Genomic DNA, 52864 nt, shown 5'->3' on the forward strand with positions numbered 1-52864 from the left:
ATTCCGACGCCTGCTTGATGGTGTTGGTGGTGTCGCCGCCGGCATTGGCCATGCCGACGATCTTGGCCTTGGAAGCCTGCGCCTGCAGCAGGAACGAGGAGAAGTCCGACGAGTTCAGGGGATGCCTGACGTTGCCGATAACCTTGCCTCCCGATTTGACCACGACCGCGGCGGTATCGCGCTCCAGCGCGTGGCCGAACGCGTAGTCCGCGGTCAGGAAGTACCAGGTGTCGCCCCCCGATTTCACCAGGGCCTGGCCCGTGCTGTTCGCCAGCATGTAAGTGTCGTAAACCCAGTGGATAGTGTTCGGCGAGCACTGGGCATTGGTGAGGTCCGACGTCGCCGCGCCGGTATTGATCATGATGGCGTTCTTTTCCTTCACCAGGTTGTTGACCGCCAGCGCAACGCCGGAGTTCAGCACGTCCATGAAGATGTCGACCTTCTCGACGTCGATCCATTGGCGCGCGATAGTCGTGGCGATGTCGGGCTTGTTCTGGTGGTCGGCCGAAATCACATCGATCTTCCAGCCCTTGGCGGCAAGTCCGGAATCCTCGATCGCCATCTGCGCGGCGAGCGTGGAGCCGGCGCCGCCGAGGTCGGAATAAAGACCGGAATTATCGGTGAGGACGCCGATCTTGATGTTCTTGTCCTGAGCCAGCGCGCCGCTTGCGGCGAGGGTCAGCGCGGTGCCGAAAAGAAGTGCCGAAATTTTCTGTTTCATATTTTCTCCCTGAATTTTGCTTGCCGAACTAAACCGATCAGACGCCAAGATAAGTGTGGAGCTTGTCCATATTGGCCTGCAATTCCGAATTCGCGAACCCGTCGATGACCTTGCCGTGCTCGACGATGTAGTAGCGATCCGCCACCGTCGCGGCGAAGCGGAAATTCTGCTCGACCAGCAGAATGGTGAAACCTTCCGACTTCAGCCGCGCGATGGTGTGACCGATCTGCTGGATGATAACGGGTGCCAGGCCCTCGGTCGGCTCGTCCAGCATCAGGAACCGCGCACCGGTACGCAGGATCCGGGCGATCGCGAGCATCTGCTGCTCGCCGCCCGAAAGCTTGGTGCCCTGGCTGTTGAGGCGCTCCTTCAGGTTGGGAAACAGCTCGAAGATCTGATCGAGCGACAGGCCGCCGGGGCGCACGATCGGCGGCAGCAACAGGTTTTCCCGCACGTCGAGGCTTGCGAAAATGCCGCGCTCCTCCGGGCAAAAGGCAACGCCCATCCGTGCGATCTTGTCGGATGCGGCGCGGGTAATGTCCTGGTCGTTGAAGCGGATCGAACCGGTGCGCTTGCCGATGATTCCCATCACCGATTTCAGCGTGGTGGTTTTGCCGGCACCGTTGCGTCCGAGCAGCGTCACCACCTCCCCGGCATTCACGTTGAAATTGATGCCGTGAAGGATGTGGGACTCGCCGTACCAGGCCTCCAGGTTCTGAACCGAGAGAACCGGCGTGCCGGTCGTCTTTGTAGGGGCTTCCGCCATCTTTACTTCAGCCATGACCGGCCCCCAGATAGGCTTCCTTGACGCGCTCGTCCTTGGACAGATCGGCATAATTGCCTTCCGCCAGCACCTGACCGCGCGTCAGTACCGTGATGATATCGGAAAGGTTCGCCACCACGGAGAGATTATGTTCGACCATCAGGATCGTATGTTTCGCCGAGATGCTCTTGATCAACGCCGCGATCTTGTCGATGTCCTCGTGGCCCATGCCGGCCATCGGTTCGTCGAGCAACATCATCTCCGGATCGAGCGCCAGCGTAGTTGCGATTTCGAGCGCGCGCTTGCGCCCATAGGGCATCTCGACCGCCGGCGTGTTGGCGAACTCGCTCAAGCCCACATCATTCAACAGTTCATGGGCGCGGCCGTTGAAGCGATCGAGCACGCTCTTGGAGCGCCAGAAATCGAATGAACTGCCGTGCTGGCGCTGCAGCGCGACCCGAACGTTCTCCAGCGCCGTGAGGTGCGGAAACACCGCCGAAATCTGGAACGAACGCACCAGCCCGAGGCGGGCCACGTCGGCCGGCGCCATCGCAGTGATGTCCTGCCCCTTGTACAGAATCTGGCCCGCCGAGGGCTTCAGAAACTTGGTCAGGAGGTTGAAGCATGTCGTCTTGCCGGCGCCGTTCGGCCCGATCAACGCATGAATACTGCCGCGACGCACCTTGAGAGCAACGTCGCGAACAGCGAAGAAACCCGCGAATTCCTTGGTCAATCCGTGGGTTTCGAGAATGATCTCATCGGCCAAACAAACTTCCCCCATCAGCCCGCTGCGAAGTCCCCTCGCGCGCGGCCAATTTTTCCCTTGTCGGGCAGGTTCTCCCGGACGCCTTGGAAACCGTCCCGGACCTGCCGCCTCCGGGCGGAATATGCCGTCAACGGCACGGATTAGGCAAGGCGGAAAGCTTGGCCAGACCAAAGCATTAGTGCCGGTTCCAAATTCGCCCTTAGTCGAATTGCACGGCTCGCGCGAATGGCAGGGTGCCAGAGCGTTTTTCCGCCGTACCCGCGCACCGGAAAGCCAGCGTTAACGGTGTTTTGCTGCAATCGGGCCGTTTCATAGAATATTACCGCCCGGGGCAGATCATCTCGCGATTTAGTCAGGCAGGGATCGCGGCCGTGGATTTTGCAAGCGCCGACCCATCAATCGTCAAATCGATCAAGCAGCGCGATTTGCTGAATACCTGGCTGCGGCTTTTTGCCCGCGATCAGGCCTTGCCGCGCATGGACGAATTTCAACCGGCGCGGATGGAGGATGAACTCCCCGACCTTGTTTTCTTGGATGTCGATAGCGGCGCTCAGCCGCCGCGCCTGATAATCCAGAGCGATGGCACGCGGATGTCGAGCGCCTATGGCCACACCGGCAAGGGCCGCTATCTGGACGAGTATCTTGGCGCAAGGCTCGCACCGATCGTGATCCCGGTCTATTACGAAAGCATCGCCCGCCGCCTCCCCGCCTACACCATCGCCAATATCGACGACATCTACGGGCGAATCGTTGCCTATGAGCGGCTGCTGCTGCCGTTCTCCGACGACGGCAACGTCACCCACATCATCGCATCGCTAAAGACCATCAGCGAGGATGGCGGTTTCGAGATCAGGAATCTGATGCGCGGAAGCGACAAGCTGCCGGTGCCCAAGCTTCGCACCATCATCGACCGCGATCTTTTCCATCGCGCGCCCGGCCGCATTCCGTCTGGCGACGTGCTCGAATTCGGCTAGGGCAATGGAATTCGAAAGTGCCGATCCTTCGGTTGTGAGGTCGATCAAGCAGCGCGAGCTCCTGAATGCGTGGCTGCGTGCCGCAAGCAAACAGCAGCCTCTTCCCCTTATCGATGATTTTTGTCCGGACCGCGTCGGCGACGAACAGTCCGACATGATGGGATATGACGTCGAAGGCGACGGCGACGGCGCGCGCTTCCTGATTACCCAGGCAGGCGCCAGATTAAGCGCCACTTATGGCAGCGACCATCTCAGCCCGGCTGAGCGCATCAATCGCTACCTCGACGACGCCCTCGGGCCTGAACGGTATGCCCGCGTAATTGCCCTGTATCGCGCTTGCCTGAAGCACAGGCGGCCGGCCTATTCGATTTCAACCGTGCAGGATGCCGACGACAAGGACGTGTCCTATGAGCGGCTCCTGATGCCGTTCGGTCGTGGCGATGCCGTCGAACAGATCGTCGGCTCCTACAAGAGCATCAGCATTGAGGGCGGCTTCAAGATCAACAATCTGATGGGACTGAGGCCAAAAGCCGTTCCTGTCATCCTGGTCCGGGCAATCATCGATCGCGACTTTGTGCCTCATCAGCCGAGCCGACAACTGTCCGACGCAGTGGTCGAGCTCGACTAACGCCTTTTCGAACGAAGCATCCCGTCGGACTTGATCTGGGGTGAGCACCGGTTCGCGTAATGAAAACGCGTCAAACCAGGAATCTAGGCCTTGCGCTTGCCCTTCGACGCCACTTCCTTGGCGTAAATATCCGGCTTGAACCCGACCAGCAATTTGCCGCCGAGATCCAGCACGGGCCGCTTGATCATCGAGGGCTGCGCCAGCATCAGCGCCAGCGCCTTGCGCTCGTTCAGCCCTTCTTTGTCGCTATCCGGCAACTTGCGGAAGGTCGTGCCGGCGCGGTTGAGCAGGGTTTCCCAACCGAGTTCATCGGACCATTGCATGAGCTTGTCCTTGGCGATGCCCGCAGTCTTGTAGTCGTGAAAATCGTACCCGACGCCGTGGCTGTCGAGCCAAGTGCGGGCCTTCTTCATCGTGTCGCAATTCTTGATGCCGTAGATGGTGATGGGCATTTCAATACATTCCGGATTGGCGCCATTCGCTCCTGGCGGAGCGTCCGCAGGTTTTTATACAATGCAGATCAGCGAATCCATCATAGACTGACGTGTCACCCACAGGTGAGGCCCCGCATGGAATTCACCCTTTTGTTTCTGGCAGCAAGCGTCGCAATGCTGGTTGCCTGGCGCGGTTCACGCGCGCTTGCGCTCGGCCTGTACGCCGCGACGATGATCGCCTGCGTCGCGACCTATCTGCACCATGCGACCGATACGCTGAAACTGTCGTTCTGAACCGCGCATGACCCAGACCCGCGCCATCACCCTGAATGCGCTCAGCCTCTACGCCGTCGCGCTGGTACTGGCGGCGGCGTTCGCGGCGCAACTGCTGCTGCACGAACTGCCCTGCCCGCTGTGCTTGCTGCAACGCATCCTGTTCGCGATGCTGGCGATCGGCCCGATCCTGAACATCCGCTTCGGGCCGCGCCCCAGCCACTACGCGTTGTCGCTATTGGCAGCGGTTGCCGGCGCTGTGGCCTCGACGCGGCAGGTGCTGCTGCACATCATGCCGGGAGACGCGGGCTACGGTTCGGCCTTGCTCGGCTATCATTATTACACTTGGGCCCTGATCGGCTTCATCGCCGCCATCGTGCTGCTCGCGGCGGTGCTGCTGTTCGACCGGCAGTTCAAAGATGATGGCGGGGTATTGCCGCCGACCGGCGGCCTGTTCGCGCAGGCCGCCGTATGGCTCGTGATCGCCCTGACGGCGGCGAACGTGGTGACGACGCTTTTGGAATGCGGCTTTGGGGCATGCGCCGACAACCCGGTTGTATATGAATTGCTCAAACGGGGAGTGTAGCGGTTTGCCGAACCAGAATCGCCGCCATCAGGATCAGTTCTTGGCGTAAGACTCCAGGTACTCGGCTGATGGTGGAATCGGCGTGATCACATCGATCAATACGCCGTTGGGATCTTCAGTGATGAAGTGCCGCTGACCAAAGGGCTCATCGCGGAGCGGAAGCAGGATAGGCAGCCCGGCTGCACGAAGCCTGCCATAGACCTCATCGACGTCTTGAACTTCAAAATTGATCAGAACACCGCGCGCAGAGCCGCGCGCTTTTGCGGGGATCGTGTCGTGATCGCCTGCCAGGATCGCCAGGGCAACGTTCTCTTGCACTTTCGATTGCAGATGGACGTACCAGTCCGCCTCGAACGCCGGCTCGAAACCAAAGTGGCTTCGATAAAATGCCGAGGTCGCGGCGACATTGTCGACCATCAGTACCGGATAATAGCTCGTGATCTGCATCCTTGTTCTCCGCGGCTAAAAAACATACAGTCTGTATGCAAACATAAACATACAGGCTGCATGCATGCAAATGACAAAAGGACGCAGGAGCAACATCGACCGCAGCGCGACCACTCGTGGGAGAGTGCTTGAAGCGGCCAAAACACTTTTTATCGCAAGGGGATATGCGGCAACCGGAACGCCCGAGATTGCCAAGCAAGCGGGAGTGACCCGGGGTGCGCTCTACCATCACTTCGAGGACAAAAGGGCACTCTATCTCGCCCTGGTCGAGGCTGAGTCCGCCGCTGTTGCCGCCGAGATCGAGGACGCTGCTTCGCCTGCAGACGCTCCGATGCACATGCTCCATACAGGAGCTTCAGCGTACTTGCGCGCGATGCAGAAGGAGGGACGAACACGTCTGATCCTAATCGAGGCGCCCGCCGTTCTGGGTTTCGAAACCGTGGACGCCATCGATGCCAAACATGGCCGCCGAACTTTGTTGAATGGTCTGGAAGCGGCGATGCGCCCCTCGCCTGAAATCTCGCTCATCGCGGTGGCCGATATCCTCTCTGCGGCTTTCGACCGGGCGGCTATCGCCATCGCTGCAGGCGGCAACTTTTCCGACTACGACATGGCGCTGAAGCAACTGATGGATGGCCTTGTCGCCGAGAGATTGACTTCGACCGGCCATCGGCCCGCGTGAAAGGCATTTCACTCGAAGGCTGTCGAGCGGTGTTAACCGCCCGCTTTTGGCAAGCGCGTTGCGAAACATCCAGTTGCTTACGGCCGCTTTGGAATGTTCAGGCCGCGCTCCACGGCAGGCCGCGCGAGACCACGCTCCAGCCATGCCGGCACGTGTTTAAAACTATCGAACGCGACGAGTTCGCGCGCACCATAGAAACCGATCAGGTTGCGCACCCAGCCGAGCATCGAAATATCGGCGATGGTATATTCATCGTCCATCACCCACTGCCGGCCGCCCAGATGGGTCTCAAGCACGTCGAGCAGGCGCTTGGACTCCGCGACATAACGCTCGAGCGGCCGCTTGTCGGGAAACTCCTTGCCGGCGAATTTATGGAAGAAGCCGACCTGGCCGAACATCGGCCCGATCCCGCCCATCTGGAAGTGCACCCACTGAATGGTCTGCCAACGGCGCGCGGCGTCCGCCGGCAGCAGCTTGCCGGTCTTCTCCGCGAGGTATTGCAGGATCGCGCCTGACTCGAACAGGCCGAGCGGCTTGCCGCCGGGGCCGTCGGGATCGAGGATTGCCGGGATTTTTCCGTTCGGATTCAGAGAGAGGAATTCCGGCGTTTTCTGGTCGTCCTTGCCAAAGTCGACGAGATGCACTTCGTAAGGCAGCCCGATCTCTTCGAGCATGATCGAGATCTTGACGCCGTTCGGTGTCGGGAGCGAATAAAGCTGAAGGCGGTCCGGATGTTTGGCGGGCCAGCGTTTTGTAATTGGGAAGGCGGAAAGATCGGACATTGAAACTCGTTCTTTTCGTGGTTGTTGTTGCGCCGGTAATGTACGAACGTTGCCGCGCATAACAAGGGTCGGCATCGCCAATGACGGATCGTGCAACAGCTGAGAAACTCGGCATGACCGACGCGGAGCTCGCGGTTCACCCGACCGTGTTCGCGGCCGATGCGCTGAAAAACCAGGTCGTGCTTGTGTCCGGCGGCGCCGGCGGCATCGGGCGGGCGATCGTCTGGCTGTTTGCGCGGCTCGGCGCGCATGTCGCAGTGGCCGGGCGCGATCAAGGCAAGCTCGATGCGCTTGTCGCCGAAATGGACGGTCGCGGCCTGAGAGCCTCGGCGCATCTCGCCGACATCAGGGAGCCCGATGCGGTCAACGCCCTGTTCGACGCCGTCTGGTCCGCCCACGGCCGCCTCGATATTCTCGTCAACAGCGCCGGCGGGCAGTTCCCGCAAGCCGCGATCGACTTTTCCGTGAAGGGCTGGAACACGGTCATCAACACCAACCTCAACGGCACCTGGTACATGATGCAGGCCGCCGCCCAGCGCTGGCGCGACCGCAAGCATCCGGGCAGCATCGTCAACATCGTGGTCGTCACCACACATGGCCTCTACGGCATCGCGCATTCAATCGCGGCGCGAGCCGGCGTGATCGGGCTTTCTCGCGCCGTTGCGGTCGAATGGGCGCCGCTGAACATCCGCGTCAATTGCGTGGCGCCCGGCGCGATCGAGACCGAGGGCTGGAACGTCTACACGCCGGAAGCCCGCGCCGCCTATCCTCGCTCGAACCCGATGATGCGCGCGGGCTCGCCGTGGGACATCGCGGAAGCCAGCGTCTACCTCGCCGCCCCATCCGGCAAATTCGTCACCGGCGAAACACTGACGGTCGACGGCGGCGGTCAGCTCTGGGGTGAGACCTGGACCACGGGCAAGCCGGATTATTTCGGCGGCGCGAAGTAAAGGCGGGATCGCGAAGCCGACATGCCCCGCTATCGCCTTGCCATTTTCGATTTCGACGGCACGCTCGCCGACTCGCTTCCCTGGTTTCGAACCGTTTTTCAGGACCTGATCGAGAAGTTTGATCTCGCGCCCGTCAGCGCCGAGGAACTGGAGGGATTGCGCGGACGGTCGGCCCGCGAAATCATCGCCCGCCTCAACATGCCGATGTGGAAGCTGCCGGCCATCTCGCGCGACATGCGGCGGCGCAAGTTTGCGGCCGCAAACCAGATATCGCTGTTCGACGGCGTCCCGCAATTGCTGGCCGACCTGCGGAGCATCAGCATCCACACCGCAATCGTCAGCTCCGACAGCGAAGCATCGGTACGCCAGGTCCTGGGTCCTTCCGCGGCGCTGATCTCGCGCTTCGACTGCGGCGCCTCGCTCTTCGGCAAGCATCACAAATTCAAGCGCGTTGCGCGGCAGCTCGGAACGAGTCCTTCCGAAGTCCTCTGCATTGGCGACGAACTCCGCGATATCGAAGCCGCCAGGGCCGCCGGGATGGATGCAGGCGCGGTCGCCTGGGGCTACGCCCTGCCCGTCGCGCTGCAGGCATCCGGGCCGACGCATTTCTTCCATACGTTCGACGAGCTCAAACAAAAGCTCACGATCGCCTGATTGAACGGTCACGCCTTTTTCTGCAACACCGTCACATGCAGGCGACGACGGATCTCCATGCCCTGCCTTTGATAGAGCGCGATCGCTGAGGTGTTGCTGGTAAACACATGCAGGAACGGAATCTCGCCTCGATCAACGATTCCGCGAGCGACGGCGCCGAGCAGCGCTTGCGCATAGCCACGGCCGCGGTGATCCGGGTGCACGCAGACCGCCGTCATCTCGGTGTAATTGCCGGGCTTCATGCGCTCGCCGGTCATCGCGACGAGCTGGCCATCGACCCTGATGCCGAGGAACGTTCCAAGTTCATGCGTTCGCGTGCTGAAGGGGCCGGGTTTTGTCAACTCGACCAGCGCGATCATCTCGGGCACGTCGGCTACGCCGAGCGTGACGATCTCGACGCCCGGAAGTGAGCTTTCCCTGGGAGTGCCGATCATCTGCTCACCAGTATCGGCGAGCAGCGTCTTGAATTGATCCGGCGCGGTCACCGCGTCTGACGTAAACAGCACGGCGATTTCCGATCCGGACATCAGCGCGCCAAGGGCGGCAAAACTTCCGGGCGACATGTCGACCATGTCCGCGAACGGCGCGATCGTCAGCGGGAAGCGGCGCGCCACGGCGCCACCTTCCGCCAGCGCCTGCTGCCGGGTCATCAATGCGTTCCAGATCGGGCGGTCGAGCGGATGGGTCATGGTTCTGCCGACACAAGTCCGCTCAAAGCACGCAGCCATAATGCGCCGACGACACCAGCCGGATGTATTTGTCGTGCACCGAGCCGCGCCGCACCCGCCCCGCGTCAGGCGCTTTCCAGTCGGCCATCCGCCGGGCGATCTCCTCGGGCGGCACGTCGAGGGTGACGGTGCGCGCGCCGGGATCGATCACGATGATATCGCCGTCGCGGACCGCCGCGATCGGCCCGCCACGCGCCGCTTCCGGCGAGACATGGCCGATCAGGATGCCATGCGAGACGCCGGAGAAGCGCCCGTCGGTAATGAGCGCGACATCCTCACCGAGGCCTTGCCCCTGCAACTGGATGGTCAGCATCACCATTTCGGGCATGCCCGGTCCGCCGACCGGACCGACATTGCGCACCACGATCACATTGCCGGCCACGATCTCGCCGGCGCGGATCGCAGCCATCGTGGCGGCCTCGGATTCGAACACCCGCGCCGTGCCGCGAAATTGTCCGTTGTCGAGCGCCTTGCCCGACAGCTTGAGCAGGCAGCTTTCCGGCGCGAGATTGCCCTTCAGCACGCTGATGTGGTTGTTCGGCGGCGCGACGGGACTAGCCACCGGCGAAACGATCTTCTGCGGACCGATCTGCTCCAGCGTCGGCACATCAGCGAGATTTTCCGCCAGCGTCTTGCCGGTCACCGTCATGACGTCGCCATGCAGCAGGCCGTTACGCAGCAACTCCTTCATCACGATGGGCACGCCGCCGATCGCATGCAGGCTTCCCATTGCAAAGGGTCCATGCGGCTGCAGGTCGGCCAGCAGCGGCACCCGCTCGCCGACCGCCTGGATGCGCTCGATGCCGACCGGAACCTGGGCCTCGCGCGCGACCGCGAGCAAGTGCAGATACATGTTGGTCGAACCGCCCATCGCGTAGACGGTGGTGATCGCATTCTCGAACGCGCGCTCAGTCATGATGTCGCGCGGCCGGATGCCGGCCTCGATCAGCCGGTACAGCGCGTCGACCGAGGCACGGGCCTGCGCGCGGACGTCGGCATGGATATCGCTGCCGGCGTGGTAGTCGGCCGGATGCGAGGCGCCGCGCGGCAGCATCATGCCGATCGCTTCCGCAATCGTGCTCATCGTATTGGCGGTGAACATCGCGCCGCAGGTGCCGCTGCCGGGCATCACGTTGCGCTCGATCTCGATCAGCTCTTCCGACGAGATGCGGCCGGAATCGTTGGCCGCGCGCGCCTCCGCGTAATCCATGATGGTCAGATTGTTGCCCTTGGCGGCCCACGCCCCGAACGACACCCGCCCCGGCGAGCTGGTGCCGGGATAGAGCACGAGCCCGAACGCGTTGGTCCGCGCCAGCGGCATCAGCGCAGCAGCCCCGGTCTTGTCGCAGCCGGAGATCACGATCATGGCGTCGCCATGGTGCGCGTAGTGGCCGATCTCGAAGCAATCGGCGACGACGTCACGCGACGCCAGGCTGTAGCCTGCCGTCGGCGTGCCCTGCGTCAGCGCGTCCGACACCGCAGGCGCCCCCACGATCAGCCCCTGCCCGCCTCGTTCAGCGAGAAGTTCGACGAGCAAATCCGTGATCGTACGTACGCGGTTGTTGCAGCGATGCGCATTCGTATAGGCGCTCGCAATCGTCACAACCGCGCTGGTCTTCGCGGCGCGATCCGGTTCGAAGCCGGCGGCACGCAGTTCGACGCGGGCTTTCTTCCAGTAGGTGCTGCTGTCTTCAACCATTATTGTTTATTTGCCCCTTGCATGCTGATCAAACGCGCCGAGCACGGCGAGCGTCAACGCCGTGACACCGGTTTGAATGGTCGGTTTCGGCACCGGTGCGAACAGCGGTGAATGATTGCCAGGCAGCGGCGTCCCGGCCTTGTTTGCCGCCATCCACCGCTCCGGCTCGTAGACGCCGATATTGAACATCATCGACGGCACACCGGCTCCGGCGAATTCGGAAAAATCCTCGCTGGTCGTGTTCGCGGGCGTCAGCCTCAGCTTTTCGCCGAACGCCGCCTTCAGCACCTTCTCGGCGGTCGCGACCACGGCAGGATCGTTGATCACGGCCTTGGTACCCTCCGCGATCCTGACCTCCGGTGGCGGCGCGTCCGACATCTCCGCGGCGGCCTTCGCCACCCGTTCGATACCCGCCACTAATTTGTTGCGCACCGCAGGCTTGAAGGTGCGGATCGTCCCCAGCAGCGTCGCCTCGTCCGGGATGATATTCCCGACCGTGCCGCTATGAATCGACCCAATGGTGACGACTGCGAATTCGGTCGGATCCTTTTCGCGGCTGATCACGCTCTGCACATCGACGATGAAGCGCGCGGCCATCATCACGGGATCGATGGTCAGCTGCGGCATCGCACCGTGACCTCCGCGGCCACGGAACTTGACATAGAGGCCGTCGACAGTGGATGAGCCGACGCCGACGCGATAGTTGACATTGCCGTAGGGAACGCCGCCGGCATGCAGCGCAAAGGCGAAATCGGGCTTCGGAAATCGCGTGAACAGGCCGTCGTCCAGCATGGCCTTCGCGCCCTGCACGATTTCCTCGGCGGGCTGCGCAATGAACATCAAGGTGCCCTTCCACTGATCCTTCATACCTACCAGTGTCTTGGCCGTGCCGACCCAGTTCGCCATGTGGATGTCATGGCCGCAGCTATGCGCGATGAACGTCTCGCGGCCGTTCCAGGTGGTCTTTTCACGGCTCGCATAGTCGAGGCCGGTCTTCTCCTCCATCGGCAGCGCATCGAGCTCGGTGCGCACAAGAATGGTGGGGCCGTCACCATTCTTGTACATCGCGACCAGCCCGGTCCTGCCGACCTTCTCGGTGACCTCAAAACCAAGTGCGCGCATCTCGGCGGCGAGTTTTGCCGCGGTCTTTACCTCCTGAAAGGCGAGTTCAGGATGGGCATGCAGGTCCTTGTAGAGCGCATCGAGCTTTGGATAGTCGGCTTCGAACGATTTTTCGATCGCGGCCTTGAGCGCGGGAACGTCCAACTCGGCATGCGCGGGCCAGAGCGTAAATGCGCAGAGCGCCGATGACACGAGCAATGACCTGGCAAAGTGCTTCATGACGGTGACGCTCCCTTGTTTCCCCGGTGTTGCTCTTATCGGCAGCTTGGACGACGGCCGCTTGGGAGTCTACCCGGTTTTCCCGTCGTCAAAGCTCACGATCACGGCAGCGTTGGCGATCAGGATAGGATCGTTGCCCAGATCGGACGGGATCTCGAGCCCGCCCGCGATCGCCTTCACGGTCTTGGTGCCATAGGGCAATTCCTTGGCGACCGCCGCGGTATCCACTGCCTCGGGGTTCGGCACGGCGATGGTGACATCGACGTACATATCGTTGGCGGTCTTGCCCAGCATCCGGAAGAAGCCGAGGCTGGAGTGGCGGATCGCGTCCGAGACCGCGCGCTTCGCGGCCTTGGTGGCGTCGCGGCCATGAACATCAACGCCCATACCCATTTCGGTAATACAGCGCACGCGTGCCATCAGGTTCTTGCTTTCGTTGGAGTGCGGGGGGATCAGTCTCGGCGCAGAGTTTCGCGCCGTGGCGGTCCGAAGGCAAGTGGCCGACTGAAAGCGACGAAGCAACCCGCTCTTTCTTGAAGCGGCGAGACGCGCAAACCGATCACCGGCGATCCCTGAGCTTCCGAACAGCCGTCGTCAGTCGATCGATTTCGTCCTCGGTATTGTAATAATGCGGCGAGGCGCGCACGATCGAAGGCAATGCACGCCGCTTCGCGTCGAGCAGCGTGCTCGCTGGGTCCGACGTGCTGACATTGATTCCCGCGCCGGCCAGATGCCTCTTCACGGCATCGGCCTCAAAACCAGGGACGGAGAATGTCACGATCGCCGCCGGATGCGGTCCGAGGTCATGGATCGTCACGCCGGGAATCTGGCCAAGCCCGGTGCGCAGCCGGCCGGCCAGGGTGCGGCAACGCGCGGCGATCGGCTCGATTCCGATCGCTTGCGCGTAGTCCACCGCGACACCCAGCCCTAATCTTGCGGCGTAGTTGTTCTCCCAGGTCTCGAAGCGACGGGCGTCGGCCCGCAGCTGGTAGCGATCGGGCGCCACCCACGGCGCGCCGAAATGGTCGATCATCGGTGGCTCGAGCTTGCCGAGCAGTTCGCGGCGCACGTACAGGAATCCGGTCCCGCGCGGACCGCGCAAGAACTTGCGTCCCGTCGCCGAAAGCATGTCGCAGCCAAGCGCCGCTACGTCGACCGGCATCTGTCCAACGGCCTGACACGCGTCGAGCAGATAGGGAATCCCGTGCGCCCGTGCGATACGGCCGACGTCAGCCGCGGGATTCACCAGGCCCCCATTGGTGGGCACCCAGGTGATCGCGATCAGACGCACGCGATCGTCGAGCATCCGCTCCAGCGCTTGCGCATCCAGCACGCCGCTTGCGTCATCAGGGATGATCTCGATCACCGCTCCCGTGCGCTTGGCGACCTGCAGAAACGCAACGTAGTTCGCCGCGTATTCGGCCCGCGCGGTCAGGATGCGATCGCCGGCGCGCAGCAGCAGGGCGTAAAAGGCCATTTGCCACGCCACGGTGGCATTTTCGGTCAGCGCAATCTCATCCCTGGCGGCGCCGATCAGACCGGCAACGCTGTCGTAAACGCCGTCAAGGCGTGCTGCAGCCTCTGCGGCCGCCTCGTAGCCCCCGATCTCGGCCTCTCGCCTGAGGTAGTCTGTCATCGCCTGCAGCACCGGCAAGGGCATCAGGCCGGCGCCGGCATTGTTGAGGTGGACACGGTTCACAACACCGGGCGTCTCAGCGCGAAGACGTTCAAGATCAATGGACATGAGCAATCCGGTTTCAGACGAACTGAGGAAGCCTATCAGACCAGCTGCCCCCGGAGGGGTGGATTGGGCATTGTGAAAAAAAGAAACAGACCGTGTCGGAATCCCGTCCCCTCGTTCGTCCACCCGATGAGCCCACGCCGACGACGGCCCAATAATCCTCGCAAATCTGCCTGTCGACCCCGCGCGGACCACCGTTTCCCTCCAAATCACCGAGCCTGCCGATTCACCCCAACCGACAAGGACATTTGTCATGACTTCCATTACGCCGTTCCTCTGGTTCGACAACAACGTCCCCGCGGCCGTCGCCTTCTACAAATCGGTGTTTCCCAACGCCAAGGTCGAGGTCGTCAATGATTTCATGGCGAGTTTCGAACTCGAGGGGCAGAAGTTCAACGCCCTCAATGGCGGTCCCAAATACAAATTCAACGAGGCGATCTCCTTCTTCATCAGCGTCGAGACCCAGCAAGAGGTGGACTATTTCTGGAGCAGACTGACCGCCGACGGCGGCGAGGAATCGCAATGCGGATGGCTCAAGGACAAATTCGGCCTGTCCTGGCAGGTGATCCCTACGGCTCTCGGTCGTTACCTCGGCGATCCCGATCGAACGAAGGCCGATCGCGCCATGCAGGCCATGATGAAGATGCGAAAGATCGTCATTGCCGACCTCGACAAGGCGTTTGCCGGCTAAACCCTGACACAGCAAGGCGATCAAGCTAACAATGAACCCCGGGCGCGCCAACACGCGCCCGGGCCGGTTTATCTGACTATGCCGAAGCGGGCATCGGCGCCGCTTGCGCCTTGTCCACGTTCGGATTCGCCTTGGGGAACGGCTTGAAGGTCATCGCAATCAGGAATGCGCCAAGTCCCATGGCCCAGGAGCCGACATACAGCCACGTGTAGCTGGCAAAGGTGTCGTAGATCAGACCGCCGGCCACCGGCCCCGTGGCCATGCCGAGGCTGCCCGCCATCGAGGTGCCGCCGATCACGGTGCCCATCATCTTCAACGGGAAATTCTCGCGCACGATCGCGGCATATAACGGCATGGTACCGGCATAGATGAAGCCGAACACCGCCGCCACCGCATAGAACGCGGCGAGATCGCGCACGAACACATAGGCCAGCGCACCGAAGGCCTGCACCAGTAATCCGGCCACCAGAACACGCTTGGCGCCAAATTTGTCGCCGAGCAGGCCGAAGCCGATACGGCCGCCGAGGCCTGCGAAGCCTTCGAGGCTGTAGATCGAAACCGCCGCGATCAGCGGAATGCCGCAGCTAACGGCATAGCTCACCGTATGGATGATCGGTCCCGAATGGGTGGCGCAGCAGAAGAAATTGGTCAGCAGCAGGATGATGAACTGCGGCGATCGCACCGCCTCGCCCACCGACATCTCCGCCTGCGGCCCGCCATTCGCGGGCGCCGTGGCGCTGGCGGCGGCAAGCGCCGGCGGACGCCGCACCAGCAGCGATACCGGAATCATGATGACGGCAACGATAAGGGCTACGATTTGCAGCGTCGTTCGCCAGTCATGGCCCGAGACCAGCCAGGCCACCAGCGGCGCCATGGTCATCGGCGCGATCCCCATGCCGGCCGACACCAACGAGACCGCAAGGCTCACGCGGGTGTCGAACCAGCCGGTGACGCAGGCCATCATCGGCGCCAGGATCGCCGCGATCGAGCCGCCGACCAGCACGCCGAAGATGAACTGGAACGCCAGCAGCGAAGTCGCCTGGCTGGCGAGCAAAAAGCTTGCCGCGAGTACGGTCGATCCCGTCAGCACCACCGGCAACGGCCCGAACCGGTCGGACAGATTGCCCCACAGCATGCTGCAGCACGCCATCGCCAGGAAGCCGATCGTCATCGCGCTCGATACGCCTGCGACCGACCAGCCGGTATCGCGCGTGATCGATTGCAGCAGCACCGGCAGGGAAAACATCGCCCCGACCGCGACGCAGCCCAGCGTGCCGCCGGCCGCGACGATCACCCAACGATAGCGAGAATGGTCCATTACAAATCTCCGTTTTGGCGCTTCTTTGTTCAAGACGTACGAGAAGCGCCAAAGGCGACATGCCGCCGGATAATTTTTTAATGACCGTGGCCAGTTCAGGAACTGGCAGCAGGTGGCATCTTGTCGAATTTCGGCAACGCTGGATCGAGATCATCCCAGGCGTGGCCGCGCATCGCGTAGGTAACGACTTGCGGCTTGAACCGGCTGGGATCGTCGAGGCTCGCCGCATGCACGGTGAAGAGATCCGGCATCGCCGCAAATGTCAGATAGACCGGCGCCCCGCAGGCCGGGCAGAAACTGTGCGTCTTCACATTGCCGCTGTCGCCGACGACGTCGCAATGTGCCGCCCGGCCGTCCAGCTTCACGTCCTTCCTGCCCATGAAGGTCAGATAGGAGCCGTGCCCGGTACCGCTCCTGCGCTGACAGTCCTGGCATTGGCAGTGGTTCATGAAGACGGGCTCGGCGGAAATTTCATAGCGGATCGCGGCGCAGGCGCAGCCGCCGGTAAAAGCTTTGCTCATGTTGTTCCTTTTCGTTGGGGTGATGCGAGGTAATCTGGATTTCGAGAGCAGGATCAGCACTGGGCGACACCGTTTCGCCGGCGAGAGATCAGCTTGAGCCATGGCGCCAAATGGAATGCGCTCATCAACAAGTACATCGGGACCATTCCGCTCAGCGGCGCTGCACCCGAACACAACGCATCGAGCGATCCTCTGCCGTAGACGGAAGTCAGCAGCGCCATGATCGCAAACGTCGGCGCGGCGGTGAGGTATAGAAAATCGGCGGCGCCGATCGCGGCCGCGCGGGAGCCGCGTGTGACGACATGCGTCTCACTCATGGTTATTCTCCTGCAGCAAAGCGCTGTTGCGCCCCTACCTGTCCGGGCACCGCTCGCGCAGCACGGTGCGCGAGCGGGTGATGCTTCACGTCTCAGGCTAGCCGGCTTGTTTCCGCATCGCGGCTTCGCCGGCGTCCGACACCTCGACCCATTTCTTGTCGGGCGCGGCGTCGGGGACATAGCTGTCGTGCCAGTTCCACCATTTGTAGGTCGGCGTCTGCGGAGTGCCTTTCGGAGAATCCTCCCAGACTTCCTGGCGGCCGAGCGGCGTGATGTCGAGGTAGTTCCAGGTGCCGCCCATCTGCTCGTCGCCGCGGTTGTTGATGAAGTAGGTCCGGAAAATCTTGTTGCCGTCGCGGACGAACACGTTGGTGCCGTGCCATTCGTCGACGCCGAAGTCTTTGTCGAAGCTGTCGGTGATGGTGTACCAGGGCATCTTCCATTCCATCCGCTTCTTCAGCCGCGCGATGTCCGCCTGCGGCGCGCGCGAAACGAAGGCGAGCGTGGTGTCGCGGGCGTTCAAATGAGCGACGTGGGCGACCTGGTCAGCCACCATGGAGCAGCCGCGGCAGGCCTGTTCGGGCCAACCGTGGACGCCGGGCTCGAAGAAGGCACGGTAGACGATCAACTGGCGGCGGCCATCGAACACATCGGCCAGGCTCGCTTTGCCGCCGGGTCCTTCGAACGCGTAACTCTTATCCACCGCCATCCACGGCATCCGCCGGCGCTCGGCGGCCAGCGCATCACGGGCGCGGGTATTTGCCTTCTCCTTCACCAGCATCTGCTGACGTGCGGCTTCCCACTCCTGTGCCGAAACGACATGAGTCTTCATTGCTAGAGTCATAGCTAGCCTCCTGTTGGTTGCGGTGCTTGCGTTACGCGTCGTGCTGCGGCGTCAGGCCGGAAGCCGCCGGTCGTATTCGTCTCGCAGACGACTCCAGCCTTGCCAGAACGGCGCTGGCTCCTTGCCCGATGCGCGGGCGACCAGGACATCGAGGTGCATATGCCAGCCGGCGCCGACCTTGAGCAGGGTCGAGCGATCGGGCAGGCGGCGATGGATCACCGTCAGCAGCACGCCCTGCCCCTTTGGCTCCAATTCAAACGTCACGTCGCCGCTGTTGTTCCAGGCGATGGAAAGCTTGCGCATCGGATCGAGTTCGGTGATCCGGCTTTGCATGCGGTGCTCAACGGGGAAATCGGCCGGCCGCGGGCTTGGCGGATCGTTGAGCTCGCCGTTGCGCCAGACGAATTCGAAGGGTGCACCGACCTTCATCTCCATCGCGCCTGCCGCCAGCCATTTGCGGCGCAGCTCGCTGTCGGTGAGATAGGCCCAGATGCGCTCGATCGGACCGGGCAACAGCCGCTGGATCTTCAGCGTGGTGGGTTCGATCAGCGTGCCGTAAGCATCGGGTGTCTTCGCATCCATCGTTCCACTCCTTCACGTCTTGCTTTTGTTTGCCGCCGCTTCGTCTTCGGCGCGCAACAGGGATTCCAGCGTGTCGAGTTTTTCATTCCAGAAGCGTTCGTAACGCCGCAGCCACTCATTGGCTTCGGCGAGCCGCGCCGCTTGCAGGCGGCACAGATGAGTTCGGCCCTGGATCGTGCGCGTCACAAGGCCGGCACTCTCGAGCACCCGCACATGTTTGGAAGCGCCCGCGAAACTCATGCTGAACGGGGTCGCCAGTTCCCCGATCGTGAGTTCGCGTTCCGCGAGCTGGCCGAGCATCGCCCGTCGGGTCGGGTCGGCCAGCGCATGAAAGACGGCATCAAGATGGGCTTGTTGTTCAACCATGTGGTTTAACATAGTCGCCCGAAGTGAATTGTCAACCGATCGGTTTAACTTCTTTGTGATCGAGTTCTGGGGTTCCGAGGCTAGCCGTCCGGCACAGTGTAGACGTCGCAGGGAGCGGCGATGCCGCGCAGCGGATGCGTTCCGAGCGGGATCAACTTTGCGGTGGTCTCGGCGGCGACCGCACCGGAAATCAAAACCGTCCGGCCGAGCGGCCGGCAAAGCCCTTCGAGCCGACTGACCAGATTGACGGCGGGACCGATCGCGGTGAAATCCAGCCGGTCCGCCGCGCCGACATTGCCCCAAAGGATTTCGCCGAGATGCAGCGCCGCGCCAAACGCCAGCGATGGCAACCCCTGCTCTCGCCTGATCCCATCAAGATGCGCCATGCCGGCTTGCGCCGATGTAACTGCACGAAGCGCCGCGTTGCAGGCATCGCCGAGTTTTTCCCCAGTGACTGGAAAGATCGCCAGCATGCCGTCACCGATGAATTTCAGCACCTCGCCGCCAAAGGCGTGAACGGCGCCGGCCATGCAATCGAACCAGGCATCGAGCGCGGTGATGACCGCCGAGGGAGGATTGCTTTCGGACAGAGCAGTGAAGCCGCGCAAATCGGCGTACAGCAACGCGGCACGGATGGTTTCGCCGACATCGCGCCGCAGCGGTCCCGCCAAAACGCGCGCCGCACTACGCCGGCCGAGATAGGCCTCGAGCGTTGCGGTCAGCGTCGCGCGCGCTGAAAGGGCTGCGAGTGGTGCTGCGGCAAAACGGGCGACCTCGCGCAGCCGACCGATCTCGGATTCCGCGAACGGGTGCGGAGCGATCCAGCCAAGCACAGGTCCATCTGGTCCCGCGCCCACGACGTCTTCATGCACCATTCCGCCCGTGAGCCCGGCCAGCCAACGTCGACCTGCATCGCCAGCGGAATCCTTCTGTCCTGCACCTGCCGGCGCAAAACCCACCGCCTCGATCACCACGCCGTTCTCGGCCCGCCACAACCACGTGCGGCGCGCAATGATCGGATGCGGAACCGCGAGCGTCAGGGCACCGCCGGCGAGCGGCAGATTATCAGCGATCAAATGCGCACCGAGTTCGGCAAGGAACCGGTCCGCACCCGGTGAAGCGCCCGCCGCATCCACCAGCCATGTCAGCGTCGAATTGAGTTGCATGGGCCGATCATGTGGCAGCGGCGCATCATTGTCATCAACCGCCCTTGGTAAATCCGCCCGCGGGCATATGTTCGCATCGGTTGCACCTTCTTCATGCCAACGATCAACGAGGTTTTCGATGACTGAAGCGTTCGTCGTCCAGCGCGAGACCCACATTGCGGCGCCCCGCGCCAGCGTGTTCGCCTTCCTCACCGATCCCGACAAGATCGTGCAGTGGATGGGCACCGAGGCGACGACGCAGATGCATCCGGGCGGACTCTATCTCCTGAAAGGCGTCGGCAGCGCCACGGCGCGCGGCGCGTTTCGTGAAGTCGTGCCGGTGCACCGCCTCGCCTACAGTTTTGGTTGGGAAACCAACGACGAGGTGCCGCCGGGATCAAGCCTGATCGAAATCGATCTGATCGAGAAGGATGGCGGCACGCTGCTGCGCATGACCCATAGCGGCCTTCCCAACGAGGCGACCCGCGCCAGCCATGACAAGGGTTGGGCGCATTATCTCGGCCGGCTGACATCAGCCGCCGCCGGCCGCGATCCTGGTCCCGATCGGGGCCCGAACGGCACGCGCGGCGCGGCGTGATCCATCCTGCACGTCAATCCATTCTTCACCGCCATTCGGAATGGCGTTCCTGCGCCAGCATGCCGGTGATCCAGTCAACAAAGGCGATGATTTCCGGATTGGCGCGATCCTCGCGGCGATAGAGCAATCGGTGAGCGACGGCAGGAATGCCGAGCGGCCCGAAAGGCATGATCAACGCGCCTCGGCGCAGATGGTCACCCGCCTGCAAGGTCGATTCGAGAGCGAGGCCCAGCCCGTCCGCGGCGACCGCAAGTGCAAGATGGGCCCGGTCGAACTGCAGGCCGCGCGGATTGAGCGGCACCAGCCGCGCATGCCTGGCCGACCACTGGTCCCACGGCACCACGCAACGCAGCGAGTGGATCAGCGGCACGCGGGCGATATCGGCAGGGCTCGTCAATCGGTGCTCGTCGACGAAGCTCGCGCTCGCCAGCGGCACGATCAACTCCTCGACGAGCGGCACCGCCTCGCAGGATTCCGGCACCGGACGCGCATACTGGATATCGACCAGAATGCCGTCCTGGCCGAGCCGCGCCGGCTCGTGACTGGCGTAGAGCGCAATGTCGATCGCCGGGTGCTCGCGCAGGAACTGGCCGAGCCGTGGCACCAGCCAAAGCGTCGCGAAGCTTGGCGAGGCGTGGATCGGGAGCCGGCGCACGCCGGCGCCGGAGGCGACACGGCTGGTTGCGGTCACGAGCCGGGCGAAGCTCTCGCCTATCGATGCGCTGTAGGTCAGCGCCTCCTCGGTCGGAATGACAGTGCGCTTGACGCGCAGGAACAGCGGGCGCCCCAGCGTGCCTTCCAGCGCGCGCATCTGATGGCTGATCGCCGAAGGCGTCAGGTTCAACAGCCTGGCTGCACCGACAAAGCTGCCGGTTTCCATCACGGCGCGGAAGGTCAGCAGCCACTGCAGGGGCGGCAACTCGCCAATCATTGACGAATACGGCTCATCGATTCAGGCATCCTTATTCGCTTTTATTGCTCCATTTGCTCATGCTAGCACGCAGAAATGAGGAATGCAGCTCATCAAATGAAGCTGCTGACGATCGGGAAGAGACGTCACCCGCCATAGTGGGGGCTGACATCGGCAGGCGGCGCAAGCCCCTGGTGATCGCTGTACGCCGCCAAGTAGGCGGAACGGCATGGCTGTTTCCGTCGATTCCTCACTGGATGAGGCTGGCCCGATCATCGATCGGCCGAAGGCGGAAGGCGCACCAACATGAACCTGCATCGCATGCTCCTGGAACGGAAGGCGGCCGGACGGCCGGTCACGGTCGCCATCATCGGCGCCGGAAAATTCGGAACGATGTTCCTCTCGCAGGCCCGCAACACCGACGGCATGCACATCGTCGGCGTCGCCGACCTCAACACCGCGCGCGCCCGCTCGCAGTTGCAGCTCGCCTGCTGGCCGCAGGAGCAATATGCGGCCGCCTCGATCGAGGACGCGCTCAAGAATGGCGCGACGCATATCACCGACGATGGTGACAAGCTGGTCACCCATCCCGGAGTCGAGGTCGTCATCGAAGCGACGGGCGATCCCGGTGCCGGCATCCGCTTCGCGCTGAAAGCGATCGAGCACGGCAAACACATCATCATGGTCAATGTCGAAGCCGACGCCGTCGCCGGCCCGATCCTGGCCCGCAAGGCGAGCGCGGCCGGCGTGGTCTATTCGCTCGCGTGGGGGGACCAGCCGGCGCTGATCGCCGACCATGTCGACTGGGCGCGCGCCGCGGGCTTCAAGGTGGTGTCGGCCGGCAAAGGCACGCGCTACCACCCGACCTACCACCAGTCGACCCCCGACACGGTCTGGGACATCCTCGACAAGTACATGAAGATCAAGGATCGCAACTCGATCAATCCGAAGATGTTCAACAGCTTCGTCGACGGCACCAAATCGGGCATCGAGATGACCGCCGTCTGCAATGCGACCGGCCTTCATGCGCAGGCAAACGGCCTCTCCTTCCCGCCGGCGACACGTTTCGAGCACGCCGAGATATGCAAGCCGAAATCGGACGGCGGCGTCCTGGAGCGCAGCGGCGTTACCGAGGTCACCTCCTCCGTCTACCGCGACGGCACCGATGTCCCCAACAGCCTCGTCATGGGGACCTATGTCGTGTTCGAGAGCGATAGCGCCTATAGCGAGGAGTGCTTCCGCGAGTACAGCATGCTGCCGGACAAGACCGGCAAGTATTCCTGCCTGTACCGGCCGATCCACATGATCGGGCTTGAACTCGGCATCTCGGTCGCCTCCGCCGCCCTGCGCAAGGAGCCGACGGGCGCGCCGATCATGTTCAACTCGGATGTCGTCGCCACCGCCAAGCGCGCGCTCAAAGCCGGCGAGATGCTGGACGGCGAAGGCGGCTTCTGCGTCTGGGGCAAGCAGACACCCGCCTCGGCCTCGCTCGATGAAGGTTACCTGCCGCTCGGGCTCGCCCACAACGTCAAGCTCAAGACCGACATCGCCGAAGGCCAGCGCCTGAAATGGAGCGATGTCGCGTACGACCCCGCCAATCTCGCCGTAAAAGTCCGGCGCGAGATGGAGGCCGCCTTCGCGCGCCCCAACACCCGCGTCGCCTGACCGACTTCATGACGGGGTGCGCCGTGGCGCCCCGTCATCGCCGCAGAGCCCGAACAACGGGCCGAACCACAACCGAGGAGGACTAACCATGACGACCAAGGGACGAAGCTGTCTTTCCCGGCGCGGCGCTGATCAGCATGCCGGGCGTGCTCAGGGCCCAGAAGCTCAGCTGGATCGGCGCCAGCGCAGCCTCGCAGCAGGATTTCATAGGCATCAGCCTCGATTTCTTCAGCAAGCGCGTTGCCGAACTGAGCAAGGGCCAGATCGAAATCACCGGCCACCATGGCGGCGCGCTCGGCGGCGAACGCGAGCATGTCGAGGCCGTCCTCCAGGGCGCGATCCAGATCGCAACGCCGGGCCAGGGCGTGGTCGCCGGCTGGTACCGCCCGGCAGAGGTCTGGACCCATCCCTATTTGTTCAAGGACGTCGCCCACAAGGATCGCGTCTGGGACACGATGCGCGCTGAATACCAGGATGATATCGCCAAGACATCCAAGCTGCGGCCGCTCGGCGCCATCCCGCGCATGCCGCGCATGCTCTCCTGCAACCGGGTGGTGAAAGTGCCCGCCGACATGAAGGGGCTCAAAATCCGCGTGCCGGAAACCGCGCTCTGGCGCCGCACCTTCGAACTGTTCGGCGCCTCGCCTACCCCGCTTCCCTTCCCCGAGGTCTTCCAGGCCCTGAAGTCGAGCGTGATCGACGGCCAGGAAAACCCGATGGGCCTGACCTACAATTCCGGCATCTTCGACGCCAACACCCATCTGTCGTTGACCGAGCACATGATGCAGGACAACTGCGTCCTCATGAGCGAACAGGCCTACCAGAAACTGAGCCCGGAGCTGCGCCAGGCCGTCGATCAGGCCGCGCGCGACATGGAAGCCGAGATGCGGCCGAAGGTGATCGCCGACGACGTCCGCGTCCTGGAACTGATCAAGGCCAAGAAGATCGTGATCTCCGAGGTCGACAAGGCGGCCTTCACCGCGACGGTGAAGAGCCTGACGACCGAGTTTCCGGCCGGCAAGAAATGGGCCGACCGCATCGGCCAGATCGCCTGACGCGCTCAGACTTGCTGCGGATGCGCGTCGCTTCGGTCCACGGCCGAAGCGGCGCTTAACGGCGTACCAGAAGGCAATTCTTGTTTGACAGCAGAGCATCCCGCATGAAGGCGCTCATCGGCAGGCTATCGGACGTCATCACCGAGATCGCCAAGTTCGCGCTCGGGCTCTGCGTCGCGGCGATCGTGCTGATCACACTCGCCGCCGTGTGGTGGCGCTATGTCATCAACGCACCGATTGCCTGGATCGAGCAGGTCTCCAACATCCTGTTCATCTGGATCACTTTCATAGGCGCGGCGGTGCTCTACCGGCAAAAGCTGCATATCGGCGTCGACATGTTCATCGGCATGCTCAAGGGACGCGCCCAGCAGGTGATGTTCTGGGTGATCGAACTCGCCAACCTGACCTTCATCATTGTGCTGTTCATCTACAGCCTGAAGCTCTCGATCGACGTCCTGCCCAACACCTATGGCGCGCTCGATATCACCCCGGCCTTCTTCTATTTCTCGGCGCCGGTCTCCTGCGCGATGATGATGCTCTACTTCATCGAGAAGATCGTCGATCCCTCCAAGCGTCAGCCTGACGGCTTCGCGGGGGATTTCTGAGATGAGCACCGTTCTGATCGGCGGCTTCTTCCTGCTGCTCGCATTGTCGGTGCCGATTGCCTTCGCGATGGGGCTCGCCACCATCGGCGCGATCCTGGCCCATGGCTCGCTGCCGATGTCGATCCTGGCGCAGCGCACGCTGGTCGGCGCCGATTCCTACGCGCTGCTCGCGATCCCCTTCTTCATCCTGGCCGGAAACCTGATGAATGGCGGCGGCATCACCCACCAGATCATCAACCTCGCCGACGCCATGGTCGGCCGGTTCCGCGGCGGTCTGGCGCTGACCTCGGTGACGGCGGCGATGATCTTCTCCGGCCTGTCGGGGTCGGCGGCTGCCGATGCCTCGGCGCTCGGCAAGGTGCTGATCCCGGCGATGAAGAAGCAGGGCTATGGCGGCGGCTTCGCTGCGGCGCTGATGGCGGCAGCCTGCGTCAACGGGCCGATCATCCCGCCCTCGATTCCGTTGGTCATCTACGGACTGTCCGCAGGAAAAGGCGTCTCGATCATCGCGCTGTTTCTCGGCGGCATCGTGCCGGGCATCCTGCTTGCGCTGTCGCTGATGGTCGCGGCCTACTGGATTTCGGTGAAGCGCAACTACCCCGTCTCGGAAGCCGTACCGATCCGGCAGATTCCGCGGCTGTTCCTGCCGGCAAGCTGGGCGCTGATGATGCCGGTGATCATCCTGATCGGCGTCACCGGCGGCATCGTCACGGTCACCGAGAGCGCCACCATCGCCGTGGTCTACGCCGCCTTCATCGGCTTCTTCGTCTACCGGGAGCTCAGCCTCAGGACGATCTGGCCGATTCTGATCCAGACCGCCCTCGACACCGCGCTGGTAATGTTCATCATCGCGCTGTCATCGGGTTTCGGCTGGCTGCTCGCGGTTTCCGGCACGCCGCGCGCACTCGCGGTCTGGATCGGCTCCCTCTCCTCGGACCCGACGATCATCCTGATGATGATCAACGTCTTCCTGCTCATCATCGGCATCTTCATGGAGCCGCTGCCGGCGATGTTCATCCTGATCCCGGTGCTGGTGCCGGTGGTCCAGGCCGTCGGCATCGACCTCGTCCATTTCGGGCTGGTGATGGTGTTCAACCTCTGCCTCGGGCTGATCACGCCACCGGTCGGCATCCTGCTCTACATCTGCGCCAACTTCGCCGGCGTGAAGCTGGAGGAAGAGAGCCGTGAACTCGGCCCCTTCCTGGGCGCCGGGCTCGCGGTACTGATCATCATCTCGCTGTTTCCCGCGACGGTATTGTGGCTGCCGAAACTGCTTGTGGGCTACGGCCAGTAGACGCAGCGAATCGCTCGCGTTTTCGATGCTGCGCCTCCGCACTCACCGATCCGCCAGTTTGCATCCCGGCTGCGGCGCAATCTGGCCCAGCGCGCGAACCGTGACGAGTTCGCTCCCTTGTGTCCTGGCGATGAACATGTTCATCGTCACGTAATGGTTCTGGTCGATCGTCACCGTCCCGGTCGGCGATGGAAAGACGAGCCCCGCCAGCGCGTCGATGATGGCCTCCTTGTCGACCTTGCCGGCCTTCTCGATCGCCGCCTTGAGCGCGATCAGCGTATTGTAATGCGTCATGACGTAGTTCGACACCAGCACGTCAGCGCCGCCCCGCGCGCGGACCTTCGCAACGAACGCCGTCATGGCGGGATCGTCGCTGGTCGCAACCGAAGGCACCGCCGTGTACATGTCCTGGCCCTTGCCGCGGAAAATGCCGAGATCGATTTCGGACAATCCAAGGAATGCGACCGTCGTCTCCTTGAACAATCCCTTTTCGTCGGCCTGTCGGATGAAATCGATACCGTCGCCTTTCAGCGCGAACAGCAGCACCTTCGGCTTGGCCGCCGCCACCTGCGCGATCAGCGGGGTGAAATCCGTCTCGGTGCCCAGAGTATATTGCGTGCCGACGACCTTTCCGCCGAGCTTCTCAATCAGCGGCTTTGCAATATCGAACATCTGGTGCGGCCAAACCCGGTCGGCGCCCAAGAGGAAATAGGTATTGCCGAAAGTCTGATTCATGTAGGGCAGTAATTGGCCCATGTCCTGGTTGGGCACCGTCGAGAACGAGAAAACATAGCGGCTGCATTTGCCGCCCTCATAATTGGTGGCGTAGAGCAGCGGAGTTTTCGAGCTCTCGGCTATTGGCACGACCGCATTCAGGTTCGCTGAGGTGATCGGGCCGACTACCGCGACAACGCCATCGGCGATCAACTTGCGCATCGCGTCCTCGGCGGAGGGCGGCCTCGTCTTGTCGTCGGCGTAAATCACTTCAATCGGTCTGCCGAGGATGCCGCCCGCCGCGTTGATTTCCTTGGCTGCGAGGTCGAGCCCAAGCTTGGCCTGCTGGCCGTAAAGCTCAACGCCGCCGGAAAACGGCAGCACCGCGCCGACACGGATCGGCTCGGCGGCACGGGTGCTGCTGAGGCCTACGCCACAGACCAGCAGCGCGAGCGCCATGCGTTTGATCGACCACAATGCCATGCGCGCGCTCCACAACGAGAATCGGTTGCGGCGAGCCTACAAGGAATTCGACGGCCAAGCAGCAGTGCGGACTTACGCCGCGGCGAGCGACCGTTTGGTAAATTCGCTTGCCTTCAAACGGCCAACCAACGCCGACAGTTCCTCGACCTCTGATGCTGTCAGGTCGGTCAGCGGCGAGCGCACCGGGCCGGAATCACGGCCGATCACTTTCATCCCGGCCTTGATCATCGAGACCGCATACCCGCGCTTGCGGTTGCGGATCGCAAGCAGCGGCATGATGAAATCGCGCAAGCCCGCCTGGACGGTTTCGCGGTCGCGCCGCCGCACCGCGGCGTAGAATTTGGTCGAGAACTCCGGCACGAAGTTGAACACGGCGGAAGAATAGGTCGTGACGCCCATTTCCAGATAAGGCAGTGCGAAGGTCTCCGCGGTGGGCAATCCGCCGACATAGGTCAGCCGGTCGCCCATGCGCAGATAAATCCGCGTCATCTGTTCGATGTCGCCGACGCCGTCCTTGAACCCGACGAGGTTCGGGCAGCGCTCGCACAGTCTTGCGATCGTATCCTCGGTAAGGATGGCGTTGTCGCGGTTGTAGACGATGACGCCAAGGCTGGTCGCCTTGCACACCGCCTCGACATGATCAGCCAGCCCGGCTTGCTCGGAGAAAACCAGATAGGGCGGCAGCAGCAGGATGCCGTCGGCGCCGGCACACTCGACGGCGGCCGCAAGTTCGGTCGCCATCGCTGTGCCGTAACCGACGCCGGCGAGGACCGGCACGCGGCCGGCGGTCTCTTGCACCGCGGTTGTAACGACGTCGACGACTTCCGCCGGCGTCAGCGAGAAGAATTCGCCGGTGCCGCCGGCTGCGAACAGCCCGGCCACCTCATAGCTGCACAGCCAGTCGAGATTGGAGCGATAGCGCGCGGCGTCGAATTTGTTGGCGGCGTCGAACGGCGTGACGGGAAACGACAGCAGCCCGTTGCCGATCGTCAGTGCCATTTCCTTCGGGGTCATTCTGCTCATCGCTGCGGTCCTTGCTGTGAAGAACTCAGGAGTAGACCGGGACTGATGCCGCCGCAGACCAATTGCTGGATCGAATGATCCATTGATTGGATGGCTCAGGCCCCGGCCAGATCGCGGGCGATCGCCGCGATCACCGGCAACAGCGGATTGTCATTGTCGTCCCGCCAGACGAAGTAGAGTTCGGCCGCCCGATGCTGGTCGTCCGCCAGCGGCCGCAGCGCGACGCCCCTGAACTGCAGTTTCTCGGCCGCTTCCGGCACGAGGGCGACGCCGACGCCGGCTTGCACGATGGCCAGGATCGAATGGATCTGCGCGAGGTGCTGGACATAGACCGGCGCCAATGCGGCGCGCGAGAACAGCTCCACCAGCAGATCATGGAAGTAACGGGCCTCATACGGTGCGTAGGTGATGAACGGTTCGGCCGCGAGATCCCTAAGATCGATCGTCGTCGCCCCGGCGAGCTTGTGCCCGGCCGGCACGGCCGCGATCATCCGTTCGGCCTTGACCCGGAAAAACTGCAGGCCGGTGCGCGGGATCGGCGGCCGCAACAGGCCGATATCGATTTCGCCGGCACCGAGACGCTTGAGCTGGTCGCCGCTGACCATTTCCTTGAGGATCAGCTCGACGTCAGGCAATTGCTGGCGGCAGGCCGCGACCAGCTCCGGGACATAACTATAGGAAGATGCGGCGGTGAAGCCGATATTGACCGAGCCGGCCTTGCCTTCCGCCACGCGCCGCGCCAGCAGCGCCGCGCTTTCGGTCAGCTTCAGGATCAGCCGCGCCTCAGTCAGGAAGCTTTGTCCGGCCGGTGTCAGGCGGACCAGGCGATTGCCGCGCTGAAGCAGTTTTACACCCAGGATCCGTTCGAGAATCTGGATCTGCCGGCTCAGCGGTGGTTGCGTCATGTTCAGCCGGGCAGCAGCGCGGCCAAAATGCAGTTCCTCCGCCACGGCCACGAAGCAGCGCACCTGACTCAGTTCGAACATCCCACTCCCTTTATTCTTTGCCGCATACCGGCCCCGCCTCGCTAGCCTAGCGCATGTCCGCAATATGATCCAAAATTGGTATCGGACCATCCTCATTCTGGTTAGCTATTGGATCGGTCATCGCCTATCGTGCCATCAGCGCGGCCAAAGACCGCGATGCGCGACGCCGCAGGCGCTTGCGCGAATTCGACCGGAGGAGAAACCATGCTTCCACGTTTCGGGCGCCGCGCCGCCCTCGCCGCCGCCGCCGCCATCCTGTTCAGCCAACTGCCGGGCACAGCTTCCGCCCAAAATTTCGACCGGCCGGTGCGCATCATCGTGCCGTTCGCGCCCGGCGGAACCTCCGACATCCTGGCGCGGCTGATCAGCCCGAAACTGTCGGCGGCGATCGGCCAGAGCGTGGTGATCGAGAACAAGCCCGGCGCATCAGGCAATCTCGGCGCCGACACCGTCGCCAAGGCGACGCCTGACGGCACGACCTTGCTGCTGACCGATCTCGGTTCGCTCACGACGGCGCCCAGCCTGTTTTCGAACCTGACCTATAGTCTCGAAAAGGATCTCGCCCCGGTCACGATGGTGATGTTCGGCCCCTATGTGCTGGCCGTGCATGAATCGATCCCGGTCAAGACGGCGGCGGAACTGATTGCCTATGCCAAGGCCAATCCCGGCAAACTCGCCGTTGCCAATTCCGGCGTCGGCGGCGCCAATCACATCACCGCCGTGGTGATGCAGAAGGAACTCGGCATCCAGTTCAAGCACGTGCCCTACAAGGGCGGCGCTGCGGCCACCCGCGCCGTCGTCGCCGGCGAGAGCGGCGCCCTCATCAATGGCGCCTCAGCCACCCTTCCCTTTGTGAACAACAAGCAGTTGATCGGCCTCGCTGTCACCGGCGAGAACCGCGTCCCCTCCGCGCCTGACGTGCCGACGTTCAAGGAAGCCAAGCTGCCCGGCGGCGAGTTCGGCACCTGGCAAGGCATTGTCGTGGCCAGCGGTACGCCGCCGGCAGTGATTGCACGCCTCAACGCCGAGATCGGCAAGATACTGGAGACACCCGAGATCAAGGCCAAGATTGCCGAACAGGGCGGCGAAGTCCGCGCCGGCAGCACGGATGCGATGGCGACCTGGCTGAAGGATTCAACGAAGCGCTGGGGCGACATCATTCGAGAAGCCGGCATCAAGGGCGAATGAGCCGATCGACAGGTGTGATGCGAGGCTTGCGATGAACGCCCGCCGAACGGATTGGCAGGACCTGCTCTTCGGCCTGTTCCTGATCGCTGTCGCTGCAATCGCGCTGGCGGCGACGCGCACCTTGTCGGGCGGCAATGCCGCCGACATGGGGCCGGGCTACATGCCGCGCGCCATCGCCATCATGCTGCTGGGCTTCGGGCTCTGGTTCAGCGTCCGCGGCATCCGCCGCCCCTTTGTCGGGATCGCGCCGGTCCGGCTGCAGCCCCTGCTCGCGATCACGGCATCGGTAGCCGTATTCGCACTGACAGCAACGCGCTTCGGCCTTGCGCTGTCGTCCTTTGCTGCCATCCTGATCGCAAGCCTGGCGACACGGGAAGCGCGGCCGATCGAAACCCTGCTGTTCGCGCTGGGGCTTTCGGCGGCCGCGGTGCTGCTCTTCGTCAAGGCGTTGGCCTTGCCGGTGCCGATCTGGCCTGGAGCATGGTTCTGATATGGAGCTTTTCGACAACCTGCTGATGGGGCTCTCTACCGCCCTGCAGCTGAACAATTTGCTGTTCTGCCTGATCGGCGTCGTCATCGGCACCGCGATCGGCGTGCTGCCCGGCATCGGGCCGATCCCGGCGGTCGCGCTGCTGCTGCCCTTCACCTTCGGCCTGTCGCCACCGTCAGCCATGATCATGCTGGCCGGTATCTTTTACGGCGCGCAATATGGCGGCTCGACCACGGCGATCCTCGTCAACGTGCCCGGCGAAACGTCTTCAGTCGTTACCTGCCTCGACGGCCACGAGATGGCCAAACAGGGCAAGGCCGGGACCGCGCTCGCCATCGCCGCGATCTCATCGTTCTTCGCCGGCACCGTAGCGACTGTTGTCATCGCCGTGCTCAGCTTGCCGCTGGCGGCGCTGGCGCTGAAGTTCACCGCGGTCGAATATTTCAGCCTGCTCGTCCTCGGCTTGATCGCGGCCGTCGTGCTCGCGCACGGCTCCGTCGCCAAGTCGCTCGCGATGGTGCTGCTCGGCATCCTGCTCGGCCTCGTCGGCATCGACGTCAATTCAGGCGCGCCGCGGATGACCTTCGGCATCCCCGAGATCTCCGACGGACTCGACTTCGTGCCGGTCGCGATGGGGTTGTTCGGTCTTGGCGAGATCATCGCCAACCTCGAGCGCCCCGCGACGATGCGCGTCGTCAGCCAGTCGATCCGCAGCCTGATCCCGAGCCGGGCCGATCTTCGCGCCGCCTTCCCGGCGATGGTCCGCGGCACACTGCTGGGTTCCGTGCTCGGCGTGTTGCCCGGCGGCGGGGCGGCGCTGCCGCCGTTTTCTTCGTATGCGCTGGAGAAAAAGCTCGCCCGCGATCCGTCCCGCTTCGGCAAGGGCGCGATCGAGGGCGTCGCGGGGCCCGAGGCCGCCAACAATGCCGGCGCGCAGACCAGCTTCATCCCGCTATTGACGCTCGGCATCCCCGCCAATGCCCTGATGGCGCTGATGATCGGCGCGCTGATGATGCAGGGCATCCAGCCCGGCCCGCAGATTATGCGCGAGCAACCGCAACTGGTCTGGGGCGTCATCGCCAGCATGTGGGTCGGCAATTTAATGCTGCTCGTGATCAACCTGCCCCTGATCGGCGTGTGGGTCTCGATGCTGAAGATTCCCTATCGCCTGCTGTTCCCGGCAATCGTGCTGTTCTGCTGCATCGGCACCTTCGGCATCGCCAACAATCTGTTCAACGTCTGGCTGATGCTCGGCTGCGCTGTCATCGGCTACTTCTTCATCAAGGTCGGCGTCGAGCCCGCGCCGCTGCTGCTGGGACTTGTGCTCGGCCCGCAGCTTGAGGAAAATTTCCGGCGCGCGATGCTGCTGGCGGACGGCGATTTCTCGGTCTTCGTGCGCCGTCCGATCAGCGCTACGCTGCTCGCCCTGGTCGCGATATTGTTCTTGCTGATGGTATTCCCGAAAATCCGGCGCAGCAGGCAGGAGGCGCTGGCGGAATGACCGCAGCACCACTCATTTCTCGTCTCATTTCTTGCCTTGCGGATAGATCGTCTCGCCGCGCTTGAGCATCGCGACGAACGTTTCGACCTTCTTCTTCCGTCCGGCCTCGGTTTTCATGTTGTGAGTCCGAAACGCCAGCGCGAAGCGGTTCTGCGCGCTGAGTTTCGCCAGCATGGCCTTTGCCTTGGGCTCGGCATCGATCGCGGCCTGCAGATCATCGGGGATCTTCATGTCCTTGCTGTTATAGGCGCGCGCCCAGCGCCCGTCGGACTTGGCCGCGTCGACTTCCTTCAAGCCGTGATCGGTCATCCGGCCTTCGTCGATCAGCCGCGCGACGTTGTCGACGTTGATCCGGCTCCAGATGCTTTTCTTCGTGCGCGGCGTATAGCGCTGCATGTAGCTCTTGTCGTCGAAACCCTTGCGCTGGCCATCGATCCAGCCCCAGCACAGCACGACCTCGATGGCTTGCTTCGGCGTGATCGATTTGAATCCTGAATCCACCTTGTGGATCTTGATCCAGATCTCGGCTTCCTTGTCGTGGTGCTTGCCGAGCCATTTGTAGAAGCTCTCGGCGTCCTTGAACTCGCGGATCTTGTCGGGATTGATTTTAACCGGTGCCACCAGCGGACCTTTGATCGGAGAATCATTCGTAGTTGAACGCTTCTATCATCGCGCACATCCACCGGGCCTCGGGAACGGTACAGCGCGCAGCCGGCCTTACTTTCCCTCGCCGATGTCGTCCAAAATGCCCCCAAAAACACCACTGGCCGTGCGGTCGCTCGCTACACATCTCCCGGTATTTTCCGGCATGTCGCGAAGCTTCCCTTTGAATTGTCTGGGGAATCGGCGCAGGGCCGTCCTTCACAAGCGGCCAGCGCCCGCTTGCCGGACACGAACAAGTGAAGATCATATCGCATACGATTAAATCGGACACGTTGACTTTCGATGCTATCGGGCCTTTATAGCGCGTACGCAAATAGATCGCATCCGATCTAACTCACAAAGGGAGAAGGACCATGACAAATGCAAGCAAGACCGCGACCCCCGCCATGAAGCTCGAGGTCGTCGTTATCCCGGTTTCCGACGTCGACCGCGCCAAGGCGTTCTACGGCAGCCTCGGCTGGCGGCTCGATGCCGACTTCGCCGACGGCAAGGGCTATCGCGTGATCCAGTTCACCCCGCCCGGCTCCGACGCTTCTGTGATCTTTGGCAAGAACGTCACCGCGGCGGCCCACGGCTCCGCAAAGGGACTCTATCTGGTCGTCTCCGACATCGAAGCCGCACGCAAGGATTTGCAGGGTCGCGGCGTCGACGTGAGCGAAGTGTTCCACGCCGCCGACGGCGTGTTCACCGGCAAACACGAACCCTTCCTGCTCGGACGTGATCGCGCCAGCGGCCCGGACCCGGAGCGTCGCACCTACCAGTCGTATGCTTCCTTTAGCGATCCTGATGGCAATGGCTGGCTGTTCCAGGAAGTCACCGCCCGCGCCCCCGGACGTGTCGACGGCAACACGAATTTCTCGTCGTCGGCCGAAATCGCCAGCGCCCTTCGCCGCGCCGCGGCAGCCCATGGCGAGCACGAGAAGCGGAACGGCGGCCAGCACGATGTGAACTGGCCGGACTGGTACGCCGAGTACATCGCCAAGGAACAGGCCGGCGAGCCGCTGCCGCTCTAAGTCAAACACCCTCAAGTCTGCCCTGCGTACCGACCGGGCTTCGGCCCGGTACGGGCGGTGCTGTGAAATTCCCAAACACGAAGGAGAATCGATATGAGCAACTATCTGTTGAAGACCATGCGAGTTGTAGCGAGCGCGGCGTTGATCGCGGCAAGCGTTTTGGCGCTGCCTGCGGCGCAGGCACAGCCGTCCGGCATCACGCGAACCGACCTGCAGCGGCATGATCTCAGCATCCCCGGACGCGAGGTCGTCCAGGTGCGCGTCGATTTCGCGCCGGGTGCGGCGTTCGGCAGGCATAGCCATCCCGGCGAAGAGATCGTCAATGTGCTGGAGGGCACGCTCGAATACGAGATCGAGGGCAAGCCACCGGTCACACTCAAGGCGGGCGATGTTCTGTTCATTCCGGCCGGTACCGTTCACGCGGCCAAAAATGTCGGCAGCGTCAGCGGCAGCGAGCTCGCCACCTACATCGTCGAAAAGGGCAAGCCGCTTCTGACATTGAAGAAGTGACGGCGACCGCTTCTCACGAGGAATACTGCGATGATCGACATAGCCCTCGCCCTGGCGGCAGGACTGCTGACGGCGGCGGCGCCGTGCATCCTGCCGCTGCTTCCGATCCTGCTCGGCACATCGATCGGCCAGCAAGGCCGGTTGCGGCCATTGTTCATCGTGAGCGGTTTCGTCATTGCCTTCTCCGGCTTCGCGCTGCTGTTCAGCGCGTTCCCAACGGTGCTCGGGCTGTCGCATGACAGCTTGCGCAAGATTTCCATCGTGCTGCTCGGCAGCTTCGGTGTCCTGATGCTCTGGCCGCAACCCTACGAATGGCTGGTGGCGCGGTTGAGCGGCCTGCTCTTCCACGCGGATGACGCCGTGCCGGCTGCCGGACCGGGCAATTTCGGCGGCCTCGTTCTCGGCCTCTCGCTCGGCGTGTTGTGGACGCCCTGCGCCGGGCCGGTGCTCGGCTCCATCCTGACGCTGATCGCAACGTCCGAAGACCTCGCACGCGCCGGCGTGCTGCTCGTCACCTACGCAATCGGCGCGGCCCTCCCGATATTGCTGATCGCTTATGGCGGACAATACGCCACCACCCAGATGCGCAGGCTCGTGGCCTACACGCCTGCCCTGCAGCGCAGCTTCGGCGCGGCGGTACTGCTCGTCGCGTTCGCTTTCTACACGCAATGCGACACCATCATCACGGTGTGGCTCTCGGACTTCTACCCGAACCACCAAACAGGACTATGACCATGCGCAAGCTTCTCACCGTCATTGTGCTTCTGATTGTCGGTTTCCTCGTCGTCGTGCAGTTCAGCCCGTCGCTGACCCGCGGTGAGCAAACCACATCGAGCGAGCGCCGCACCGCGCCGGAATTTGCCGGGATTTCGGCCTGGTTGAATTCGCCGCCGCTGACGCTGGAAAGCCTGCGCGGCAAGGTCGTGCTGGTGCAGTTCTGGACCTATTCCTGCATCAACTGCGTGCGCACCCTGCCCTATGTGACCAAGTGGTACGACACCTACAAGGACAAGGGTTTCGTGGTGGTCGGCGTGCACACGCCCGAATTCGCCTTCGAGCGGGAGACGGCGAATGTCGAGACCGCCATCAAGCGCTTCGGCATCAAATACCCGGTTGCTCAGGACAATCAGTACCGGACCTGGCGCGCCTTCGATAATCAGTATTGGCCGGCCGGATACCTGATCGACAAGTCCGGCACCATCGTCGCGACGCAGTTCGGCGAAGGCGGCTACCAGCAGAAGGAGAACACGATCGCCCGCCTCGTCGGCGAAGCCACGCCGTCCGCGCAGGCCAGTGATCCCGATCTCGCCGGAATCGAAACGCCCGAACTCTATCTCGGGTCGGAGAAGAACGACGGCGCCATCGTGGCCTCGCAGGATTCCGCAGCTGGCGAGCGATCCTACGCGCTGCCGGACAGCGTGCCGCAAGGTCGCTTCGCGCTCGGTGGCGGTTGGAAGCTGGTTGGCGACAGCGCCACCGCCTCGGCAGACGGTAGCGAGATCGTGCTCCGCTTCAACGCGCCCAAGGTCAATCTGGTCGCGGGCAGCGCGTTGCCGCAAGCGGTCTCCGTCACCGTGGACGGCATGCCGCAACCGCCGGTCACCGTCGATGGAAGCCGGCTTTATCCCATCTACAGCGGCAGCAGTGGCGAGCATGTGTTGCGCCTGATAGTGCCCAAGGCCGGCCTGAGCGCTTACAGCTTTACGTTCGGTTGATCGGCTAGATTCGGTCGCGCGCCGCTGGCGCAGGCCTGTTCGACGCAGCGGCTGGCGCGGAGGATTTTCTCCTCGCTGAACATCGGCCCCACGATCTGCAGGCCGATCGGCAAACCGTCGACAAATCCGCACGGCACCGAGGCCGCGGGCTGGCGGGTGAGGTTGAACGGCCACGTCAATGGCGTCCAATCGAACCACTGGGGAAAGCGCGCCGGATCCGGCGTGTCGACGCCGGCGGCGAAGGCTGTGATGGGAATGGTCGGCGTCAGCAACAGATCATAGTGCTGATGGAAGTGATGCATCTGCTGGCTGAGCGTGCGCATGTCGGCATAGGCCGCCTGCAATTCGCTCGCCGAAATATCCTGGGCGGCGATGACCAGCCGCAGCAGACCCGGATCGAGCGCCGCCAGTTGCTCGCCCTCGAAGCCCCGCACCACCGCAGCATGCGATGCGCCCCAGATCACTTCCAGCGCAGGCTGCGCCGCGGACAGATCCAGATCGACACTATTCACATCGGCGCCGGCCTTCACCAGCGCATCAATGGCCGGCTGCATGCCGGCGACGATTGCAGGCTCGGTGACCGGGAAGCCGAGATCGGGCGACCATGCGATCTTCATTCCCGCCACCCCCTGGTCGAGGCCGTCGAGATAGTCGATGCCGCGATAGGGAATGGCGAAGGAATCCCGCGCGTCAGGCCGCGTCAGCACGTTCAGCAGCAGCGCGCTATCGGCGACGTCGCGCGACAGGCCGCCATAGACCGCGAGCGTACCCATCGGCCCCAGCAAATTCGGCACCACGCCGTAGCTCACCTTCAAGCCAAACACGCCGCTGAACGCCGCGGGGATGCGGATAGAACCGCCGCCATCGCCGCCGGTGGCCAACGGCACGACGCCCGCCGCAACCAACGCGGCCGAGCCCCCGCTGGAGCCGCCGGGCGTGCGAGAAGTATCCCAGGGGTTACGCGTGACGCCGGTCAGCGGGCCGTGCGTAATCCCCTTCCAGCCGAATTCGGGCGTCGTCGTCTTGCAGAAGAACACCACGCCGGCCTCACGCAGACGCGCGACACCGGGCGTATCTTCCGCGCTGGGCGCCGTTGCCGTCGAATGCGAGCCGATGCGCATCGGCCAACCCTTGACATGTCCCGTGTCCTTGATCGCGACCGGCACGCCGTCGAGCGGTCCGATTGGTTCACCGCGACGCCAGCGTTCCGCCGACTCCGCAGCTAATCGCCTCCCCTGCGGCTCATCCAGCAGGCACGTGGCATTGAGAGCCGGATTGACCGCGTGCAGTCGCCCCAGCGTCGCTTCCAATACATCGACCGGCGACAGCTCGCCCTTGGCGAAGCGCCGGGTCATCTCGCGGGCGGAAAGCCAGTTCAAATCGTCGGGCATCGCGCGGCCTACTCGGCCGCTTCACGCGCGGGGACGCTCGGCTCGATATCGCATTGCAGGATATCGGTGAAGCGATTGAATGCGCCACACAGCGAGATGCGCCAGGTCAGTTCGACAATCTGGGCTTCAGAAAAATGTTCGCGAAGCCGGGTGAAGATTTCGTCGCGAGTCTTGCTCCAGTTATTGTTCACCGCAACGGAATATTCGACCACGAGCTTGTCGACGGCGTCGAGTTCCGGATGGTCCGTGTAGTCGAGCAGCCGTTCGGCGCCCTCCTCCGATACGCCCTGGATCGCCAGTTTCGGCGCGTGGTGCGAAACGCAATAGTCGCACTGGTTCAACAGGGACACCGCGACCAGCGCGATCTCCAGATGGCGCTTCGACAAGGTGCCGCTCTCGGCGAGATCGACCAGCAGCGACCAGGTATGCTCAAAGATCGGCGGCCGGTGCGCCATCACGCCCGCCTGGTTCTCGAACGCGCCATAGGTCGTCATCTTGTCCCACAGCGGCTGCAACTCGGCAGGCAGATCGTTCTTTGTCTTGATCGACACACGTGACATGAATGTATCCTTGGGGAAGTTGGGGATCGGCGGGGCGCCCTGTTTCGAGGTGATGTTGCCACAACCCGGCGGGTTTGGCGCTACGCGCCGGGTATGCCTGACCTGTCCGTGGCGAGTGGCCTGCGCGCCGATCAAGCGGTTTGAGACGCCGTCGCAGAGCTGATGTGCGAGAGATAATCACCCTGATCCGAAGCCCTCGGGCTGCGAGTCAGGAACGTGAGGGTACAACAGCTTTTCGCTGCCGAGCCGCCGGATCATTTCGTTTCGAGAATGCCAATAGAGATCAAGATCCGTGCTGTCTGAATATCGGCCGGACGGCGAGAAAAACCCGTTGGCCTGCCAAGATCCAACATCGAGTTTCGCAAGCAAGTCGCAAGCCCCTTGAACCGCCCATGTCCGATAGCGCGCGCAAGCCGGCGTCCAGCGGGTTCGATCACCCAGGTTGGCATCCACCAGAACCAACCGACCGCGATTACGAATCGCGGCGTCGTCCGGGAACCACTCGGTGTAGAACGTCAGGCCCGATACAAGGTCGTCTGCCGTGGGCTCTCCGGCATGACGGATCAAAACAGCTTCGTCAAACGGCGACCAATCGGAAGCCAAACAATGCGACACTCCACAATCCTGCATCAGCCCAAGGCGGGCAAGCATGTCACAGGGGGCATTGAGGTTGTTTTCGCAGGCGTGAAGATACACCAGCTTCCCGTCTATCTCTTCGCCGCACAGCCCCCACAATATGCGAGCGATCTGCGTGGCCAGGCTGGCATATGTCCTGTCAGAGTGGTTCGTCATCGTCATCATGAGCCGATCCGCAGCAATTTCAATTGTCCGGCCGCCATCAATGGCATTCAAGGAGTATCTGCGCGCTTGAGAAGTTCAGCGCTTTCAACTCGTCCGGTTTCAGGAAAAAATAATAGGCGCCGGAATCGCCCCAGCTCCATTGCATGGCGTCATCGCTCGCGATCTGGAACAGCAAGAGTTCGTTCGTGGGGCCGATTCGGGCATCCGACTGGACACCATCGTGATAACCGCCCATGCGATGCGGCCGGTTGTGATGGAGGCTTCGCCAATGCGGCTCGAATTCCGCAAGCACGGCCCGCGGGATCAAGGACCGACGCGCGGCATCCACATAATAGTCGGCCACCAGTTCGCGGACGCCGGTGCGCAGACCGAGATCGGCAGAGAGTTCTTTCTCCCAGAAGCTGACATGAAGCCGTTCGCCATCCCTGTCCACCCAGAGGTAATTCCAGAAACGGAAGGTGTCCAGCCGCAGACGTGTCTTGAGCGTTTGCCAGGCCTCAATCGGCATCGGGCTGTCGAGATCATGGCCAAGAACGGCGGATCTTTCGCCGGCAAGCCGGTCCACGACTGCTGCGCGCCAATGCCGAAGGTCGCGGTTGGACTGGCGCAAATAGGCGATGATCGAGTCCGGCGTCGAGTGGCGCGCCAGGAAAGCAGCCAGCGCTTCGCGCCGCGTCCTCCGCACCTCGGCCACCGCAATCGTTTGGACGCGGCGCAGGCGCAGCGCCTCGTCTTCCGGCTCGGGACCTTCGAGCAAGGGTCGCGACGAGGCGGTCCACTTGGCGTCATCCGCATCGACCGCGGCGAGGATGGAGCCGATATAGCCCGGCTGGTTCAGCCGCTCGACAAGCTCGCTTGGAAGCCGCAACTCATCCATCGGTGTGGAGCACGCGCGTTCAATGCTGTCGAGCACGTAAAGCGCGCCGCGCCAGGTGAAGGGCACGGGGTCGGACGGCCTTTCCCGGTCAGGGGCGACGGGCTGTCCCGCATAGAGAATCTGCGCGAAATCGTCCGGCGCGACCACCGTTCGGTTGCCTTCTTTGGTCAGTGTGTTGGCAACGACAACCAGGTCGACCGGCCAGCGCCGCCAGAGCGTCGGCACCTCAGCGAGCGAGCGGCAATAGCCGTAGCCCGGATCGGTGTAGACGCCGTCATAGACGGGGCCGAGTTCGAACGGCGGCTTCCGCTCGGGTCCCAGCGTATCGACATGGAGGATGCGAAAGGCGTCGGGTTCTTCGGGCGCGCCTTGATTGGGATCGACGAACAGCAGCAGCCAGCCCTCACGCGGTCCGAGCCCGCCCCAGAGTTCGGCGGGCAGGTCGGCACAGGCAATCTGCGCGAGGAAATGCAGCGGCCGCTCGCCCTTTTCCGGATGCTCGGCGGAAATCGACCGCGGCCATTCGACGTGATCCGGCATCATCGGCAGGCCGCCGAGCCATGATCGCGGTGCTTCGAACCGCGGCGGGACCTGCCGCCGCAGGATGACGGAGACGGTTTCGCTGACGCCGGCAGGTGGACTGACGGGGACATTGCGCATCGGCTTGGCCGGATCGTCGCTACGGGTGCCAGACGCGATCGACCTCGCCTGCTCCGCTTCTTTGGCTCGCCGGAAACGGCGAAAGTCCCAGATAATAAACGCCGCGGCGCAAACGATCAGCAATTGCCACCAGGACATGCTCCCCCCTTCAGTATCCGGTTGGGGACTGAAGCCGCGCGGGCAGGAATGGCGGGCGTGCTCGCGGGCTTATCTTGTTCGTCGCGCCCGTCACCGGGCAGCAGCGCGACCAGCACCGCCGCAACGATCCCGAGGGCAATGGCGATGAGAATGACGGCGCCCCACGGTATCCACGCGCCCGTTGCGATGCCGCGGAAGATCACCAGCGCCATCACGGCCGCGATCGTGATGGCGGCAACGTTCAGGGGCTTCAACCTGGCCATGGTCTACTCCAACTTTAGCTTGCCGGTTGTATAGGACGGAAATATCTCGTTCCGGTTAAGGGCAACAACAAGCAGGGGCACAGGTCCGCATTCGGGCTTGACATTATTTCTTTAAATCCGATGTGACTTGCCCGTCGGGTTGTTTTGCCGCAGCCCTGGCAAATCCCTCTCCGTTGTCATTCCCCGATGCGCAATTACGCATCGGGGAATGAAGACCCACGGATCGGCTTGACCTCACACCCCATCATGTAATATCAATAGTTACATGAGAAGAGGCAGCCGATTATCCGGCGTGCTGCACGTCCTGCTGCACATGGCCGAACAGGATGAGCCCGTCACGTCAGAGGCGCTGGCAAAAGCCATGGACACTAACCCCGTGGTGATCCGGCGCGTCATGGCGGGGTTGCGTGATCAAGGCTATGTGCGATCGGAAAAAGGCCATGGCGGCGGATGGACGCTGGCGCGTGACCTGGCTGATGTCTCCTTGCGCGACATTTATGAGGCGCTCGGCCAGCCCGCGTTGCTGGCGGTCGGCAACCGAACGGAAGCACCCGGCTGCCTGGTCGAGCAGGCCGTGAACGCCGCCCTCACCCGCGCGTTCAACGATGCGGAGGCGCTGCTGCTGTCGCGCCTGGCTGACGTGACGCTCGCAAGGTTGAGCGCTGATTTCCACAAGCGCCTCGCAGGTCGCGGCAAAGGCCATCGGCTGGAGACCGCGCATGCAAAATGATGCGGCCGCCCGGGAAATGCTGGACCATTTCTCCAACCCCGACGCAGGGAAGCATTATGCGGAAGGACCGCGGCGCTTCGTGCCGGGCCTTGCCGACCTTCACCGTATGACCGGCATCCTGCTGGCCGAACATGCGCCGCAGGACGCGCGCGTCCTGGTGCTGGGCGCCGGCGGCGGCCTGGAGTTGAAGTCGATGGCGGAGACCGCGCCGGGCTGGACGTTTGTCGGCGTCGATCCGGCCGCGGCGATGCTGAGACTGGCGGAACGGACACTGGGGCCGCTCAGCGCGCGCGTGCAGTTCCAGCAAGGCTACATCGACGATGCGCCCGAAGGTCCGTTCGATGCCGCGACCTGTCTGCTCACGCTGCATTTTCTCGGCGCCGATGAACGGCGGCGGACGGCCAGCGAAATCCACCGCCGTCTCAAACCCGGCGCGCCCTTTGTGGCCGCCCACTCCAGTTTTCCGCAAGGGGCGCGCGCACAATGGCTATCGCGGTACGCTGCTTTTGGCATTGCTTCCGGCGCCGATCCCGACAAGGCCAACGGCGCCCGCGCGGCGGTCGATAAGAATCTCAACCTGTTCAGCCCGGAACAGGATGCGCAGATCCTGCGCGAAGCCGGCTTCAAGGACGTCGAACTGTTCTACGCCGCCTTCACCTGGCGCGGCTGGATCGCGTACGCCTGACACGGGCGGAACGGCCGGAGCCGTCACCGGCACACACTGCAGCCGTAACGACGTTGGACGGCGCGCTGCGCGGCGGTCGCGTGATATGTCGGAATCCACTACGCGCCTTTATGCGGCGTTCGGGGCAACGGTTCCGGGCTGAACATGTCGCGCATTTTCGCAAGATAATGTTCTTCCGAGGTCGTCCAGCGCAGCTCTGCGAGGAGCCAGCTGTCGGGGCCGGCCGGATAGCGGATATTTCCGCCCTCTTCCGTCGCCGCCGAAAAGACAGCCGCGGCGACTTCCGCCTCGGTGCAGTAAGGCGTCGGGTAATTACTCATTTTCGCGAAGAAGGAATGGGCGAAGGTCTCATAATCCGCGGGTATCAGACCCTGCATGCGCGCTCCGCCATTGGCTGCGAAATTGGTGGTGGGCGCCAGACCCGGCTCGACCAGCCTCGCCTTGATAGTGAACTGGTTCAGCTCATAGGACAGCGACTCGGTGAATCCCTCGACCGCGCATTTGCTGGCGGTGTAGATCGCCACCAGCGGCATCGGCCCGATGCCGGCGCTTGACGTGATGTTGATGATGACGCCGTGACCCTGCTTGCGCATTTGTGGAATGATGGCGCGACACGCCGCGAACACGCCGAAGGTGTTGGTCTCGAAGATCTCGCGCACCGTGGCGTCCGGTGTGGCTTCGACGGCCGATGCCAGGCCGATCCCCGCATTGTTCACCAGCACGTCAATCGCGCCAAAAGCAGCAACGCCGTCGGCGATGGCCTTGCGGATACTGTCGGCGCTGGTGACGTCGAGCGGAAGCACTCAATCGATCCGAGGACGTCGCAAACACGCTCCGATCAGGCCGACGCATGGTCGCGATGACGTTCCAGCCACGATCGAGAAAGAACTCGGCCATCGCCTTGCCATAGCCCGACGATGTCCCGGTGATGAGGATGGTGTTGGTCATTTTGGTTCTCCGTTTTCCTTCCGGCAAAATAGACATCGCCGCAGGACGGTCTATAATTGGTGATCCATGAATCATTATTGATCGTCCAATGGATCCCCTCAGCGACGTCATCGCCTTGTTGCGCCCAAGCGCCGTGGTCTCGAAACCGATAACGGGCCGCGGGAGGTGGGGCGTTCGCTATCCAGCGTACGAAGCGCCGGGCTTCGCCATCGTGCTCGCTGGCCGATGTTGGCTCGCCATCAACAAGGCGACGCCAATTGTTCTCGATCGTGGCGACGTGGTGCTGATGCCGTCTTCGCCGGCCTTTGAGCTGCTTAGCCAGCCGGGCGCCAAATGCATCGCCGGCCGGCCCTCGGACCGGGAAGTCCGGCATGGCGATCCGAAAGGCAAACCCGATTTTCTGATGCTTGGCGGGTCCTTTCAGCTCGACCCGGTCAATGCGCCGCTTCTGCTCGCTTTGCTGCCCGGGATGATCCACATCCGCTCTGCCGAAAGCCACGCGGGGCGTCTCGCCAGCATCATTGGCCTCATCATCGACGAATGCGCCGACGACCGGCCCGGTCGGGAGATGATCCTGGAACGCCTTCTGGAAGTCATGTTGGTGGAGTGCCTGCGCTGGACCGGCGTCGGCGAGGACTCGCTTCCGGCAGGTTGCTGGCCGGATTGCGTGACCCGGCGCTGGCTGGCGTATTGCGCGCGCTGCATTCCGACGTCCGGGCCGGTTGGACCGTGGCCGACCTCGCGAAACTTGCCGGCATGTCACGATCGGCGTTCGCAGCCCGGTTTTCGGAAACCCTCGGCTGCGCGCCGATGGAGTATCTGTCGCGTTGGCGAATGACGCTTGCCCAGGATGCGCTAAGCCGCGGCGGAAAGTCGCTCGACCGCCTTGCCGAGGAGATGGGTTATGAATCCGCAAGCGCCTTCAGCACGGCGTTTCGCCGACGCGTGGGATGTTCACCAGGCACGTTCGCGCGCTTGCGCCGGGATCGCGATCACCTGCGACAGCCCGAGGCATCCATCGAGGACTGACGACAGCTCATGACCATCCGTCCCATCGTCCGCTATCCCGACCCGCGCCTTGCGCTCACCGCGCAGCCAGTGACCGCGTTCGACGGCGCGCTGCGCGAGCTGGCGACAGACCTGATCGAGACCATGCACGCTGCCCCCGGCATCGGCATCACCGCGCCGCATATCGGCGTTTCGCTTCGCGTCGTCGTGCTCGACCTCGACCCGGTCGATGGTGCGCGGACCTATGTCAATCCGGAGATCATCTGGGCCTCGCCCGAGATGATCATGCACCGGGAAGGCAGCGTCTCGATGCCCGGCGTCAACGACGACATCGAGCGCCATGCCCGGTTGCGGATCAGCTATCACGACATCGACGGCCATGCCCGAACCGAGGAATCGCAAGGCCTGCGCGCGGTCTGCCACCAGCATGAGATCGATCAGCTCAACGGGATTTTCTGGATCAGGCGGCTGTCCCGGCTGAAGCGCGAGCGGCTGATCAAGCGGTTTGAGAAGCTGTTGCGGGGATGAGGTGAAGGCGGGAGCGCCGCTCCTGCCAGTCGATCACTGCGGAATGCGCGCGATCACCTTGATCTCGAAATCGAAGCCGGCCAGCCAGTTCACGCCCACCGCGGTCCAGTTCGGGTAAGGCGCCTCGCCGATCGCCTTCAGCCTGATAGGGCCGATCGTCTCCCACTGCCTGGCAGGGTCGGTGTGGAAGGTGGTGACGTCGACGACGTCGTCGAAGGTGCAACCGGCGGCCTTCAGCACGGCGGCGAGATTGTCGAAGGCAAGCTGGACCTGCTTTGCGAAGTCAGGCTCCGGCGAGCCGTCATCACGGCTGCCGACCTGGCCGGAGACGAACAGCAGGTCGCCGGAGCGGATCGCCGCCGAATAGCGGTTGATTTCGTATAGCGCCTGCCGGCCGGCAGGGAAGATCGCGTCGCGTTTTGACATTGTTCACTCCATTCGAACAGGCAAGGCCCGGCCGCAACGGTCGCGGCCGGCAGGAGCATTGATATACGCCCCGTATGCCGCTATATCTGTTCATACGCGCCGTATGACAATGGCATACGCGGCGTATGTTTTTCGGGAATTTGGCTTTGGTCGCAAAGCGGCGGGCGCAGATGGTGGAGAAGACCCGGGCCAAGCTCATCAGGGCGGCCCGCAAGGCGTTTGCGGCGGAGGGCTATGCGGCGGCGTCGATGGACGAACTCACCGCCAAGGCCGGCCTGACGCGCGGCGCGCTCTACCACAATTTCGGCGACAAGAAGGGCCTGCTGCAGGCGGTGATCGACCAGATCGACGCCGAAATGGTGGCGCGGATGCGCGCCGTGCAGGATCGGGACAAGACCGCCTGGCTCGGATTTCTCGACGCCAACATCGCCTTTATCGAGATGGCGCTGGAGCCGGAGATCCAGCGCATCATGCTGCTGGACGGGCCGGCCGTGCTCGGCGATCCATCGCGATGGCCGAACCAGAACGAGTGCCTGCGCACCACGACGCAAACCATCCAGGCGCTGATCGATGCGAAAACCGTCAGGCCGGTGGATGCGGAAGCGGCCGCCCGGCTGCTCAATGGCGCCGCGCTCAGCGCTGCGCTGTGGATTGCTGCGGCCGACGATCCCCGCGCCGTCCTTGCCAAGGCGGTCGCGGCGTTCCGGCATCTTGCGGTCGGGTTGCTGCAGATCGACGAGTGACGTGGCGATCGTCACGGCAACTTCAGCGCCGCGCGAGCTGCTTCTCATAACGCCAGATTTCGAGATCGAACGGGCCGTCAACGGTGTCGAGGCGGTTGACCATGGTCCGGGCAAGATACCATCCGCTCTTCTCGTAAAATTTTGCGGCGCGCGAATTGCCGATCGCGCAGGCGAGCCAGGCCGTCTCGACGCCGCGCTGCGACATCTGCACCTCCGCGTCCGCGATCAGCGTGGCCGCGACACCCGTGCCGCGCGCTGCCGATGTGACGTAGAACTGATTGAGCTCATCGCCCTTCAGCATCGCAAAGCCCAATGGCGCGCCTTGCGGGCCGATCACCCGCACATCGGCAAGCGCGGCGGACATCCGTTCCGCAAAATCCTCAAACGTGCGCGCACGCGCCAGCGCCGGTGGCAGGATCGCCGCATGGGCATCCTGCCAGCCGTCATACCACAGGCGCGTCAGCACGCTGGTTTCGGAGAGGTCGGCGGGTCTTGGCATCATCGCGTCTACATTATCCTCAGTCATATCGATTGGAAACCTCATCGATCCGACGGCGAAGTTGACTCCGCCGGTGACAAAAGCAATACTTCGCTACATGGTGAAGTATCAAGCCTCCCGGATGGACCGCACGTTTTCCGCGCTCGCCGATCCTACCCGGCGGGCCGTGCTGCTGCGGCTGAAGGAAAAACCCGGGCTTTCGGTGAGCGAGCTCGCCCGGCCGTTTTCGCTGAAACTGCCCGGAATGATGAAGCATCTCGATGTGCTGTCCGATGCCGGATTGATCAAGCGCAGCAAAACCGGTCGCACGGTGTCGGTCCATCTTTCGGTACGGCCGATGCGGGAGGCCATGGAGTGGCTCAAGCGGTATGAGCGGCTCTGGACGGTCAGCCTCGATCGCCTTGTTGCGCTCGTGGAAGAGGATGGCGAGCTATGACCAAGAGCCTGCCGAGCGTGACCATCGTGCGCAGAATAAAGGCCTCGCCCGCCAGGGTTTGGGCGGCGATCACGCAGCCCAAACTGATGATGCAGTGGTGGGGTCCCGATGCCGGACCGACGCTGCGCGCCGAGGCGGACGTGCGACCGGGAGGCCGCTTCAGCGTCGTCTTCCGGCTGCTGAACGGCGAGGAGCACAATCCCACCGGGGTTTATCAGGAAGTGGTTCCCGAGAAGAAGCTGGTGTTCACCTGGGACTTGCCGGGAACGAGGGAACGCCAGTCGCTGGTCACGTTTCTGATCGAGCCGATTAACGACGGCACCAGGCTGACATTGCTGCACGAGCATCTTCCCGACGAAGAGACGCGCAGGAGTCACGAGCAGGGCTGGAGTGGCCTGCTCGACAAGCTGCCACCTTTCCTTGATGTTTTTTTTGGAGTTGCCGAATGAACGACCTGATCCTCACCACCTTCGATTGGGTTCCCGAACCGCCGCGCGGCTATGTGCGCGACATCCGGGTGCGTTGGGCGCTGGAAGAGGCCGGCCTGCCCTACCGCGTCGAGAGCGTGCCGTTTCGGAAACGGAGCGCCGAGCATTTCGCTCACCAGCCGTTCGGCCAGGTGCCATGGTTGACCGATGGCGAGATCTCCATCTTCGAGAGCGGCGCGATGCTGCTGCATCTCGGCGAGCGCAGCGACGCGCTGATGCCCAGTGATCCGCGCGCTCGCAGCGATACGAAGGAATGGCTGTTCGCGGCGCTCAACTCCGTCGAGATGGCCAGCCTGCCCTGGTCCTTGCTCATGTTTTCCGGCAACACCGGCGACACGCCGGCCTGGAAACTCTTTGACGGGTTCCTCCACCAGCACCGGCTCAAACACATGGAGGCCGTGCTGGCAGGACGCGAATGGCTCGCCGGGACGTTTTCCGTCGCCGACATCCTGATGGCGGATGTGCTGCGCCTCGTCGCCCGGTTCGACGGCCTGGCAAAATATCCCGCCTGTCACGACTATGTCGCGCGCGCCACGGCCCGACCGTCTTTCGTGAAGGCACACGCGGACCAGTTGGCGCATCTTGCTGCGGCAGATGCAGCTTGAGATTTCTTCACGGCGTTTTCGAACCTCGTCGGCCCCCAAGCGACGTCGTGTGACGTCCGTCACAGCGACGCGACGCGTCCTGCGGCATTGATCTGCGCATCGACGGCGGAATGGTCCGCCCGACCTGACAAGGAGTGGACGACAATGCAGAACATGGAACAGAAGACCTCGGAAATCCGCGAGCTGACCGATGCGGAGCTCGAGACGATCAGCGGCGGCAACATCTTCGGCGACATTGGGCGCTGGATCGTTCGCCGCTTGAAAGGCGACGGCGACCTTCGCCGTGCGACCGACCGCCCGAACTAAAATCATCTTCCAGACTGACCCCCGCGGCGCAAACGGCGTTCGCGGGGGTCTCTGTCGCACTCAATCGTCATTGCGAGCGCAGCGAAGCAATCCATCGCGCGGCTGAGGAAATGTGGATTGCTTCGCTTCGCTCGCAATGACGGCGAGAGAACGACGCTGCGATCATCCTGCCGCCGGCTCATAGCCGTATGCTCCGCCCTTACGAACGACGCGGCCGATGCCCGGCCAGCCAAGATGCGCTCCGGCGATCCACGTCCCGGTCTCAGCAGCCTCATGGAGAACCTTTTTGCGGGTTGCGCGTGCAGCCGGCTGGTCGTCGTCATAGCCCCAACTGAACTCGGGATTGCCAAACTGCAGCGCCGGGACGTGAATGATGTCCCCGAAGAACAGAAAACGGTCTTCGTCCGTATCGAACGCGTAGCCGGTATGACCGGGAGCGTGACCGGGCAATGCGACCGCTCTCAATCGATCGGCAACCCGGTCGCCATCCCCTATGGATTTCAGCAGCGGCCGGAATCGCGCAAGCTGCACCTCCGCGAAAAAGCTCTCCACAGCCGCCTCGGAAATGACGATCGTCTTCAGGTTCGGAAACAGCACGCGGCCATCCGCGGTCAACAGCCCGTGCAAATGATCCTGGTGGGTGTGCGTCAGCGCCAGAACCGTGATCGAAGCCGGCTCGATCCCGGCATCCGCCATGGTCTGCTCGAGACGCCCCACGGTCGGGTTCCAGCCGCCTCCTCCGCAGTCGATCAGAACGCCGTCGACATCAGGACCTGCGAGGGCGAAGCAATTGACCGACAAGCGAAGCGTCCCCGCCCGCCCGGCTTGCGGCACGGGGTTATCCAGCGCGTCTCGCAACAGGGACGCAGGCATCTCGAGGTAGCCGTCCGATAGCGACCAGACGCGCCACCCTCCCGACGTGCCGCTGAGGACGTTGCGACTGCAGGATTGCACGATCATCAGGCCACCTCTTCGTTTCGCTCTGGGTGTTCATCGACGTAGCTACGGCGGACAAGTCGACTTCTCTCCGTCATTCCGGGGCTCGCGAAGCGAGAGCCCGGAATCCATTTATCGACTGAATACGTGCCCTAATGGATTCCGGGCTCGCGCCAAGTGGCGCGCCCCGGAATGACAAAAGCGCCCTACTGATTAATCTCGGGCTCGACGAGCTTCGCCAGGTTTCGCAGCGACTCCTGCCAACCGAGATAGCAAGCCTCGGCTGGAATGACATCAGGCACGCCGGCCTGCTCGATATTCACCTCGGTGCCGACCGACACTTTCTTCAGCGTCACGGTCACCTGCATCTCGCCGGGCAGGTTCGGATCATCGAACGTATCGGTGTAGCGCAGGCGTTCGCCGGGCACGAGTTCGACATATTTGCCGCCGAACGCGTGGCTTTTGTCCGTCGTGAAATTCCGGAAGGACATCCTGAACGTACCGCCGACCTTCGGCTCCTGATGGTGCACGGTGCAGGTAAAGCCGTTCGGCGGAAGCCATTTCGCAAGCGCATCCGCTTCGACGAACGCGCGATAGACTTTTTGCGGGCTGGTTGTCAGGACACGGTGCAAACGGATGGTGCTGGGCATGCTGATGGACCTCTTGGATTGCAGGTTGGTGCCCCGAGGACGAACGAGACTTGATCGAGCCGACATGGGGTCTGGGATTTTCTTGAAAAGAAACTCACGCCTGTTCGGCCTACGGTAGCATGGGTCCGCATTCTCGCGGCACAATATGCCCGAGCTATTGCTTTGGTTTCGCCCTCTGATGACAGAGGGCGCAGGGAAGGCCGGGTGCGCGCTGCACCCGCGGTCTCGTGTGCGATTGTGCATAAGAATGCTGCACACGAGCATACAGGGCAGCGGGGAACACCCAGCCTTCCCTGCGCAATGGCTTTACGGCTTATGACGCGCTCTCCCCGGTGAGACGGCCTCTATTGCCACCGTCGCCTCTGGTCAGCGTTAGCCTCCCAAAAGCTTGACGCCGTTACGGGCGCCAGGACCACACGCTTTTGCCGTACGCCTTTGCCGCGCCCGTCAAGCGCAACACCGGCGTCCATCGCAACCCGCCCAACGTTCGTGACGATGGCCGACGCCCCTCATGGCAGGACGGGATGGGCAGATATGTGCCGGTGATTTGGGGTACATGGAAAGAAGAATATTTTTGTTTTACAGAAATTTTGGCCTTGACATATTTTCTGACAATCAGAAGCGATTTGCCCGTCGGGTTATTTTGTCGCAGGCGAAGGCAACTTCGTTGTTGCGTGATACGTGCGCAGAATTCACCTCGGTGAAGCAGATCTCGACGTTTGCGTGCTAAACTCATGTACAATCGCCGCTACCGAATGGACGGAATATGGCTATGTGGGGCGCAATGGACTGGACGCTATCGCCGATCTAGCAAAGCAAAAAACTGAGCGACCGACCTTTCGATTCCTTGCTCTGCACCACCATCTGCTTCCGGTTGCCAATGTCGAAGCGCCAAAGTCCAAGGGTGTTACGTTGACGCTTGACGCGTCCGACATTCTAGCAGCAGCACAACGCGCCCGCGTCAACGTTGCCCTTCACGGCCATCAGCACAAGCCAAAAATCGCGATGTACCACAGTCTTCCTCTCCATGGCGACTTAGCTGGGGCGCCGATCCACGTCATCGCCAATGGCAGTACCGGTGCGAAGAACGAGCGACTGCCTCCTGGCGAGCGGAACACCTACTGCCTGTTCCGCCTGCGCGCAGACGCAATCGATCTGTGGATACGCGAATTGCGACTTGACGCAGTTGCCGGCGCGCAGGTCTTCCAAGGGGCACTCCCGATAGCTCCAGTTGCGTGACCGATTCTGATAGCGGGTAAAGCTAAGCGTAACCCTCAGCTCCATCAGTCGTCGCGATGAAACAGTGCGGCGGATTACGCCTTCGGCTAATCCGCCCTAGGAGCTATCTTGACGATACCCGCAAATACATCCACCTTTTGCGCGGGAGAAAATGATGGCTCACGTTCCAGACGTAGCTAAGGCGCCGTGCTAGACTAGCCGCACCAATCGCAGGGATCACATCCCTGCTCGGCCTAATTGTTGGCAAGGAGCAAAAGACGATGCGCTGCGTACGGACCTTACGGCCTTGAGGCATCTCGCGGCACGCGAGTTTGGACCTAGCGCCGATCTCGCTATCTGGTCGATCGGCGACGCGCTCGATGTCGGCCTGCGCTACGAGCCAAGCTATGTCCTAACTCGGGCGGAGGTCGACGGCCTCGCAAATGGCGGCCGCGCCACACTTCCCCGTGCCTGAACCGTGGCAACGGAATTCAACGATCTTCTGAAAGCGGCCGGGATCGATTCGGTCGACGTCTGTGTCATCCGCCATCACACTCCCGGGCGCGGCACAAACCATGCGACGCTTCACGATCTTTGGCGCGACAATCCGGCCGGGTTTATGCGCTATCAAGCGACCCAGGAAGCGGGCCGCCCACTCTTTCGCAAGCGCAAGATTTGGGCCGCGTTCGTATGCCCGGCCAAGGGCGAGACCATGTTCATCGGGCTATTCGACGCCGAGTTGGCGGGCACGCGCAAGGCTGACTGGTTGTGCGACTATCGCGGCGACGCCCCGGGCTTTGGCGAGCCGGTCGATATTTTCAACACACGCCAGAGGCCGGAGCTGGCCGAGCACACAGCGAGGCTGCGGGTCGATTGGCCGGACGCGAATCGGCGCAGTTGGGTGCGGAAGGCCGAACGGCTGACGCTGCCAATCTCCGCCGTGCAGCCCGCGGCGCCAGCGGGAGAACTCACCCGCGACGACCTCATTGGCGCGCTTGGGAGCCATGGCTTCAGCGTATCGCATAGCACCAAGAAGTTGATGCAACTGCGCCGTGGCGATCTCATCGTCTATGTGAAACGCGAGACAGATACGCGCGCGCTGGTCGCCCACCCTCATTTTGTCGGCCTCGCTGATAAGCTGCGCGCGATCGTTGGCATCGACGTGCCCGATCCAGCACGAACCTATGTGAACAGCAACCTTCGCGCCTTTCCCGCCTATGCCGATCATCGCGCAAGCGAACGTCGGCATGGCTTCGCGATCGGGATTGGGGCGAACCGGCTCGGAACCCTTCTCGGCTTTCTCCAGCGTGAAGCGACGATCGCGACGCCGGACGGCGAGGTGCGCACCGTGGCGTCGGAGGACAATCCGCTGACGGAACGCGAACGCCTCAGCGCGGCACGGATCGGCCAGGGTGAATTCCGCGATGCACTCCTGATCTATTGGGGCGGCGCCTGCCCCGTCGCGCGCGTCGATCATGGGGCAATCCTGCGAGCCTCGCACATCAAAGCTTGGAGCGAATCCTCCAATGTCGAGAGGCTCGATCCGTTCAACGGAATTCTGCTCTGCGCCCATATCGACGCTTTGTTCGATCGGCACCTCAT

The 52864-nt window shown here is 62.9% G+C and carries 65 protein-coding genes and 1 pseudogene (2 of these 66 running past the window's edge); 33 read left to right on the top strand and 33 right to left on the bottom strand.

The annotated features are described in order from the left end of the window. The 3 genes in view from JQ575_RS15235 to JQ575_RS15245 are tightly spaced (at most 37 nt apart) and all read right to left on the bottom strand, a layout consistent with a single transcriptional unit that may run on beyond the window. On the bottom strand, nt 1–721 hold the 5' portion of the coding sequence (locus tag JQ575_RS15235) for an ABC transporter substrate-binding protein (protein WP_212034057.1). 497 nt of this gene lie to the left of the window's left edge; only the first 721 of its 1218 coding nucleotides appear in the window; it begins with the start codon at nt 719–721; its stop codon lies off the left edge, out of view. Between the two features lie 37 nt (nt 722–758). Further along, a complete protein-coding gene (locus tag JQ575_RS15240) occupies nt 759–1502 on the bottom strand; it encodes an ABC transporter ATP-binding protein (protein ID WP_212034058.1) in 744 nt (247 codons plus the stop codon). Beyond that, the gene (locus JQ575_RS15245) at nt 1495–2250 is read right to left on the bottom strand and encodes an ABC transporter ATP-binding protein (RefSeq protein WP_212034059.1); all 756 of its coding nucleotides are present in this window, start codon (nt 2248–2250) and stop codon (nt 1495–1497) included. The genes JQ575_RS15240 and JQ575_RS15245 overlap by 8 nt, the downstream gene beginning before the upstream one ends. A 371-nt stretch (nt 2251–2621) precedes the next feature. On the opposite strand from JQ575_RS15245, the gene JQ575_RS15250 reads away from it, so the two are divergent. Beyond that, nucleotides 2622–3224 (top strand): PAS domain-containing protein, encoded by a 603-nt coding sequence (locus JQ575_RS15250; RefSeq protein WP_212034060.1) that lies wholly within the window; start codon nt 2622–2624, stop codon nt 3222–3224. A 4-nt stretch (nt 3225–3228) separates the two neighbouring features. After that, complete coding sequence (locus tag JQ575_RS15255; RefSeq protein WP_212034061.1) at nt 3229–3852, top strand: hypothetical protein; 624 nt, start codon at nt 3229–3231, stop codon at nt 3850–3852. 83 nt (nt 3853–3935) lie between these two features. Here JQ575_RS15255 and JQ575_RS15260 read toward each other — a convergent pair whose 3' ends face one another. After that, the gene (locus JQ575_RS15260) at nt 3936–4304 is read right to left on the bottom strand and encodes an ArsC family reductase (RefSeq protein WP_212034062.1); all 369 of its coding nucleotides are present in this window, start codon (nt 4302–4304) and stop codon (nt 3936–3938) included. Between the two features lie 117 nt (nt 4305–4421). On the opposite strand from JQ575_RS15260, the gene JQ575_RS15265 reads away from it, so the two are divergent. After that, entirely contained in the window at nt 4422–4580 is a 159-nt protein-coding gene (locus JQ575_RS15265; protein WP_212034063.1) for a DUF5993 family protein, read from the top strand. A gap of 7 nt (nt 4581–4587) precedes the next feature. Next, nucleotides 4588–5145 (top strand): disulfide bond formation protein B, encoded by a 558-nt coding sequence (locus tag JQ575_RS15270; RefSeq protein ID WP_212034064.1) that lies wholly within the window; start codon nt 4588–4590, stop codon nt 5143–5145. Between the two features lie 33 nt (nt 5146–5178). Here the strand turns inward: JQ575_RS15270 and JQ575_RS15275 are convergent, their stop codons facing one another. Beyond that, nucleotides 5179–5592, bottom strand: coding sequence for a VOC family protein (locus tag JQ575_RS15275; protein ID WP_212034065.1), 414 nt, complete (start codon nt 5590–5592; stop codon nt 5179–5181). 64 nt (nt 5593–5656) lie between these two features. Between JQ575_RS15275 and JQ575_RS15280 the strand changes: the two genes are divergently transcribed. Beyond that, on the top strand, nt 5657–6274 hold the full coding sequence (locus JQ575_RS15280; RefSeq protein WP_212034066.1) for a TetR/AcrR family transcriptional regulator: 618 nt from the start codon (nt 5657–5659) through the stop codon (nt 6272–6274). Nucleotides 6275–6351: 77 nt separating this feature from the next. On the opposite strand, the gene JQ575_RS15285 is transcribed toward JQ575_RS15280, so the two are convergent. After that, entirely contained in the window at nt 6352–7056 is a 705-nt protein-coding gene (locus JQ575_RS15285; protein WP_212034067.1) for a glutathione S-transferase N-terminal domain-containing protein, read from the bottom strand. Nucleotides 7057–7169: 113 nt separating this feature from the next. Between JQ575_RS15285 and JQ575_RS15290 the strand changes: the two genes are divergently transcribed. Beyond that, a complete protein-coding gene (locus JQ575_RS15290; RefSeq protein ID WP_249166665.1) occupies nt 7170–8006 on the top strand; it encodes an SDR family oxidoreductase in 837 nt (278 codons plus the stop codon). 21 nt (nt 8007–8027) lie between these two features. Beyond that, nucleotides 8028–8660: an HAD hydrolase-like protein gene (locus JQ575_RS15295; RefSeq protein WP_212034069.1), complete on the top strand. Its 633-nt coding sequence runs from the start codon at nt 8028–8030 to the stop codon at nt 8658–8660. Between the two features lie 8 nt (nt 8661–8668). Here the strand turns inward: JQ575_RS15295 and JQ575_RS15300 are convergent, their stop codons facing one another. From JQ575_RS15300 to JQ575_RS15320, 5 genes are all read right to left on the bottom strand, one after another. Beyond that, complete coding sequence (locus JQ575_RS15300; protein WP_212034070.1) at nt 8669–9349, bottom strand: GNAT family N-acetyltransferase; 681 nt, start codon at nt 9347–9349, stop codon at nt 8669–8671. 22 nt (nt 9350–9371) lie between these two features. After that, the gene (locus JQ575_RS15305; protein ID WP_212034071.1) at nt 9372–11087 is read right to left on the bottom strand and encodes a dihydroxy-acid dehydratase; all 1716 of its coding nucleotides are present in this window, start codon (nt 11085–11087) and stop codon (nt 9372–9374) included. A gap of 6 nt (nt 11088–11093) precedes the next feature. Beyond that, entirely contained in the window at nt 11094–12428 is a 1335-nt protein-coding gene (locus JQ575_RS15310) for an amidohydrolase (protein ID WP_212034072.1), read from the bottom strand. A gap of 69 nt (nt 12429–12497) precedes the next feature. Then, complete coding sequence (locus JQ575_RS15315; RefSeq protein WP_192739734.1) at nt 12498–12848, bottom strand: Lin0512 family protein; 351 nt, start codon at nt 12846–12848, stop codon at nt 12498–12500. A gap of 139 nt (nt 12849–12987) precedes the next feature. Further along, nucleotides 12988–14172, bottom strand: coding sequence for an aminotransferase class V-fold PLP-dependent enzyme (locus JQ575_RS15320; RefSeq protein WP_212034194.1), 1185 nt, complete (start codon nt 14170–14172; stop codon nt 12988–12990). Nucleotides 14173–14422: 250 nt separating this feature from the next. Here JQ575_RS15320 and JQ575_RS15325 point away from each other — a divergent pair, with 250 nt between their 5' ends. Continuing rightward, complete coding sequence (locus JQ575_RS15325) at nt 14423–14860, top strand: VOC family protein (RefSeq protein ID WP_212034073.1); 438 nt, start codon at nt 14423–14425, stop codon at nt 14858–14860. Nucleotides 14861–14936: 76 nt separating this feature from the next. Here the strand turns inward: JQ575_RS15325 and JQ575_RS15330 are convergent, their stop codons facing one another. The 7 genes from JQ575_RS15330 to JQ575_RS15360 all read right to left on the bottom strand — a co-directional run bounded on the left by JQ575_RS15330 (nt 14937) and on the right by JQ575_RS15360 (nt 19974). Then, nucleotides 14937–16178 (bottom strand): MFS transporter, encoded by a 1242-nt coding sequence (locus JQ575_RS15330; RefSeq protein ID WP_212034074.1) that lies wholly within the window; start codon nt 16176–16178, stop codon nt 14937–14939. A gap of 95 nt (nt 16179–16273) precedes the next feature. Further along, nucleotides 16274–16699, bottom strand: coding sequence for a GFA family protein (locus tag JQ575_RS15335; protein ID WP_212034195.1), 426 nt, complete (start codon nt 16697–16699; stop codon nt 16274–16276). A gap of 53 nt (nt 16700–16752) precedes the next feature. Further along, nucleotides 16753–17016, bottom strand: coding sequence for a hypothetical protein (locus tag JQ575_RS15340; RefSeq protein ID WP_212034075.1), 264 nt, complete (start codon nt 17014–17016; stop codon nt 16753–16755). A 97-nt stretch (nt 17017–17113) separates the two neighbouring features. Continuing rightward, a complete protein-coding gene (locus JQ575_RS15345) occupies nt 17114–17860 on the bottom strand; it encodes a DUF899 domain-containing protein (protein ID WP_212034076.1) in 747 nt (248 codons plus the stop codon). 51 nt (nt 17861–17911) lie between these two features. Further along, nucleotides 17912–18442, bottom strand: coding sequence for an SRPBCC family protein (locus JQ575_RS15350; protein WP_212034077.1), 531 nt, complete (start codon nt 18440–18442; stop codon nt 17912–17914). A 12-nt stretch (nt 18443–18454) separates the two neighbouring features. Beyond that, nucleotides 18455–18808, bottom strand: a complete 354-nt coding sequence (locus JQ575_RS15355; protein WP_212034078.1) for a helix-turn-helix transcriptional regulator — start codon at nt 18806–18808, stop codon at nt 18455–18457. An 80-nt stretch (nt 18809–18888) separates the two neighbouring features. Next, the gene (locus JQ575_RS15360) at nt 18889–19974 is read right to left on the bottom strand and encodes an adenylate/guanylate cyclase domain-containing protein (protein WP_212034079.1); all 1086 of its coding nucleotides are present in this window, start codon (nt 19972–19974) and stop codon (nt 18889–18891) included. A gap of 118 nt (nt 19975–20092) precedes the next feature. On the opposite strand from JQ575_RS15360, the gene JQ575_RS15365 reads away from it, so the two are divergent. Next, entirely contained in the window at nt 20093–20551 is a 459-nt protein-coding gene (locus tag JQ575_RS15365) for an SRPBCC family protein (protein ID WP_212034080.1), read from the top strand. A gap of 25 nt (nt 20552–20576) precedes the next feature. On the opposite strand, the gene JQ575_RS15370 is transcribed toward JQ575_RS15365, so the two are convergent. Continuing rightward, entirely contained in the window at nt 20577–21482 is a 906-nt protein-coding gene (locus JQ575_RS15370) for a LysR substrate-binding domain-containing protein (RefSeq protein WP_212034081.1), read from the bottom strand. A gap of 285 nt (nt 21483–21767) precedes the next feature. Between JQ575_RS15370 and JQ575_RS15375 the strand changes: the two genes are divergently transcribed. The 4 genes from JQ575_RS15375 to JQ575_RS15390 all read left to right on the top strand — a co-directional run bounded on the left by JQ575_RS15375 (nt 21768) and on the right by JQ575_RS15390 (nt 26080). Then, nucleotides 21768–23126: an NAD(P)H-dependent oxidoreductase gene (locus JQ575_RS15375; RefSeq protein WP_212034082.1), complete on the top strand. Its 1359-nt coding sequence runs from the start codon at nt 21768–21770 to the stop codon at nt 23124–23126. Between the two features lie 137 nt (nt 23127–23263). After that, entirely contained in the window at nt 23264–24181 is a 918-nt protein-coding gene (locus JQ575_RS15380; RefSeq protein ID WP_212034083.1) for a TRAP transporter substrate-binding protein, read from the top strand. Between the two features lie 104 nt (nt 24182–24285). Then, nucleotides 24286–24786: a TRAP transporter small permease gene (locus JQ575_RS15385; protein ID WP_212034084.1), complete on the top strand. Its 501-nt coding sequence runs from the start codon at nt 24286–24288 to the stop codon at nt 24784–24786. A 1-nt stretch (nt 24787) separates the two neighbouring features. After that, nucleotides 24788–26080 carry a TRAP transporter large permease gene (locus tag JQ575_RS15390; RefSeq protein ID WP_212034085.1) on the top strand — a complete coding sequence of 431 codons (1293 nt, stop codon included), beginning with the start codon at nt 24788–24790 and terminating at the stop codon, nt 26078–26080. Nucleotides 26081–26122: 42 nt separating this feature from the next. On the opposite strand, the gene JQ575_RS15395 is transcribed toward JQ575_RS15390, so the two are convergent. The 3 genes from JQ575_RS15395 to JQ575_RS15405 form a co-directional block, all read right to left on the bottom strand. Then, nucleotides 26123–27277: a substrate-binding protein gene (locus JQ575_RS15395; protein ID WP_212034086.1), complete on the bottom strand. Its 1155-nt coding sequence runs from the start codon at nt 27275–27277 to the stop codon at nt 26123–26125. A gap of 72 nt (nt 27278–27349) precedes the next feature. Next, nucleotides 27350–28300 carry a 5-dehydro-4-deoxyglucarate dehydratase gene (gene kdgD, locus JQ575_RS15400; RefSeq protein ID WP_212034087.1) on the bottom strand — a complete coding sequence of 317 codons (951 nt, stop codon included), beginning with the start codon at nt 28298–28300 and terminating at the stop codon, nt 27350–27352. A gap of 95 nt (nt 28301–28395) precedes the next feature. Continuing rightward, nucleotides 28396–29286, bottom strand: a complete 891-nt coding sequence (locus JQ575_RS15405; RefSeq protein WP_212034088.1) for a LysR substrate-binding domain-containing protein — start codon at nt 29284–29286, stop codon at nt 28396–28398. A gap of 204 nt (nt 29287–29490) precedes the next feature. On the opposite strand from JQ575_RS15405, the gene JQ575_RS15410 reads away from it, so the two are divergent. Genes JQ575_RS15410 through JQ575_RS15420 form a run of 3 tightly spaced genes read left to right on the top strand, consistent with a single transcriptional unit; the run spans nt 29491 to nt 32465 of the window. Continuing rightward, a complete protein-coding gene (locus JQ575_RS15410) occupies nt 29491–30474 on the top strand; it encodes a tripartite tricarboxylate transporter substrate binding protein (protein WP_211994527.1) in 984 nt (327 codons plus the stop codon). 31 nt (nt 30475–30505) lie between these two features. Next, the gene (locus JQ575_RS15415; RefSeq protein ID WP_192739635.1) at nt 30506–30964 is read left to right on the top strand and encodes a tripartite tricarboxylate transporter TctB family protein; all 459 of its coding nucleotides are present in this window, start codon (nt 30506–30508) and stop codon (nt 30962–30964) included. 1 nt (nt 30965) lies between these two features. Next, on the top strand, nt 30966–32465 hold the full coding sequence (locus tag JQ575_RS15420; protein ID WP_212034089.1) for a tripartite tricarboxylate transporter permease: 1500 nt from the start codon (nt 30966–30968) through the stop codon (nt 32463–32465). A gap of 24 nt (nt 32466–32489) precedes the next feature. Here JQ575_RS15420 and JQ575_RS15425 read toward each other — a convergent pair whose 3' ends face one another. Then, nucleotides 32490–33086: a YdeI family protein gene (locus JQ575_RS15425; protein ID WP_212034090.1), complete on the bottom strand. Its 597-nt coding sequence runs from the start codon at nt 33084–33086 to the stop codon at nt 32490–32492. 395 nt (nt 33087–33481) lie between these two features. Between JQ575_RS15425 and JQ575_RS15430 the strand changes: the two genes are divergently transcribed. The 4 genes from JQ575_RS15430 (at nt 33482) to JQ575_RS15445 (ending at nt 36366) form a co-directional block, all read left to right on the top strand. Continuing rightward, a complete protein-coding gene (locus tag JQ575_RS15430; protein WP_212034091.1) occupies nt 33482–34141 on the top strand; it encodes a VOC family protein in 660 nt (219 codons plus the stop codon). A 93-nt stretch (nt 34142–34234) separates the two neighbouring features. Beyond that, complete coding sequence (locus JQ575_RS15435; protein WP_212034092.1) at nt 34235–34651, top strand: cupin domain-containing protein; 417 nt, start codon at nt 34235–34237, stop codon at nt 34649–34651. 30 nt (nt 34652–34681) lie between these two features. Next, entirely contained in the window at nt 34682–35383 is a 702-nt protein-coding gene (locus JQ575_RS15440) for a cytochrome c biogenesis CcdA family protein (RefSeq protein WP_212034093.1), read from the top strand. A 2-nt stretch (nt 35384–35385) separates the two neighbouring features. Then, nucleotides 35386–36366, top strand: a complete 981-nt coding sequence (locus tag JQ575_RS15445) for a thioredoxin family protein (protein ID WP_249166666.1) — start codon at nt 35386–35388, stop codon at nt 36364–36366. On the opposite strand, the gene JQ575_RS15450 is transcribed toward JQ575_RS15445, so the two are convergent. The 5 genes from JQ575_RS15450 to JQ575_RS15470 all read right to left on the bottom strand — a co-directional run bounded on the left by JQ575_RS15450 (nt 36345) and on the right by JQ575_RS15470 (nt 41056). Further along, a complete protein-coding gene (locus JQ575_RS15450) occupies nt 36345–37757 on the bottom strand; it encodes an amidase (RefSeq protein ID WP_212034095.1) in 1413 nt (470 codons plus the stop codon). The two genes, JQ575_RS15445 and JQ575_RS15450, sit on opposite strands and share 22 nt — an antisense overlap. A gap of 8 nt (nt 37758–37765) precedes the next feature. Then, nucleotides 37766–38317, bottom strand: coding sequence for a carboxymuconolactone decarboxylase family protein (locus JQ575_RS15455; protein WP_212034096.1), 552 nt, complete (start codon nt 38315–38317; stop codon nt 37766–37768). Between the two features lie 177 nt (nt 38318–38494). Continuing rightward, nucleotides 38495–39169, bottom strand: coding sequence for a hypothetical protein (locus JQ575_RS15460; protein ID WP_212034097.1), 675 nt, complete (start codon nt 39167–39169; stop codon nt 38495–38497). Continuing rightward, on the bottom strand, nt 39156–40793 hold the full coding sequence (locus JQ575_RS15465) for a DUF1963 domain-containing protein (RefSeq protein WP_212034098.1): 1638 nt from the start codon (nt 40791–40793) through the stop codon (nt 39156–39158). The genes JQ575_RS15460 and JQ575_RS15465 overlap by 14 nt, the downstream gene beginning before the upstream one ends. Next, a complete protein-coding gene (locus JQ575_RS15470; protein WP_212034099.1) occupies nt 40772–41056 on the bottom strand; it encodes a hypothetical protein in 285 nt (94 codons plus the stop codon). Before JQ575_RS15470 ends, JQ575_RS15465 begins: the two co-directional genes overlap by 22 nt. A gap of 265 nt (nt 41057–41321) precedes the next feature. Between JQ575_RS15470 and JQ575_RS15475 the strand changes: the two genes are divergently transcribed. Continuing rightward, nucleotides 41322–41786 carry an Rrf2 family transcriptional regulator gene (locus JQ575_RS15475; protein WP_212034100.1) on the top strand — a complete coding sequence of 155 codons (465 nt, stop codon included), beginning with the start codon at nt 41322–41324 and terminating at the stop codon, nt 41784–41786. Further along, complete coding sequence (locus tag JQ575_RS15480; protein ID WP_212034101.1) at nt 41776–42471, top strand: class I SAM-dependent methyltransferase; 696 nt, start codon at nt 41776–41778, stop codon at nt 42469–42471. Before JQ575_RS15475 ends, JQ575_RS15480 begins: the two co-directional genes overlap by 11 nt. A 98-nt stretch (nt 42472–42569) precedes the next feature. On the opposite strand, the gene JQ575_RS15485 is transcribed toward JQ575_RS15480, so the two are convergent. Next, complete coding sequence (locus tag JQ575_RS15485; protein WP_312015938.1) at nt 42570–43274, bottom strand: SDR family NAD(P)-dependent oxidoreductase; 705 nt, start codon at nt 43272–43274, stop codon at nt 42570–42572. 233 nt (nt 43275–43507) lie between these two features. On the opposite strand from JQ575_RS15485, the pseudogene JQ575_RS46085 reads away from it, so the two are divergent. From JQ575_RS46085 to JQ575_RS15495, 3 genes and pseudogenes are all read left to right on the top strand, one after another. Further along, a pseudogene (locus JQ575_RS46085) lies at nt 43508–43978 on the top strand (cupin domain-containing protein); the annotation flags it as partial. 92 nt (nt 43979–44070) lie between these two features. Beyond that, nucleotides 44071–44448 carry a helix-turn-helix transcriptional regulator gene (locus tag JQ575_RS46090; RefSeq protein ID WP_312015939.1) on the top strand — a complete coding sequence of 126 codons (378 nt, stop codon included), beginning with the start codon at nt 44071–44073 and terminating at the stop codon, nt 44446–44448. 9 nt (nt 44449–44457) lie between these two features. Next, complete coding sequence (locus JQ575_RS15495; RefSeq protein ID WP_212034102.1) at nt 44458–44955, top strand: peptide deformylase; 498 nt, start codon at nt 44458–44460, stop codon at nt 44953–44955. 33 nt (nt 44956–44988) lie between these two features. Here the strand turns inward: JQ575_RS15495 and JQ575_RS15500 are convergent, their stop codons facing one another. Beyond that, entirely contained in the window at nt 44989–45381 is a 393-nt protein-coding gene (locus tag JQ575_RS15500) for a RidA family protein (RefSeq protein WP_212034103.1), read from the bottom strand. A 146-nt stretch (nt 45382–45527) separates the two neighbouring features. Here JQ575_RS15500 and JQ575_RS15505 point away from each other — a divergent pair, with 146 nt between their 5' ends. Further along, nucleotides 45528–46124, top strand: coding sequence for a TetR/AcrR family transcriptional regulator (locus tag JQ575_RS15505; protein WP_249166667.1), 597 nt, complete (start codon nt 45528–45530; stop codon nt 46122–46124). A gap of 22 nt (nt 46125–46146) precedes the next feature. Here the strand turns inward: JQ575_RS15505 and JQ575_RS15510 are convergent, their stop codons facing one another. Continuing rightward, a complete protein-coding gene (locus JQ575_RS15510) occupies nt 46147–46623 on the bottom strand; it encodes a GNAT family N-acetyltransferase (protein WP_312015940.1) in 477 nt (158 codons plus the stop codon). Between the two features lie 73 nt (nt 46624–46696). Between JQ575_RS15510 and JQ575_RS15515 the strand changes: the two genes are divergently transcribed. The 4 genes from JQ575_RS15515 to JQ575_RS15530 all read left to right on the top strand — a co-directional run bounded on the left by JQ575_RS15515 (nt 46697) and on the right by JQ575_RS15530 (nt 48458). Beyond that, entirely contained in the window at nt 46697–47059 is a 363-nt protein-coding gene (locus JQ575_RS15515; protein WP_312015941.1) for a metalloregulator ArsR/SmtB family transcription factor, read from the top strand. After that, nucleotides 47056–47508 carry an SRPBCC domain-containing protein gene (locus JQ575_RS15520; protein WP_212034105.1) on the top strand — a complete coding sequence of 151 codons (453 nt, stop codon included), beginning with the start codon at nt 47056–47058 and terminating at the stop codon, nt 47506–47508. The genes JQ575_RS15515 and JQ575_RS15520 overlap by 4 nt, the downstream gene beginning before the upstream one ends. After that, nucleotides 47505–48152 (top strand): glutathione S-transferase family protein, encoded by a 648-nt coding sequence (locus JQ575_RS15525; RefSeq protein WP_212034106.1) that lies wholly within the window; start codon nt 47505–47507, stop codon nt 48150–48152. The genes JQ575_RS15520 and JQ575_RS15525 overlap by 4 nt, the downstream gene beginning before the upstream one ends. Before the next feature lie 153 nt (nt 48153–48305). Beyond that, nucleotides 48306–48458: a bacteriocin gene (locus tag JQ575_RS15530; protein ID WP_212034107.1), complete on the top strand. Its 153-nt coding sequence runs from the start codon at nt 48306–48308 to the stop codon at nt 48456–48458. Nucleotides 48459–48620: 162 nt separating this feature from the next. Here JQ575_RS15530 and JQ575_RS15535 read toward each other — a convergent pair whose 3' ends face one another. Continuing rightward, the gene (locus JQ575_RS15535; RefSeq protein WP_212034108.1) at nt 48621–49418 is read right to left on the bottom strand and encodes an MBL fold metallo-hydrolase; all 798 of its coding nucleotides are present in this window, start codon (nt 49416–49418) and stop codon (nt 48621–48623) included. Between the two features lie 182 nt (nt 49419–49600). Next, the gene (locus JQ575_RS15540; RefSeq protein WP_212034109.1) at nt 49601–50044 is read right to left on the bottom strand and encodes an SRPBCC family protein; all 444 of its coding nucleotides are present in this window, start codon (nt 50042–50044) and stop codon (nt 49601–49603) included. A gap of 681 nt (nt 50045–50725) precedes the next feature. Between JQ575_RS15540 and JQ575_RS15545 the strand changes: the two genes are divergently transcribed. The 3 genes from JQ575_RS15545 to JQ575_RS46095 form a co-directional block, all read left to right on the top strand. Further along, nucleotides 50726–51283, top strand: coding sequence for a metallophosphoesterase (locus JQ575_RS15545; RefSeq protein ID WP_212034110.1), 558 nt, complete (start codon nt 50726–50728; stop codon nt 51281–51283). Nucleotides 51284–51569: 286 nt separating this feature from the next. Next, nucleotides 51570–51737, top strand: coding sequence for a hypothetical protein (locus JQ575_RS15550; RefSeq protein WP_212034111.1), 168 nt, complete (start codon nt 51570–51572; stop codon nt 51735–51737). Nucleotides 51738–51740: 3 nt separating this feature from the next. Beyond that, nucleotides 51741–52864, top strand: the 5' portion of a protein-coding gene (locus JQ575_RS46095) for an HNH endonuclease (RefSeq protein WP_212034112.1). It continues 154 nt past the right edge of the window; 1124 of the gene's 1278 nt are visible here — the first part of the coding sequence; its start codon is at nt 51741–51743; the stop codon falls past the right edge of the window.

Source organism: Bradyrhizobium sp. JYMT SZCCT0428 (assembly GCF_018131075.1).
In the GTDB taxonomy this organism is placed as follows: Bacteria; Pseudomonadota; Alphaproteobacteria; order Rhizobiales; family Xanthobacteraceae; genus Bradyrhizobium.

Excerpts from the sequence above, each read along its gene's own strand:
- JQ575_RS15450 (WP_212034095.1), bottom strand. The coding sequence starts at position 37,757 with ATGCCCGACGATTTGAACTGGCTTTCCGCCCGCGAGATGACCCGGCGC.
- JQ575_RS15525 (WP_212034106.1), top strand. The coding sequence starts at position 47,505 with ATGAACGACCTGATCCTCACCACCTTCGATTGGGTTCCCGAACCGCCG.
- JQ575_RS15300 (WP_212034070.1), bottom strand. The coding sequence starts at position 9,349 with ATGACCCATCCGCTCGACCGCCCGATCTGGAACGCATTGATGACCCGG.
- JQ575_RS15520 (WP_212034105.1), top strand. The coding sequence starts at position 47,056 with ATGACCAAGAGCCTGCCGAGCGTGACCATCGTGCGCAGAATAAAGGCC.
- JQ575_RS15375 (WP_212034082.1), top strand. The coding sequence starts at position 21,768 with ATGAACCTGCATCGCATGCTCCTGGAACGGAAGGCGGCCGGACGGCCG.
- JQ575_RS15360 (WP_212034079.1), bottom strand. The coding sequence starts at position 19,974 with ATGCAACTCAATTCGACGCTGACATGGCTGGTGGATGCGGCGGGCGCT.
- kdgD (WP_212034087.1), bottom strand. The coding sequence starts at position 28,300 with ATGAGCAGAATGACCCCGAAGGAAATGGCACTGACGATCGGCAACGGG.
- JQ575_RS15280 (WP_212034066.1), top strand. The coding sequence starts at position 5,657 with ATGCAAATGACAAAAGGACGCAGGAGCAACATCGACCGCAGCGCGACC.
- JQ575_RS15465 (WP_212034098.1), bottom strand. The coding sequence starts at position 40,793 with ATGTCCTGGTGGCAATTGCTGATCGTTTGCGCCGCGGCGTTTATTATC.
- JQ575_RS15285 (WP_212034067.1), bottom strand. The coding sequence starts at position 7,056 with ATGTCCGATCTTTCCGCCTTCCCAATTACAAAACGCTGGCCCGCCAAA.
- JQ575_RS15540 (WP_212034109.1), bottom strand. The coding sequence starts at position 50,044 with ATGCCCAGCACCATCCGTTTGCACCGTGTCCTGACAACCAGCCCGCAA.
- JQ575_RS15470 (WP_212034099.1), bottom strand. The coding sequence starts at position 41,056 with ATGGCCAGGTTGAAGCCCCTGAACGTTGCCGCCATCACGATCGCGGCC.
- JQ575_RS15290 (WP_249166665.1), top strand. The coding sequence starts at position 7,170 with ATGACCGACGCGGAGCTCGCGGTTCACCCGACCGTGTTCGCGGCCGAT.
- JQ575_RS15380 (WP_212034083.1), top strand. The coding sequence starts at position 23,264 with ATGCCGGGCGTGCTCAGGGCCCAGAAGCTCAGCTGGATCGGCGCCAGC.
- JQ575_RS15320 (WP_212034194.1), bottom strand. The coding sequence starts at position 14,172 with ATGTCCATTGATCTTGAACGTCTTCGCGCTGAGACGCCCGGTGTTGTG.
- JQ575_RS15350 (WP_212034077.1), bottom strand. The coding sequence starts at position 18,442 with ATGGATGCGAAGACACCCGATGCTTACGGCACGCTGATCGAACCCACC.
- JQ575_RS15415 (WP_192739635.1), top strand. The coding sequence starts at position 30,506 with ATGAACGCCCGCCGAACGGATTGGCAGGACCTGCTCTTCGGCCTGTTC.
- JQ575_RS15535 (WP_212034108.1), bottom strand. The coding sequence starts at position 49,418 with ATGATCGTGCAATCCTGCAGTCGCAACGTCCTCAGCGGCACGTCGGGA.
- JQ575_RS15440 (WP_212034093.1), top strand. The coding sequence starts at position 34,682 with ATGATCGACATAGCCCTCGCCCTGGCGGCAGGACTGCTGACGGCGGCG.
- JQ575_RS15315 (WP_192739734.1), bottom strand. The coding sequence starts at position 12,848 with ATGGCACGCGTGCGCTGTATTACCGAAATGGGTATGGGCGTTGATGTT.
- JQ575_RS15330 (WP_212034074.1), bottom strand. The coding sequence starts at position 16,178 with ATGGACCATTCTCGCTATCGTTGGGTGATCGTCGCGGCCGGCGGCACG.
- JQ575_RS15305 (WP_212034071.1), bottom strand. The coding sequence starts at position 11,087 with ATGGTTGAAGACAGCAGCACCTACTGGAAGAAAGCCCGCGTCGAACTG.
- JQ575_RS15355 (WP_212034078.1), bottom strand. The coding sequence starts at position 18,808 with ATGGTTGAACAACAAGCCCATCTTGATGCCGTCTTTCATGCGCTGGCC.
- JQ575_RS15530 (WP_212034107.1), top strand. The coding sequence starts at position 48,306 with ATGGAACAGAAGACCTCGGAAATCCGCGAGCTGACCGATGCGGAGCTC.
- JQ575_RS15480 (WP_212034101.1), top strand. The coding sequence starts at position 41,776 with ATGCAAAATGATGCGGCCGCCCGGGAAATGCTGGACCATTTCTCCAAC.
- JQ575_RS15420 (WP_212034089.1), top strand. The coding sequence starts at position 30,966 with ATGGAGCTTTTCGACAACCTGCTGATGGGGCTCTCTACCGCCCTGCAG.
- JQ575_RS15390 (WP_212034085.1), top strand. The coding sequence starts at position 24,788 with ATGAGCACCGTTCTGATCGGCGGCTTCTTCCTGCTGCTCGCATTGTCG.
- JQ575_RS15430 (WP_212034091.1), top strand. The coding sequence starts at position 33,482 with ATGACAAATGCAAGCAAGACCGCGACCCCCGCCATGAAGCTCGAGGTC.
- JQ575_RS15410 (WP_211994527.1), top strand. The coding sequence starts at position 29,491 with ATGCTTCCACGTTTCGGGCGCCGCGCCGCCCTCGCCGCCGCCGCCGCC.
- JQ575_RS15335 (WP_212034195.1), bottom strand. The coding sequence starts at position 16,699 with ATGAGCAAAGCTTTTACCGGCGGCTGCGCCTGCGCCGCGATCCGCTAT.
- JQ575_RS15275 (WP_212034065.1), bottom strand. The coding sequence starts at position 5,592 with ATGCAGATCACGAGCTATTATCCGGTACTGATGGTCGACAATGTCGCC.
- JQ575_RS15510 (WP_312015940.1), bottom strand. The coding sequence starts at position 46,623 with ATGCCAAGACCCGCCGACCTCTCCGAAACCAGCGTGCTGACGCGCCTG.
- JQ575_RS15405 (WP_212034088.1), bottom strand. The coding sequence starts at position 29,286 with ATGTTCGAACTGAGTCAGGTGCGCTGCTTCGTGGCCGTGGCGGAGGAA.
- JQ575_RS15260 (WP_212034062.1), bottom strand. The coding sequence starts at position 4,304 with ATGCCCATCACCATCTACGGCATCAAGAATTGCGACACGATGAAGAAG.
- JQ575_RS15445 (WP_249166666.1), top strand. The coding sequence starts at position 35,386 with ATGCGCAAGCTTCTCACCGTCATTGTGCTTCTGATTGTCGGTTTCCTC.
- JQ575_RS15455 (WP_212034096.1), bottom strand. The coding sequence starts at position 38,317 with ATGTCACGTGTGTCGATCAAGACAAAGAACGATCTGCCTGCCGAGTTG.
- JQ575_RS15265 (WP_212034063.1), top strand. The coding sequence starts at position 4,422 with ATGGAATTCACCCTTTTGTTTCTGGCAGCAAGCGTCGCAATGCTGGTT.
- JQ575_RS15325 (WP_212034073.1), top strand. The coding sequence starts at position 14,423 with ATGACTTCCATTACGCCGTTCCTCTGGTTCGACAACAACGTCCCCGCG.
- JQ575_RS15370 (WP_212034081.1), bottom strand. The coding sequence starts at position 21,482 with ATGATTGGCGAGTTGCCGCCCCTGCAGTGGCTGCTGACCTTCCGCGCC.
- JQ575_RS15385 (WP_212034084.1), top strand. The coding sequence starts at position 24,286 with ATGAAGGCGCTCATCGGCAGGCTATCGGACGTCATCACCGAGATCGCC.
- JQ575_RS15435 (WP_212034092.1), top strand. The coding sequence starts at position 34,235 with ATGAGCAACTATCTGTTGAAGACCATGCGAGTTGTAGCGAGCGCGGCG.
- JQ575_RS15240 (WP_212034058.1), bottom strand. The coding sequence starts at position 1,502 with ATGGCTGAAGTAAAGATGGCGGAAGCCCCTACAAAGACGACCGGCACG.
- JQ575_RS15295 (WP_212034069.1), top strand. The coding sequence starts at position 8,028 with ATGCCCCGCTATCGCCTTGCCATTTTCGATTTCGACGGCACGCTCGCC.
- JQ575_RS15310 (WP_212034072.1), bottom strand. The coding sequence starts at position 12,428 with ATGAAGCACTTTGCCAGGTCATTGCTCGTGTCATCGGCGCTCTGCGCA.
- JQ575_RS15395 (WP_212034086.1), bottom strand. The coding sequence starts at position 27,277 with ATGGCATTGTGGTCGATCAAACGCATGGCGCTCGCGCTGCTGGTCTGT.
- JQ575_RS15345 (WP_212034076.1), bottom strand. The coding sequence starts at position 17,860 with ATGACTCTAGCAATGAAGACTCATGTCGTTTCGGCACAGGAGTGGGAA.
- JQ575_RS15255 (WP_212034061.1), top strand. The coding sequence starts at position 3,229 with ATGGAATTCGAAAGTGCCGATCCTTCGGTTGTGAGGTCGATCAAGCAG.
- JQ575_RS15365 (WP_212034080.1), top strand. The coding sequence starts at position 20,093 with ATGACTGAAGCGTTCGTCGTCCAGCGCGAGACCCACATTGCGGCGCCC.
- JQ575_RS15475 (WP_212034100.1), top strand. The coding sequence starts at position 41,322 with ATGAGAAGAGGCAGCCGATTATCCGGCGTGCTGCACGTCCTGCTGCAC.
- JQ575_RS15270 (WP_212034064.1), top strand. The coding sequence starts at position 4,588 with ATGACCCAGACCCGCGCCATCACCCTGAATGCGCTCAGCCTCTACGCC.
- JQ575_RS15495 (WP_212034102.1), top strand. The coding sequence starts at position 44,458 with ATGACCATCCGTCCCATCGTCCGCTATCCCGACCCGCGCCTTGCGCTC.
- JQ575_RS15340 (WP_212034075.1), bottom strand. The coding sequence starts at position 17,016 with ATGAGTGAGACGCATGTCGTCACACGCGGCTCCCGCGCGGCCGCGATC.
- JQ575_RS15500 (WP_212034103.1), bottom strand. The coding sequence starts at position 45,381 with ATGTCAAAACGCGACGCGATCTTCCCTGCCGGCCGGCAGGCGCTATAC.